Source organism: Neobacillus vireti, from assembly GCF_036962345.1.
In the GTDB taxonomy this organism is placed as follows: Bacteria; Bacillota; Bacilli; order Bacillales; family Cytobacillaceae; genus Neobacillus; species Neobacillus vireti_A.
Window position 1 is genome coordinate 173,014 of record NZ_JBALNB010000012.1, and the last position, 57,671, is coordinate 230,684.

Genomic DNA, 57,671 nt, shown 5'->3' on the forward strand with positions numbered 1-57,671 from the left:
TGGTTTTTTTATTCATCTTTAAGTATGTTCCGATGGCGGGGATTGTCATCGCTTTTAAAGATTATAGTGTAGTAAAAGGGATTGCTGGGAGCGACTGGGCTGGATTGAAGTATTTCCAATCGTTTTTTAATAGTCCAAACTTTTCTCTCTTATTAAAAAACACACTTGGGTTAAGCGTTTACGGACTAATTGTCGGGTTTATTTGTCCGATTATATTAGCATTAGCATTAAATGAAGTTCAAAATGCCCGTTTCAAAAAGTTAGTGCAAACGGTTACGTATGCACCGTACTTTATCTCTACTGTCATTATGGTGTCAATCATTATCTTGTTTCTATCACCAAATGCAGGAATTGTTAATAATATCTTAGGTTTATTCGGATTAGAGCCAATCAATTTTTTAGGGAATCCAACTTATTTTAAATCCATCTATGTTTGGTCAGATGTGTGGCAAAACACCGGATACGCGACAATTATTTACTTAGCTGCACTTGCTGGAGTAGATACACAATTGTATGAAGCGGCGAAGGTCGACGGAGCGAATCGCTTTCAAAAAATAATGAATGTCGATTTGCCAGGAATATTCCCAATTATTATCGTCTTATTGATTCTTAATGTCGGGAGTATCATGTCGCTGGGATTTGAAAAAATCTATCTATTGCAAAATCCATTAAATACGAATTCATCCGAGGTTATTTCCACTTATGTATATAAGGTCGGATTACTTGGAGCGAACTTTAGTTTTGCATCAGCCGTAGGCTTATTCAATTCCGTTGTTAACTTCATATTAATTTTTACTGCTAACAGTATCTCCAAGCGATTCTCGTCATCAAGCTTATGGTAGGAGGGAAGGATATGAAGAAAACGAAACATATCAGGATAAAAGAATCAAAAGCTGATCGCTTTTTTATGGGGGCTGTTTACGTATTCTTAGCTCTCGTTTTAATTGCTGTGCTCTACCCGCTAATCTATATTGTCAGCGCTTCATTTAGTAGTGCATCTGCGGTAACATCTGGACGTGTATGGCTGTTTCCTGTAGAACCAACGCTATTAGGTTACTCGACGGTATTTAAGAATCCTCAAATTCTCCAAGGATTCTCGAATTCACTGTTTTACACCGTTGTAGGGACCATTATTAGTGTAAGTATAACGATTATGCTTGCTTATCCTCTTTCAAGAAAATCGTTTTATGGACGTAAACTGATTATGATCCTACTTGTTTTTACGATGATTTTTGACGGTGGATTAATACCGCTGTATCTTGTAGTGAAAAATTTAAATTTAATCGATACGATTTGGGCTCTTTTACTTCCATCGGCTCTTGCCGTGTTCCAGGTCATCATTGCACGGACATTCTTTCAATCTACGATTCCAGATGAATTAGTAGAGGCGAGTGAGATGGACGGCTGCAGTGATATTGGCTTTATCTTTAAAGTGGTCTTGCCACTAGCGAAGCCGATTATTGCGGTTCTTGTTCTCATGTATGCCGTTATGAAGTGGAATATGTACTTTGATGCCTTGATTTATTTAAAGTCCGAAGAACTATTTCCATTACAGATTATTTTAAGAAGCATTCTCATTTTAAATACTGATCCATCAGCAAATGTTGAAGATATTTTGAAGATGCAAGGATTAAAAGAATTAATGAAGTATTCATTAATTGTGATTTCAAGCCTTCCAGTTTTAGTACTGTATCCATTTGTACAAAAACATTTTGTCAAAGGAATGTTAATTGGATCAGTAAAAGGATAATTACACTTTAAAACGTTTTAAATTTAAATAACGTAATAAAAATGAAGGAGATGTTTATATGAAGAAATTATCAATGATTTTTCTACTTTTAGTTTCAGCTGTCTTACTGATTGCTGGCTGTGTTCCTAGCAAGAACAGTTCATCAGACAATTCAACAAGTGAAGGTTCAGATCCAAATGGACCAATTGAAGTATCCATTTTCACACCAACTATTTCGTACGATCCGGTATTTGATCGAGAAAAAAATGAATTTACGAAAATGGTGGAAGAAAAATTTAATATCAAAATTAACTGGCAAGATGCGAATCAAGATGCAGCAAAAGAAAAGCGGCAATTATCACTGGCTAGTGGTGACTATCCAGATGCTTATTTGCTAGTTGCTTGGTTAGATAATATTTCAAAAGTAGAAGCTGCAAAGTATGGGAAAGAAGGCGTCTTTCTACCGTTAAATGATTTAATAAATGAACACGCGCCAAATCTTCAAAAATTGATGACAGAGGTTCCATATTTAGAAAAAGGAATGACCGCACCGGATGGTAATATTTATGCTCTGCCTCCAGTAAATGAATGTTTCCATTGTTCTAAATATGGGAAAATGTGGATTAATACAGATTGGTTAGACAAGCTAAATTTAGAAATGCCAACCACAACAGAAGAATTCAAAACAGTTATGCAAGCATTTAAGAATAATGATCCAAATGGAAATGGTAAAAAAGATGAAATCCCAATAAGCGGAGAAAGCACAATGCTTGGCGATGACCCAACTATCTTTTTAATGAATTCCTTTATTGCGAATAATGGAAAAGATTATATTAATGTAAATAATGGGGAATTATTATTAGCTGCAACGCAGCCAGAGTGGAAAGATGGGTTGAAATATATTCATTCGTTATATAAAGAAGGATTAATCGATCAAGGTGCATTTACTCAAAATGCAGAAGCTTATAAACAATTGGGTACACCAAAAGGAGATGTTGTCCTCGGAGGGGGTGCTGCAAGTCATTTGGCGGTTATTTCAGATATCGCTTTGGAACCATCAAAAGCATATGATGTTGTTCCTCCGTTAAAAGGGCCTGGTGGTGCTCAATTTACACCTTCTGATTATGGCAGTGTCAATAATTTCACTTTTGCCATTACCAATAAAGCAAAAGGGAAAAAAGCGGAAGCATTAATTAAATTAGCGGACTTCTTATATTCAGAAGAAGGTTCCATGATGACTGCAAGAGGTAAAGAAGGTGTTCATTGGAAAAAGGGTGGTCCAGAAGATATTGATTTAACAGGTAAACAAGCAAAATATGTGATTATCCCTGAAGAATCTGACATGAAAGAGGAAGATAAGGTAGAGTACGGATGGGGAGAAAGAGGTCCTCTAGGACTGACAAGAACACTTAGAGATTCAATTGCAGCTGAACAAGATGAATTCTCTTTAGAAGGATATGAGAGAAGATTGTATAACGCGACGCTAAAATACGACGGATTCGAACCGAAAGAACAATTTAACTTTGAAGCAGCTTGGGTTGATCCGAAAGACGCCGATGAAGTGAACTTATTAAAAATCAATATGAATAAGTACATTGAAGAAAACATGGTTCAATTTGTGACAGGTTCAAAAGACATCGAGAAAGACTGGGATAAGTATATTGATGGCTTTAAAAATTTACAAGTTGACCGCTATTTAGAAATCTATCAAAAAGCATATGACGCAGGAAAATAAAAACTAACATGATTAAAAAGAATACACGAAAGTCTTAAACTGACGTGTATTCTTTTTTTATTAAGGTGGGACAGATCGATATGACAGTAAAAATCATTGATGTAAGTGAATACGGGGGAGAAGCAAATTCATGTAAGGATCATTCACCTATCGTTCATCAACTTTTACAAGATATAAAAGGAATGAAGGAGGATATCATTCTTTCTTTTCCTAAAGGGATCTATCATTTTTACCCAGATCATGCACAGAAACGAAATTTCCATACATCGAATACGGATACGGTAAGGCATCCGATTAAAACGGTTTGCTTTCTAATCGAAGAACAAGAGAATTTAACGATTGAAGGAAATGGTTCATTCTTTTATTTTCATGGCGATGTGATGGGATTAGGGGTTTTTCACTCGAAAAATATCACTTTACAAAACTTCTCATGGGATTATGAGGTATCAACACTTTCAGAATTAGTCGTCGAGAGAACCGTTGCTGAGGATGGAAGTTATTATGCGGAATATAAATTAGAAGAACATGTTCCCTATGAAGTTAGTGAAAATCAACCCAACTTTTACTGGTTAAGTGAAAGAAGCCCTTACTCTAATGAATATTATTGGAAAGATGAAGGCTCAAAAAATGATATGGTCATTGTTGGATTTGACGAGTCGAACGGAGTGAAAAGAAGATTTGGAGTGAATGGAGGACCCTTCGCGGATAATAGACGGAAAATAGAAGAATTAGAAAAAGGAAAAATTCGTATCCACTATAACCACTCGCTGCCAAAGGCCGTTGTGGACAAGCGTGTGTTTGAATTTTGTAAAGTAATCGACCGGAATACGGCTGGTGCTATGATTTGGGAAAGTGAGCAAGTATGTTTGTCTAACATAACCATTCATTATTTGCATGGTTTTGGCTTCTTAGTGCAAATGAGTGGTGATATTACGTTTCAGTCGACTGAATTCGTGCCAAATACCGCGATGGGTAAGCATGGATCAAGCTTTGCTGATTCCATTCATGTGTCTGGCGCGAAAGGTGTAATTACTGTGGATGGGTGCACCTTCATGCATCAACACGATGACCCCATTAATATCCATGGAACGTTCACCAGAGTACAAAAAATCATTGATGAAAAAAAAGTAGAAGTCATTTATGCTCATCGGCAGCAAAGCGGATTCCCACAATATCATCTAGGTGATAGAGTAGTCTTTTTTAATCGTGCAACGATGGGGGATGAATTTGAAGATGAGTATGAAGTAACGAGTGTGGTTCATCCAGGACAGGATGGAAATGATCTTCAAACCATGCAAGTTTCGTTCAACAAAGAGCTGCCTTTCGATTGTGTGGAAAATGAGAAAGGTGAATACTTATATGTCATGGAAAATGTGACGTATACACCAGAAGTAGTGATTAAGAATAATAGGTTTAATCATGTTCCAACTAGAGGAATTCTCTGTACTACACGTAGGAAAGTGTTGATTGAAGATAATCATTTTCAAAATATTACGATGAGTACGATCTTTATTTCCAATGATTCAAATGATTGGTACGAATCTGGTCCTGTCAGAGATATGACGATTCGGGGGAACACTTTTCATGTAAGTCACGTTGATGATTGGGATTATCGTAAACCAGCTATCTATATCCATCCGATTCCACTTGGCGAGATCCCATCTCCAGTACCGATTCACAAAAATATTACAGTGGAAAATAACACATTCTATATGCAGCATGAATATGTGGTTTCAGCAGAAAACGTTGAAAATTTAACCATAAAAGGAAATAAAATTGTTAAGGTAGGTCCGAATAGTCATTACGATGGTATTCACGATGTGTTATTTGAATTCGACACATGTAAAAATGTTTTACTAGAAGGTAATACCTATGAAGGTGACTTCGCACCATCTGCTGCGATGAAACATATGGAAGAAAGAGATTTAACAATTAACAATGAACAGACCGTGGTGTTTGATACTAAAAGTCTGTTCGGGGCGAAAAAGAATAATTGAGAATGGGAGATTTATAAGATGAATCTTTTAACCTATAAAAAAGAGGCCGTTGAATGGACGGAAGCTTTGCCGCTCGGAAATGGAAGAATTGGTGCGATGCACTTTGGCGGAGTTGAGACAGAACGTTTTCAATTAAATGAAGATACATTGTGGTCAGGACCGCCAGAGAGGACCCGAGAGTACAATGATCAAGAATCCTTACAAAAGGTAAGGAAATTAATCAATGAAGAGAACTATGAAGGTGCGGTCAATGAAACAAAGAATATGTTTGGTCCGTATACACAGAGCTATATGCCGTTAGGGAACCTTACTATTCAATACCTTCATGGGGGCACAACAAGAAGCTATAAGCGGACACTCGATATTGGAACAGCCATTTCAAATGTTACCTACACAGTGGGAAAAATAGAATATACCCGTGAAGCCTTTATTTCACATCCGCATCAGGTATTAGCTGTCCGGCTTACTAGTTCCGTTGCCAACCAATTAAATGTGATCGTTTCATTAGATAGTACGTTAAAATATCAAACTTCCAATTCTTCAGAAGAATTGGTCTTACAAGGAATTTGCCCTGAAAAGTGTGCACCTAACTATGTACATGAGGACGAACAGCCCATTGTATATGGTGAGTTTGGTGAAACACAAGCGATTCATTTCGAAGGAAAATTAGGGGTTGTTATCGATGATGGAAAGCTAGAGTCTTCGAATGGGAGACTTTCTATCCAAAATGCAACAAATGTTGTTCTATATTTTTCTGTTTCCACTTCATTTAAGGGCTTTGATCAACTCCCTGGGGTCGGATTTGAAGAATTAACAGGGCAAAATGAGGCCATTCTTTCAAAAGCGATGAGCATTCCTTATGAGCAATTGAAAGAAACACATATTCAAGATTATCAAACTCTTTACAACCGTGTTGAATTTTCATTAGGTCATAAACAGACAGAAGAGCTGCTTGATACGGATGAAAGAGTACAGAAATATAGTGCGGATGATTTAGCGATGGTCGAGCTTTTATTTCAATATGGACGTTATTTGCTGATTTCCTCTTCAAGAGAAGGAACGCAGCCGGCCAATTTGCAGGGAATATGGAATGACTTGACTCGGGCACCATGGTCATCTAACTATACCTTAAACATTAATACAGAAATGAATTATTGGCCTGCTGAGGTGACGAATTTGTCTGAATGTCACCGTCCACTGTTAAAGGCAATCCAAGAACTTTCGGTAACGGGGGAGAAAATGGTCAATGAGCGGTATGGCATGAATGGGTGGACGGCCCATCATAATACCGATTTGTGGAGACATGCGCATCCTGTTGGGGGCGAGCGCCACGGAGATCCGAACTGGGCTTTTTGGCCAATGTCAGGGCCATGGCTATGCAGCCACTTGTGGGAGCATTATCTTTATACCCAGAATAAAGAGTTCCTTCGGGAAGAGGCTTACCCGATAATGAAAGGGTCAGCACAATTTTGCCTAGACTGGCTGGTGGAGGATGAGAATGGCTATTTGATCACTTCACCGTCAACATCACCGGAGCATCACTTCAAAGCAGAAAATGGACAAGAAGGCTCGGTTACGAAGGGGTCCACAATGGATCTGCAGCTGATTTGGGATTTGTTCACCAATTGTGTGGAAGCAGCGGAGATTCTGGGCATAGACGGTGCTTGGATACATCAAGTAACGACAGCAAAAGACCGCCTTCAACCGTTACAGATTGGGAAGTATGGCCAATTGCAGGAATGGCTTCTTGACTATGAGGATGCTGAACCACACCATCGACATGTCTCTCATTTGTATGGAGTCTATCCAGGTAAGCAAATTATTGATGGTCCATTGTTAGAAGCTTCCAGGCAGACATTAAATCGACGCGGAGACGCTGGAACGGGCTGGAGTCTTGGCTGGAAGATGTCCCTTTGGGCTCGTTTGAAGGATGGGGAACGGGTAAATGCATTGCTTCATCAATTATTTAACATTTGTACTGCGAAAAGGGAAGTAATGGTTGGGGGAGGATTGTATCCGAATCTACTGGGTGCCCACCCGCCTTTTCAAATTGATGGGAATTTTAGTTATACAGCTGGGGTTGTCGAGATGATCATCCAATCTCACAAAGGTTATGTTGAATTATTACCGGCACTGCCTTCCACATGGGTACAAGGATCTTTATCGGGAGTACGGGTTCGAGGCGGATTTGAGATCAGCCTTTCTTGGGATAAGTTGCAGGTCAGTCAATTGGACGTAACTAGCCATGCTGGGAACGAATTCATTTTCAAAACGCACAACGCGGTCATTGTTTGTGAAGAAGGAAAGGATAACATAACTGTAGAGCCTATTGATGGTTTTATTTCACTTGAAATGAGCAAAGGCCAAAAATGTCAGCTGCTATTTTAATTCATTTACATTAGGATAAAAATCATTTGCTAGAGGTGTAAATTATGGAACAGTTAAGAATTGGTGTAATTGGGACAGGCGGAAGAAGTACAATTGTGGAATATTGGCACAATCCGACTGGAAATTCGATTGTTGTTGGAGCGGCAGATGTATCCGTGGAAGCGTTAGAGAAGTTCAAAAAGGAAATTAATGAAGAAGCTTTTGTTACAACCGATTATCGAGAGCTGCTATCGAGAGAGGATATCGATGCGGTTGCAATTTTAACCCCAGATTATCTGCATGAAGAACATGCCATTGCAGCGCTCCAAGCAGGAAAACATGTTTATTGTGAAAAACCATTAGCCATCACACCGGAGGCTTGCGATAGAATTCTAGATGAAGCAAAAAGATCTGGAAAGCATTTTATGATTGGTTTTAATATGCGTTATATGAGCATGTACCAAACGATGAAAGAAATCATCGATTCTGGTGTGATTGGCGATATTAAAGCCGTCTGGGTAAGACATTTTGTTGGGCTTGGCGGATATTTTTATTACCACGATTGGCATGGCACTGCAGCAAATACAACATCCTTATTGCTGCAGAAGGCATCTCATGATATCGATGTTATTCATTGGCTTACAGGCAGCTATGCAACTAAGGTTTCTGCTTTCGGAAGTCTGGATTATTATGGGGGAGACAAACCGAATGATTTGCATTGTCCTGATTGTGAACTGAAGGATACCTGTCCAGATGCCAGCTTAGAAAGGTTAACACAATGTGCCTTCAGAGAAGAAATCGATGTGGAAGATAATAATATGCTGATTATGGAACTAGAAGGCGGTATTAAGGCATCCTATATGCAGTGTCACTTTACACCAGATTATTCTCGAAACTATACCATTATCGGTACAAAGGGACGAATCGAAAATGACGATGTGAATGATAAAGTTTATGTGAAAACAAGAAAGTCTGGATCCTGGCAGAGCGGGAGCGACATCACCTATGAGATGAAGAAAATGCCTGGAACACATGGTGGTGCAGACCCACGCATTTGTGAGGATTTCGTGAATTTAGTTTTATATAATAAGCAGCCGTTAACATCACCATTTGCCGGACGAATGAGTGTTGCGGTTGGATGTGCAGCAACAGATTCGATCCGTGCAGGCGGGAAAGTTGTCCCTATTGAACAGGGCAGACACAAACAATCTATGGAAAAAGATATAGTGTGTCTGCCTTAACGTTTTTGTGCTATAATATTTAGAATTAGTAGAATATTCTTTGAGACTTCTATTGTTTGGGGTGGTAGAGATTTTTAGTTTAGATAGCCGCTTGTATCAAATCTGCTTGTGGATGTATCACTTCATGTATTTAAATATCCTATTTATTCTAAGCTGTATACCGATTATTACGATTTTTCCTGCCATCGCTGCACTTTTTGGAGTAGTAAGAAAGTGGAGAAGAACGAAAGAAGTAGCGGTATTTTCTCAGTATAAGGAAATGTTTATAGAAAATTGGAAGCAAAGTTATTTAGTCGGGGTTGTTTACACGATAATCGGAACCTTTTTAATCCTTGATTTACTATTTTTACAACAAATGAATGTACCATATAAAATGTTCATTCAGGCTGCGGTCCTATTTGTTAGTTTAATAGTTGGTTTATCCTTTTTAAGTATCTATCCATTGATGGTTAATATGAACACATCCTTTAAACACTTGTGTATTAATAGTCTTAAAGTAGGTATATACAAAATTCATTTATCGATTATTTGTATGATCATTCTTAGTGCATGGACGATTCTATCATTACGGTTTTCCTTTTTAATTTTCTTTTTCTTTTTTAGTGTTTCCGCTTATCTAATATATTGGATTGCGGATCTTAAGTTTAAACACTTAATACCAAAGAAAGAATCAGCGAATCAATTAAATAATAGGTCTGCATAGAAAAAACAGATGGGATTCCATCTGTTTTTTTCTATGTATCTATCTATTTGTTAAATAAGTTCGAAGCGAATATGGTGGTGTGAATTATTTTCCAGTTGATGGGTTGACAGGTTTAGTAGGGGGAGTGTATATTCGAATTAGTTTCCAAATACGTAAAGTAAAACCTCTCTTAAACAACTTGATAAAACCTTGAAATGTATTTCCAAAATAGAATAAAAGTCTGATATCTTTTTGGAGCGAGTGCTTAATTCCATAACTAAGAGGTGTTTTATTAGTGGCTAGGTTAAAGGATATTGCGGAACATGTAGGTGTATCTATTTCTACTGTTTCCAGAGTCATACAAAATGACCCATCACGAAATGTTAACCAGGAAACAAAAAATAAAATATGGGAGGCCGTGAGAGAGCTTGGATATGTCCCAAACCAGCATGCCCGAAATCTGGTGAATAACCAGCAGAAAAATAGTGATACAAGGACAATGAAAATTGGCTGGGTGGCTAATCCGAAAACAGCAGAAACCAACCCTTACTATGCCGAAATTTACACAGGAATTCTTGATACGTTAACAAATCATGGCTACAGCTTAATTACTATAACGAAGGATGAAATCGAAAACGAGACACTTCTCCTTAAGACAATTCATGATCTGGGAATTGAGGGACTTCTTCTAATTGATAAAATTGAGGATAGCATAATTGAATATATTCAACAAAATGTCCCACTTGTAGGATTGGACTTTTCCTATACAGACAAGAATATCGCTAATATCGATTATAATCGCGAGGCAGCAATAAAAATGGTGGTTCAGCATTTAGTTAAACAAGGGCATCGGAACATCGGTTTTGCTGGTGGCGGTGCAGGTGAAAATTATGAAGATTTATCTGCTGAATATCGATTTAAAGGCTATCAAGCTGCTATGGAGGCAGCGGGATTTGATATTCACCCTGATTGGATCATCAATACGAAGTGGAAAATGGAAAATAGTTACGAGGAAATGAATCAGCTCATTAAAAGGAATCCGGCTCATTTACCAACAGCGATGGTTTGTGCCAGTGATCTGATGGCAATCGCTGCAATGAGAGCTGTGGTAGAAAATAATCTTAGGATTCCAGATGATATCGCCTTCTTTGGAGTGGATAATCTTGAAATGGGGAAATATTCTTCGCCCCCGCTTTCAACGGTGGAAATTCCTAAATACGAAATGGGTAAGATGGCTGCCAGAACCATTATGGAAATGGTAGAAGGGGTCATTACTCTTCCAATCAAAATCATTTTACCATTTGAATTGGTCATTCGGGAATCATCTACAAAAAAACGAACCTAACTGGTTCTTTTTAAAACATTATCAGGAAAACGTTTGGATTAAATGCGGAAAATTTTCCGGGAATAATCCAGCGAATTATAAATTGTATAACATTGAGGGGAGAGGTTTAGATGAAAACAATGACAGCCATCTTAATCGGAGCTGGTGATAGGGGGGCAAGGGCATATGCTCCGTATGCTTTGGCCTATCCAAATGAATTAAAGATTGTCGGAGTGGCAGAGCCAGATGTGGAAAGACGAGCAAAATTGCAGCAAACGCACAATATTCCTAATGAAAATGCCTATGAGGCATGGGAAGAGGTATTAGACCTTAATCAAAAAAAGGCTGACATTGCGATTATATGTACCCTTGATCGGAATCATTTTCAACCGACAATGAGAGCTTTGGAACTTGGTTATCATGTATTGTTGGAAAAACCAATGTCCCCGGATCCAATGGAATGTATTTTAATGGAACAGGCGGCAAAAAAATATAATCGGCAGCTTACCATCTGCCATGTTCTAAGGTATACAGACTTTTGGTCGACAATAAAAAAGGTTATTGCCAAAGGAGAAATTGGAGAGGTCGTATCACTGCAATTAAATGAAAATGTAGAAGTGATGCATATGTCCCACAGTTTTGTTCGTGGCAACTGGAATAATAAAGAAAAGTCCAGTCCGATGATTTTGCAGAAATCCTGCCATGATATGGATATTATTTCGTTCGTAATGGGCAAGGAATGTAAGCGCATTAGTTCTTATGGATCCCTTATGCATTTTAAAGAAGAGAATGCACCGCAAGGAGCTCCGCAAAGATGTTTAGATGGCTGTCCTGCTGAACTTGAATGCCCATATCATGCTGGCAGGTATTATCTTGGCCAGGGAAAAGGCTGGGCTAAGAAATTCACCGAAGATTATTCAAATGAGGGCATTATCAAAGCATTGCAAGAAACACCATACGGAAAATGTGTATACCGCTCAGATAATAATGTCGTTGACCATCAGGTGGTCAACATGGAATTTGAGGATGGGGCAACTGCTACGTTCAGCATGTGCGGCTTTACTAGGGAGCAAACGCGCATCGTACAAATCATGGGAACAAAAGGAGAAATTCGTGGAAATATGGAGGAAAATAGTATTTCTGTCTTTGATTTCCTCACCAAGCATGAAACTGTCATTAATTTCGACAATCCAGTCGGAGGACATGGCGGCGGTGATACGGGAATCATAAGGACATTTCTCAAGGAAATTCAATTTGGAAATCATGAGGATAGTGTCTCTTCAGCATCTGCTTCGGTTAGAAGTCACCTTATGGCGTTTGCCGCTGAAGACTCGAGGTTAAATCAGGGCCAATCTATTAATCTCGATGACTATTATCATCGTTTGTTAGAAAATATTGAAGCTTAAAAAGTATCTGGAGCATAATCGATAATATAATAGGTCTGCATAGAAAAAACAGATGGAAGTCCATCTGTTTTTTTTCTATGTATCTATCTATTTGCTAAATATATTGACAATTCACGAGTGATTTGTTAATTTTGTGTTATCGATAACATATAATTAACAAGATAGGAGGGGTCGGTATCAAAATTATTGATTCTCACCAGCATTTTTGGAAGCTGGAACGAGGAGATTACGACTGGCTTACAAAAGATATGGGTATCCTTTTCCAAGACTATTTACCAGAAGATTTAAAACCTTCATTAGAAAAATACTCAGTCTCAGGAACGGTCCTTGTTCAAGCGGCACCTACATATGAGGAGACCAATTATCTCCTATCCCTATACGGAAAATATGATTGGATTTACGGTGTTGTTGGCTGGTTAGATTTATCATCCCCTGCCTTCGGCGAACAGCTAGATGTATACATGCAACAGCAAGGATTTGTTGGTTTACGGCCGATGTTACAGGATATTGAAAAAGATGATTGGATTTTACAGGAGCAGGTAATCGACAATTTGAGACACCTTATTTCAAAAGACGTGCCCCTTGATTTATTAATTACCGAAAGACATATAACTTATATTGAAGCTTTATTAAAGAGGCTACCAGATTTACGCGTTGTCATTGACCACATTGCGAAACCGGAAATATCGAAAGATGGGTTTGAAAAATGGAAAGAAGATATGACGAAGCTGGCAAAATTCCCTGCAGTTTACTGTAAATTGTCCGGTTTTATGACACTGGCAGATTCTTGGGAAGCTGATGACTTTAAGCCTTATATTCACTATGTGGTTCAGGCTTTTGGTTCTTCCAGAGTGATGTTTGGCAGTGATTGGCCGGTCAGTTTATTGGGAGGAAGTTATCAGAAGGCAATACAGATTGTTATCGATAACTTACCAAGTAAGTTAAGCGACACAGAAAGAGAGCAAATTTTTTTGACAAATGCGAAATCATTTTATTTGTTGAAAGAAAGGTGTGAAAAAATATGAAGCTGACAAATAATCAAGATTTAACAAGTATTGTAATGTCCGAGATTGATAATGTCGCTACCCTTTTAAAGGAAGTAGAAGCTGGAGAAAGCTTACAGTACGCAATTAACGGCAGAAAAGAAACAGTAACGGCTAAACAAGCCATTCCGTTTGGACATAAAATCGCCATCAAAGCTATCCATCCATCTGAACATATCGTTAAGTATGGACAGGTGATTGGTGCAGCTATTGTTGAAATTTCCCCGGGAGAACATGTTCATGTACATAATATCGAGGGAATTAGAGGCAGAGGAGATAAAAAGAAAGGGGAACACCATTCATGAACACAATAAAAGGGTATCGGCGGGCAAACGGGAAAATGGGAATCCGTAATCATTTATTAATTATTCCCACTGTTGTTTGTGCGAATCATGTAGCGAATCGAATCCAGCAATCTGTGCCAGATTCAGTAGCGATTCCACATCAGCATGGCTGCAGCCAGATTGGAGAAGACAAGGAACGGACATTTAATATTCTCGCAGGAATGGGAAAAAATCCAAATGTCGGTGGTGTTCTTTTAGTTAGTTTAGGCTGTGAAGTGATTAACGCCGAGGAATTGCAAGAAGTCATTTGGGAAACGGGTAAACCGGTAGAATGGATTGATATTCAAGATACAGGCGGCACCGTTAAAGCGATTCAACAAGGCATTGAAATTGCAAAGCAATTATTTAACGAGATAGAAAAAATACCGCAGGTCGATGTACCGCTATCAGAATTAATCGTTGGTGTGAAATGCGGCGGTTCTGATGCAACTTCTGGATTGTGCAGTAACCCTGCATTAGGAAAAGCATCAGATATGCTTTTGAATCAAGGCGGAACCATTGTAATGGGAGAAACAACGGAGATTATCGGCGCTGAACATATTGTTGCAGAAAGTGCTATTAATGAAGAAGTTGCCAATAAGCTGTATTCCTATGTAGATAAGTTTGAAAAAGAAGTGGATCGAATTGGAGCAGACATGCGAGGGGGAAATCCAAGCCCAGGTAATATTGAAGGCGGCTTGTCTACCATCGAGGAAAAATCGCTTGGCTGTATCAGTAAAGCAGGTTCAGCACCATTGAAAGACGTACTAGCGTTTGCTGAAGAGATTCCAGGGAACGGCTATTACTTTATGGATTCTCCAGGGAATGATATTGAGTGTGTTTCGGGTATGGCTGCAGCCGGTGTTCATCTGGTCTGCTTTACAACGGGACGAGGGACACCAACAGGAAATCCGATTATTCCCGTTATCAAAATTACTGGGAATGAACATACTGCTGTAAAAATGGACGATAACATTGATATTGATACCAGCGCCGTGATGAAAGGAAAAGAAACAATCGAGGAAGCTGGCAATCGTATTCTAGAAACAGTTATTAAAGCTGCACAGGGTGAACTGGTAAAAGCTGAGATTTTAGGTCATCAAGAATTTAGTATCAGCAGAATCAGTATCAGCCTCTAAACATTCATAAGGGAGGTTTATTAATATGGGGAAATTTAGTAATCGTACTGCGCTTGTCACGGGAGGAAGCCGGGGAATCGGTGCAGCCATTGTCATGAGGTTAGCGGAGGAAGGAGCAAATGTGGCGATCAACTATACTTCACCACGTTCATTTGAAAAAGCAAACGCTTTAAAAGAAAAAGTAGAGGAACAATTTTCTATAAAAGCAATGGTTGTGAAAGCAAATGTTGGGATTAAGGTTGAAGTTGACCAAATGATTGAAGAAGTAGAAAAAGAGTTAGGACCGGTGGATATCCTTGTGAATAATGCCGGGATTGCGCCATTCGAACCATTTTTAAGTGTTTCAGAAAAAACATGGGATGAAACGTATCAGACGAATGTAAAATCAATTTTTTTAACTTCTCAAAGAGTTGCGCCAAATATGATTAAAAATAGATATGGAAAAATCATTAATATTACATCAACGGCCAGTGTTCTTGTGACGAGCCCAGTGATTCCGCATTATATATCATCAAAAGCAGCAGCTAGTCATTTAACCAAAGGGCTGGCGATTGAATTAGGGAAATACAATATTAATGTCAATGCAGTTGGACCGAGCACCGTTGCAACGGATATGTGCGAAGAATATCTCGAAGATCCACAAATTCTTGCAAAAGAAATTGAAGCCAATCCAATGAAGAGACTGGGTACAGAAAAACAAATTGGGGATGCTGTTGTATTTTTATCTTCTGAAGAAGCGATGCAAATTAATGGTCATCTTTTAATGGTAGATGGTGGATTAACCGTTAAAGCAGCACAGCCTGAGGATCATATGGATCATGATATGGAGGTAACAGTATGAGACTGCTTGATAAAATAGCCGTTATCACTGGAGGAGGCAGCGGAATTGGCAAGGCAACAGCTGAGCTTTTCGCAAAAGAAGGAGCTTTCGTCATCATTACAGATATTCATCAAGAAAATGGACAAGGAACTGTATCTGAAATTGAACAACAAGGCGGAAAAGCATCATTTTATGAAGTCGATGTAGCAAACCCTGAAGCAGTTGAATCTGCTATCGGACAAATAATAGAAACATATAAAAGAATAGATATTTTATTTAACAATGCAGGAATCAGCAATGTAGGAAGAGTAGATGAAGTAGAGCCAGATGTTTGGGACCGGATCATGAGCGTGAACGTAAAAGGCGTTTATTTGCCTTCTAAATATACGCTTCCATATATGATGGAGCAAAAGTCTGGCGTCGTCATTAATATGTCATCATGTGCTGCGGAAATGGGATTGGCAAAGCGGGCAGCCTACGCGGCAACGAAAGGAGCAGTACTCGCTCTAACAAAATCGATGCAGGTGGATTATGCTCCATATAATATTCGGGTTAATGCCCTGCTGCCAGGCACAATCTTATCCCCGTTTGTGGAAAACTATTTAAAAACTTCTTACGATGACCCTGAAGTGGCAATTGCAGGAATTAAGAAGAGACAATTAAGTGGAGAATTAGGAAGACCTGAAGATGTGGCCAAAGCGGCACTATTTCTTGCTTCCGATGAATCGTCTTTCATGATGGGATCTCCACTTTATATTGATGGCGGCGTTGTTTTTGGAAAGAATGCATAGGAGGCTGAAAGGAAAATGAAATTAGCAACTTTTATAAAGAATGAGAATGAAAGATTAGCAGTGAAATTGGACAATCAATTAATTGATATCGAAGAAACGGCAAAGAAAGCGGAATGGAATGAAGTGATCACAGATGTCATGCAGGTCATTCAGTTTCAACAATCGCATTTACAGGAGTTTGAGAAAAAGGTTAAAGAGGCAGTTGCAAATGGCAATGCCGTTGTGATCGAAGAAGAGGATCTTGAATGGGGTCCGTGTGTTACCCAGCCACATAAAATCATTTGCGTCGGTTTAAACTATCGCAAACATGCCGATGAAACGAACGCACCATATCCAGAAGTGCCAATCCTGTTTAATAAGTTTGACAATACTTTAACTGGTCATCAAAGTGAAATTGCCATTCCATCTGTAACGAATGAACTAGACTATGAGGTGGAATTAGGTATCGTAATCGGGAAAAAGACAAAAAATGTTTCTAAAGAAGAGGCACTTTCTCATGTGTTTGGCTATTGTACAGTCAATGATCTATCAGCAAGAGATCTTCAAATGAGAACCCATCAATGGCTGCTTGGCAAAACATGTGATGATTTTAGTCCAGCTGGCCCTTACTTAGTGACAGCGGATGAAGTAGGAGATCCAAATAATCTGAGTTTGAAAACATATGTGAATGATGAACTAAGACAAGACTCCAACACATCTGATATGATTTTTTCATGTGCAGAGATTGTCAGCTACATTTCTCAGCATATGACGCTTGTGCCTGGAGATCTTATTTTAACAGGTACACCAGAAGGGGTCGTATTTGGCCTTCCTGTGGATCAACGTGTTTATATTCAGCCGGGAGATGTGATCACGGTTGAAATTGAAAAGTTAGGAAAGCTTACGAATAAATTTGTAGAAGAAAAGGCATTAATCCATGCTTAAAGGAATTCCGCCGATTCTTTCACCAGAACTGATGAAAGTTTTGATGGAGATGGGGCATGGTGATGAAATTGTTCTTGCAGACGGAAATTTTCCGGCTGCAAGTCATTCTAGTATTTTACTTCCTGGTCATGGACATGGAGTCGCAGAGTTCTTGAGCGCGATAGTAGAATTTTTTCCGCTCGATACATACGTCACCTATCCAGTCATACTGATGGATCCGGTCGAAGGTGATGAAAAGGAGCCGGAAATCTGGAAGGAATACGAAGCAATCGTAAATAATAGCAGCGACGTGCCTGTTCAGATTGAAAAAATGGATAGAATGGCTTTCTACGAACGAAGTAAAAAATCCTATGCCATCATTGCTACAAGTGAACGAGCTCCGTATGCGAATATTATTTTGAAAAAAGGCGTTCTTTAATTAAGGAAGGGGGACCCAATCCATTTACTATGGGTTGGGTTTTTTTAATAATATAGATGGAATTAGATTTGGTATAAAGGAGCGGGGAAAATGAAAGTCACCCTTTTTGCTACTTGTTTAGTAGATATGTTTCAAGGTGATGTTGGCAAGGCAACAGTGGAAGTGTTAGAAAGACTTGGATGTGAAATTGATTTTCCAGAATCACAAATTTGCTGCGGCCAGCCTTCCTATAACAGCGGGTACGTAAAAGAATCAAAAGAAGCAATGAAAAGTATGATTACTACCTTTGAACATGCGGAGTATGTCGTTTCTCCAGCAGGTTCCTGTGCCTACATGTTTAAAGAATACCCCCATATCTTTAAAGGCGATCCTGTATGGGAGCCTAAGGCAAAAGCATTAGCAGATAAAACCTATGAATTCACCGAATTTATCGTCGATGTATTAAAAGTGGAAAATGTGGGTGCAAAATTAGAAGGAAAAGCAACTTACCATACTTCCTGTCATATGACTAGATTACTTGGGGTTAAACAAGCACCGATAAAATTATTGCAACATGTAGAGGGCTTAGAATTTACAGAACTGCCAGGTAAAGAGAGATGCTGCGGATTCGGGGGAACATTCTCCTTTAAGATGGGGAATATTTCAGAGCAAATGGTCGAAGAAAAGGTTTGTACGGTGCAAGAAACCGGGGCCGATATTTTAATTGGTGCAGACGCTGGGTGCTTAATGAATATTGGCGGACGTATGAATCGAAAAGGCCTGCCAGTTAAGGTTATGCATATTGCAGAAGTCCTGAACTGCCGATAAAAACTGATGAAACGAAAGGGGGATAACCAATGTCGATGAAAATAAGCGAAGATAAGTTTACTGACCGCGTTGATAAAGGGCTGCACGATTCCTTCATGCGTGGAGCTGTTTCGAGTGCCCAAGGGCGATTTCAATCACGTCGTTTGGGGGCTGCAGAAGAGTTAGGGAACTGGGAGGAGTGGCGGTCCCATGGGGAAGAAATCCGCCAGCATGTACTAGAAAACCTAGACTATTATTTATATCAGCTAAGTGAGAATGTCTCCAAACGAGGAGGACATGTCTTCTTTGCGCAAAGTGCTGAAGAGGCAACGGAGTATATTAAGAATGTTGCAGAAAAGAAGAACGCTAAAAAGATCGTAAAGTCTAAGTCAATGGTGACGGAAGAAATCCATTTAAATGCAGGTCTTGAGCAATTAGGTTGTGAGGTGATTGAAACAGACCTAGGGGAATACATTTTGCAAGTGGATGACCATGAGCCGCCTTCTCACATTGTTGTTCCTGCGCTGCACAAAAATAAGGAGCAAATTCGCGATGTTTTTAAAGAAAAGCAAGGCTATCAACAGTCAGAAAAACCAGAAGAGCTCGCCTTACATGCGCGTGAAAAACTTCGTCAAGAATACTTGACTGCTGATATCGGAATCACTGGATGTAATTTTGCCATTGCTGAAACCGGCTCGATTACCCTCGTGACAAACGAAGGAAATGCGGATTTGGTCTGTGCTTTGCCAAAAACACAAATCACCGTTATGGGAATGGAAAGACTAGTTCCAACCTTTGAAGAAATGGAAGTCCTTGTTAGTTTATTAACGAGAAGTGCCGTAGGTCAAAAACTGACAAGCTATATCACCACGTTAACAGGTCCAAAAGAGGAAGGTGATGTCGATGGACCAGAGGAATTTCACCTCGTCATTGTCGATAACGGCAGGTCTGACATTCTTGGTGGAGAATTCCAATCGATTCTCCAATGCATCCGTTGTGCAGCTTGTGTAAATGTCTGTCCCGTTTATCGGCATGTTGGCGGACATTCATACGGTTCCATCTATTCTGGCCCTGTCGGAGCCGTTCTTTCCCCATTACTAGGCGGATATGATGATTATAAAGAGTTACCATATGCCTCCACATTATGCGGGGCTTGTACAGAGGCATGCCCGGTGAAGATTCCACTACATCAGCTTCTACATAAACACCGCCAAGTGATCGTGGAAAAAGAAGGACGGGCACCAGTATCAGAAAAGCTTTTGATGAAGGCATTCGGTTTTGGTGCATCGTCCCCAGCTTTATATAAATTCGGTTCAAAACTGGCAGCACCGGTTATGTCACCATTTACCAAGGATGATAAAATCTCAAAAGGTCCAGGACCATTAAAAGCATGGACAGATTCAAGGGATTTCCCAGCACCAAATAAAGAGAGATTCCGTGATTGGTTTAAAAATCGCCCACAAGGAGGGAAAGAATCATGACCGGTACAATACAGAATCGTAATGCCTTTTTGGGGAAAATCGCCAATCGCCTAGGACGAGAACAAAAAATTTCCTTAGAAAAACCTAATTGGAACTATCATCCTCAAGATGGGGTGTTAAAAAACGCCACACAAGATGAGTTGGTAGAAGTGTTAAAAGAACAATGCAAAAACATTCATACTAGTTTTGTACTAACCTCTACTGAAAAGCTTTCTCAATCATTAAAAGAAGTTGTCCATCAATATGGCGGTGGATCAATCGTAACATGGAAAGACGAACGCTTTTCACAATATGGTCTTACAAGGCTAATGGAGGAAGAATGGCCTAAAGAAGGAATCGATCTTCATATTTGGGACCATATAAAAGGCGATGAAAATATCGCCAAGGCCGAGGCTGTGAATGTCGGAATTACGATTAGTGATGTCACACTAGCAGAGTCAGGCACAGCAGTTCTTTTCAGCAGCAAGGATAAGGGAAGAACAGTCAGCTTTTTACCGGCCACTTCCATCATTATTATCCCAAAAAGCAGCATCGTTCCCCGCATGACACAAGCGGCCCGCATCATAAACGAAAAAGTAAAAAACGGTGAACAAATTGCCTCATGCATTAATTTCATCACAGGACCAAGCAACTCCGCTGACATCGAAATGATTCTTGTTGTCGGCGTTCATGGACCAATAAAAGCTGCTTATCTAGTGGTGGAAGATATTTAGTTGGAAACGACTCCCTTTTGTGATATTTTTAAATTTTGATAAACTAATAGTAATACATTCGTTTCTCCAAATATTAAAAAGAAAAAGGGGGGCTTTATATGTACAAAGTAATCATTGTTGATGATGAGAAAAACATCCGTGACCGAATGGCTCATTTTTTTCCTTGGTCTGAAGTAGGGTTCGAAGTAGTTGGAATAGCAGAAAATGGCGTTGAAGCATTGGAACTCATTAAACAGGAGCGTCCACATGCCGTTTTGACAGATGTTCGTATGCCTGTGATGACAGGATTGGAACTGGCGAAAGAAATACAAACATCATACTCTGACATAAAAGTGGTCATTCTTAGTGCTTATGACGATTTTAGATATGCCCAAGATGCTATTCGCTCTGGTGTGAAGGGGTATTTGTTGAAGCCATTGATGAAAAATGACTTTTTCAATGTTTTTACGAAACTAGCAGAAGAATTAAGGGAAGATGAAAAAGTGAAAGAAGTAGACCGATTCGAGGAATTGATGCTTTTGGATTTAATTAAAGGTGAAAATCTGCCTCAGTATGCAGACTACTGGAATCAGCAGACACAAAGCTTTAGAGTCGCTATTTTTTCCTTTGATCGATTGTTTAAAGAGGTGTCCACTTTTTCAATCAGGCAGAAGATTACGGAGCTTGCTGCGGATTTTTGGAATCGTTATCAAGTTTCCATTTTGTTTTACGGGAATAGTCTGATTGTGTTAAGTACCAATTCTAAGCTTGTTTCGAAACAGAGCTTTTTGCCGAAAATTAACTTGTTCATTGATTCACTAAGAGATAACCTTGGTGACTTGTTCAAAAACCAGGAAAATTTTGTTGTTGGTGTTGGCAATCCAGCATCCACGTATCAAGAAATTTGCCGTTCTTATAATGAGGCGGTTTACGCCTATAGCTATAAATACTTTAGTGAATATGAAACGGTAATCTTCCATGAGGATTTGACTGTTGATGGTAATAAAGGGAAACAAATAGAGCTTCCCAATTTCATGTTAGACCATGTGAACAAAATTGAAAATCACCTGATGGAGTCGATGAAATCGGAAGGGAAAATGGCCTTTGGGGAGTTAGTCAATCATTTTTTTGACACATACAAAGGGATTGGAGGTCTGCCGATTGCTGAAATACGCAGTTCCTGTTCTGAACTTATTATTATCCTTATGTTCCGATTTAAAGAAAAGGGACTTACTCTTGCGTCTATTGACCAGCAGCATGTACTAGGCAGAATTTACGAGATTGATTCTTTGAAGGAATTAAAGCGATGGCTGACACAAATGTTGGAAACGATTTCGTTTGATTTGATCCATCAGGATAAAAAGGATGTAAACAGTTATGTTCTTATGGCCAAGGAATATGTAAAGGAAAATTATCAGGAACGGATTACACTTGAGGATATTTCACACCGATTATTCTTGCATCAAGCATATTTCAGTGCGATTTTTAAAAAGGAAACAGGACAAAATTTTATCGATTATGTCAATCAAATTCGTATCGAAAAAGCGGTGCTGCTTCTTAAAAATACCGATTATAAAATAAAGGTGATCTCCGATATGGTCGGTTTCCAAAGTCATTCGTATTTTAACAAAGTATTTAAAAATGAAACAGGTGTTACCCCTGTAGCGTTCAGAAAACAGTAAACCAGGTCAGAACTCAGGAGGAACACCATGATAAAAGCTAAAAAGCAACAGTTCCAGACCTTTTTATTAAAATTTTCGTTAATCGCCGTATTTGTCTTTCTTTTGCTGTTAAGCAGTTTATACTATATAAAAATAAAAAACTTTATTGAAGAAAAGAAAGAAACGTCGATTGAGTTAAGAATGGAACAGATATCCCATGAACTGCAAACGGAGTTTAATAATATCTATGATACGACAAACAATCTAAAGACGAATGAGATTGTTATCCGTTATATCGATGAATTGAGCGGGTCAGAATTAAGTTCATCAGGGAAATATTACCAGCATGCGGGTTTAGAGGATTATTTAAATTCAATCAGACAGAATAATAATCTCATTGAAAATATCCTCATCATTACACCAACAACTCAATACAGTTCTGATCAAAAATATGTAGATTTTAATTTGAATGGCATGAAGGTAAAAACAGAAGTCGAAAATAATTTTTACTTTATTAACAAGGGCGAGGCAAAAAGAAAGATTGAACTCCCTTCCATTAATGAGGAAAATGGATGGGAGGCATCTGACTCCAATGACTTAAACAATCATTTGTTTTTTGGAACGAATATCATGTCCCCAGACGGGGTTCATAAAGGAGTCATTTTAGTATTTATTAATCCAAAAAGTCTTGATGACTCTCTCTTTTATGCCGGCCAAATCCGCTTATATGATCAAAACGGCAGGCTGTTTTTTAAAGGAGACCAAGTAGAAGGGGAGAAACCAGAAGAGCTTAATTCTCAAAGTAAAAAGGAATTATTGCAATCGAGAGGAGATAAGGGATTCTATTATTCAACTATCCCTTATTATAATTTTCAGTTTATTTATGAAGATCCATTAGGTTTTTATAATAAACAAATTGGGCTAATGTGGAAGATGATTGTAATAACATTCGTTTGTTCCGCTGTGGTTGCAATTGTTTTTTCAAGAATGATTGGCCGAAAGGTTATTCAACCGCTGTATCAATTAATCGAATCTGTTAAGGAGTATGAAGGAAGCAGGAATTACAGCGGTCTTGTACAGCAAAACAAAACGGCAGGCATGAAACTAAGTTTACGGGAGCGCTTCTTTTTTTATTTTGTGATAACGGTTTTGCTTCCACTAATAATTTTTATTGGTATTCTTTACGGCCAAACCTCCCATCTTGTTTCGGGGGATATGCAGGAAAGCTATCATTCCGTACATGAAAAAATGGCTCGGTTGATGAATAACGAAATTAACCAACGAGAGCTCATGATGGCACGAATTGCGTATAATGACAATATACAGCTTCACTTAATGGAACATGATGCTGAAAAGATAGGACAAGAATTAGTAGATAGAAGGCAATTCCTCGAATTAAGAAGGCAAAATATCAAAATTTTTGATGAGTCTGGAAAGATTTTGTATACAAACATGGATATTCAGCAGAATAAACTAGCTTCAGAATTTATGAGTACCTTAACAAGTTCAGGCAGGAAGATTAGTTATGCACTAGAGAGGGATCGCTTTGATAATGTTACCATTGTGATTGGAATGCCGATTTTTTCTCCAGTAGAATTTTCAAAAATTATTGGCTTTATTACCGTTGATATTGAAAATAATCAGTTGGAAACGTATTATTCTGATTGGCAAAAAACGGGTCTTGAAATGATGCTCGCAGATAAAAGGAACATGATTCTTTCCCATCCGAATCCTCTTAAAATTGGCCAAGTTTTTGATAGTAAAGAGGAAATGCTGCAAGATGAAAGCTCTAATGTTCATGCTTACAGTACAGAAATTACAGGTCTAAACTGGGAATTTATTTCAAGATATAATAATTCTACTGTTCAAAAGCAGGTCAATCAATTGTTTATCAGTGACCTCTATCTGTTCTTTTTCATCGTCCTATTGTTACTTGTTTTTGCCTATTGGATTTCGAGACGGATGCACAGGCCGATTGGACAGTTGAACGAGCTGGTTCAAACCTTTGATTTAAAGGGTTCTCATCATGATGTAGTTGAACGATTGTCTGGAATAGAAGAGGTTGACTCTCTGACGAAGAACTTTAATCAAATGATGGAAAGAATAGAGGAATTGATTCATGAGACGATCATAACAAATCAAGAACGGATTCAATTAAAATATGAAAAACGCGAGCTCCAGCTTAATGCACTGCAGTCGCAAATTAATCCTCACTTTTTATATAATACGCTCGATAATTTGATTTATCTCGTCGAAGCCAATGAGACGGATAGAGCGACTGAGATGATTGCGTCGTTAAGCAGATTTTTCCGTTTTATCACGAATCGTGAACAATTTATGATCACACTGCGTGATGAGCTTACGTATACGAAAAACTATGTCAAAATTATGTCCTACCGGTTTGAAAATTTTGAATGCATTTGGGATGTAGATGAAAATGTATTGAATCATACAACGGTTAAGCTGATTATACAGCCTGTCATTGAAAATGCCATTCACCATGGTGCAAGGAAAACCAAGGACATGGTAACCATCCATATTTCGTGCAAGCTGAAAGAGGATGAAATTCATATCGTTGTAGAGGATAATGCAGTGGGGATAGGAGAAGAAGAACTCTCAATCATAAAAACTCAATTAGCTTCGTCTTCGCTGGATAAAGCCGGTATTTACAATGTAAACGGGAGAATACGGCTTCATTACGGGGAAAAATATGGGCTTAGTATAGAAAGTGTATTAGGTGAGGGCACAAAAGTTACGATTGTCCTTCCTGCTCCTATATAATTCTAATGTTTTAGAGGTTTACTCTAAGGGGAACTTTTCCTTTAGGGCAGCCTCTATTTTTGTGTTTTTAAGAAATAAAAAAGCTTTAAATAGTTTTAATTTACATTAAAAAAATTAAATGAACTTAAAATAGTACTAATAAATCTTAAGAAAGTATAACTTTCTTGAAGGAAATTACACTATTCTAAAAATAGAAATCGTTTTCAATTAACAAAAAAAGAGGAGGATATTTTCACCTAGTTGGTTTAATCATCAGTGCGAGCGCAAATATGTAAAGAAAAAGTGAACACTAATTGGTTAAGGGGGAGAAAAATTGAAAAAAGGTTTGAGAGCACTTTCATTAGCGGCTGTTTCAAGTGCACTAATTTTTACAGGGGCATGTTCGAATAAGGAAGCTAGTAAAGAAGCAGAAAAAGTTGAAGTAGGAAGCTTGCCTAAAGCTGGTGATTTTTCTAAAGAGGTTGAACTTAATCTTTCAGGGTCTTTCACAAGAGGAAAGGCGGAAGATGGCAACTATGTTCAAAAGAGATTAGAAGAACAATTTAATGTCAAAATTATTAATACGAAAACGGATACGTGGAATACTGACCAAGTAAACTTAATGGTTGCATCCGGTGATCTTCCTGATACATTTGGTTTTACAGCAGGCGGAAAATCAGCACAAGAATTATTTGATTCTGGTTTAACTAGAACGATTCCGAAAGAGATGCTTGAAAAATATGCACCTCGATATATGAAAATGCTATCTGAAAATCCACCAGGGCCAATCATGAACTTAAAACAGGGAACTGATAATGAGTACTTACAATTAATTGGCCAATACGACCATGTTGATGGTGTAGCTTGGGGGCCGACACTCCGACTAGATTGGATGGAAAAATTAGGTATTGATCCTCCAGGAGAAATCAAGCAAGTTGGTCCAAGCGGCGGCCGTGAAAAAATCTATTTTACAGAAGCTGCCTATACGCTTGAAGAATTAGAAGAAATTTTGAAAGCCTTTACTTTCGATGATCCGGATGGAAATGGTAAGGACGATACGTATGGAATCTCGCCTTATCACAATCAAATCCACTGGTCAGCTTCTTTAATGGGGGCATTTGGATTACATCCTGGTTATAACTTTATGGAAAAAGATAAATTGGTTGTTACCGAGATATCTGAAAAATATAAAGAATTCCTAACATTAATGGCGAAATGGTATAAGATGGGATTGATAGACCCTGAATTTACAACTCTTGACAATAATAAAAGTTGGGAAAAATATAAGCAAGGAAAGATCGGCTATTATATTGCACAGCCTTCCTATATTGCGATGGATGATTGGGCTAAAGGCCGTGCACCGCAGAACATTGTTGAAAGTCCGGATTCTACTGCTAAATTACTTGCAACTGCACCGGAAATTGGCAAAGATGGACAGCAGGGTGTAGGAGCATACCTTCCGGTTGTAAATTTATCTGATGCATACTATGTTTCAAAGCATGTAACGGATGAAGAATTAGCGAGAATCCTTCAAATCTTTGATTATATTAACTTTGATAATGAGGCAAGATGGACATTATATGGTGAAGTTGGTAAGCATTCTGATTGGGAAGGAACACCTGAAAAATCAGCCCTTAAAGTACGTCCGGAATTTGCAAAGGAAGAAGGGAATTCAGGATTCTGGGCTTACAACTTCCGTACTTATGATAAAGAGCGGGTACAGTGGTTCCAATCTGAATATACAAATAAATTAAAAAGCGAGTTCTATGCTCGTGAAGATGTAAAAGAAAAAATGCTGATTCGCCCTTATAAATGGGATATATTGAACGAAACTAAAATTAAGGAACTTGAAAAGCGTTACAAAGGTCAAATGGATACCATTGTCGCTGAATTTAGAATGAAAGCGATTGTCGGCGAAGTTGACATCGACAAAGAATGGGATAAATACGTTGAAAACTGGATGAATAACGGCGGAAAAGAAACCCTGGCTGAGTTAGAAAAGGCTCCAAAGGTTTCCGATTTATTAAAGTAATAAATAACTAGATCCACGTTGAGAAGCGCATGAAAAATTCATGCGCTTCTACTTTTTTTTACTTATCTGGTTCCAGTCATTGTTAAAAGCGCTTTCACTCTCCTTAAAATAGTGTTACTTTTCCTAAAGAATTTAAAACTATTAATTTAGAAATTATATTATTCTAATAACAGGAAACGTTTTCAAATGTTTTTCAATAAAGAAGGGAGGAAATATAATGCAAACAACATTAGAGAGAGTTAAGACAAAACCTCAGCGACAAGTAAGTGAAAAATGGATCCGTGTGAAAAAAATGAAATCGCTTTACTTGATGATGCTCATTCCGATGGCGATGTTATTTGTTTTTAATTATATCCCAATGTATGGGGTAATAATTGCCTTTAAAAACTTTTCACCAGGCTTAGGTATTATGGATAGTCCGTGGAATAATTTTGAACACTTTAAAAGGCTGTTCAGTGATTTCTTATTTTTAAGAGCATTTCAAAATACAGTGTTCATCAGTTTATTAAAAATTATCATTGTATTCCCGGCACCGATTATTTTTGCAATTCTATTAAATGAAATTAAAAGTGAGAAATTTAAAAAGGTGAGTCAGTCAATCTCCTATTTACCACATTTCATGTCCTGGGTTATTTTATCGGCAATGGTCATTGAAGTGTTTTCACCGCAAAGAGGAATTGTTAACTATGTTATTACCCTGTTTGGTGGAGACCCTATTAATTTCATGTCAGATAAATCATCCTTCATTCCAATATTAATTTTGACCGATATGTGGAAAGAGCTTGGTTGGGGAGCCATCATCTATTTGGCAACAATTTCCTCCATTGATCCAGGATTGTACGAAGCAGCTGAAATTGACGGAGCAGGCAGATTCCACAAAATGATCCATGTCACACTTCCATCGATTATGCCAATGGTCATCATCATGTTTATTCTTCGACTTGGAAGTGTATTGAACGCAGGGTTCGACCAGATTCTTAACTTGTACAATCCATTAGTATATGAAGTTGCTGACATAATTGATACGTATGTGTATCGAAGCGGTTTGGAGCAATTCCAGTTTGATTATGCAACAGCAGTAGGACTATTTAAAAACGTAGTCGGAATTACGCTGATACTTACTGCAAACGCTATTATTCGAAGAAAAAGCGAACATGGAATATGGTAGAAAGGAGGATATAAAATGGAACTAAAAGCTCGTAAAAAAATCTCACTGTTTAATATTCTTAATATTACGGGGTTCGTACTATTTTCTATTCTTGTAATATACCCTTTTTGGCAAACAATCGTTTTATCGTTCTCTAGTGCTGAATCAGCATCAAGTCTTGGGGTGAATTTATGGCCTGATCAATGGATTACAGATGCCTATAAATATATGTTTTCAAACGATAACATCGGGATTGCTTATTTAAATACAATCATACGTACTGTTGCCGGAACATTTTTAATTGTGACTTTTACGATACTGGCAGCGTACCCGCTTTCAAAAAAGGATCTGCCATATCGAAATGTTTTTACAATCTTTTTCTTGATTGCGATGTTCTTCTCAGGCGGTATGATTCCAGATTACTTATTAATTAAAAATCTAGGATTAATCGACAATAGCCTAGCATTGATTCTACCTTCAGCAGTCAATGTATTCTTTATTATCATCATGCGTAACTACTTTATGACCATTGATAAGGGTCTTGAAGAATCTGCACTGATTGATGGAGCGAATTATTTTATAATCTTGACAAAGATTATTATTCCGGTATCCAAGCCTGTTATTGCAACCGTAGCACTTTGGGCAGCGGTTTACCACTGGAATGAATGGTTCCATGCCTTGGTATATATTCAAGATGATGCAAAAACAGTATTACAAATTGTTGTAAGAGACATGTTGACGGCAATGGATCTTTCCAATAACCAAAATGCCCAAGTCGGCGGCGGCGGTATGGCAAGTTCAGAATTGCTACTGAGCAACGTGCGTGCAGCAACAGTTATGATTTCGATTGGCCCAATCGTATTAATCTATCCGTTTGTACAGAAATACTTTATTAAAGGAATTATGATTGGTTCATTAAAAGGATAATAGGAGGAATTATTAATGAAAAAGTTTGCAAAAACACTTTCCTTAGCAGCTGTTTCCGGCGCACTTCTTTTCACATCTGCATGTGCCAGTAAGGAAGCAAGTAAAGAAGAGAAAAAAGTTTCTGTAGAAAGCTTACCTGATGCCGGAGATTTCAAGGATCAGTTAACATTGAATCTTTCAGGATCTGTGACAAGAGGAAAGGTTGAAGATGGAAACTATGTGCAAAAGAAATTAGAAGAGCAATTTAATGTCAAAATTGAAAATACGAAAACGGATACTTGGAATGCTGACCAAGTCAACTTAATGGTTGCATCCGGGGATCTTCCTGATACATTTGCTTTTACGGCAGGCGGTAAGACGGCCCAAGAATTATACGATTCTGGCTTAACAAGAACGATTCCAAAAGAAATGCTTGAAAAATATGCACCTCTATATATGAAGATGCTATCTGAAAATCCTTCTGGGGATAAGATGAACCTTAAAAAAGGAACAGAAAATGAATATGTAGCATTAATTGGCCAATATGCGCATGTCGATGGTTTAGTTTGGGGGCCAACATTCCGTCTTGACTGGATGGAGAAATTAGGAATTAAGCCACCAGGTGAAATCAAGCAAGTAGGTCCAAGCGGCGGTCGTGAAAAAATCTACTATACTGATGGTGCTTACACAATTCAAGAAATGGAAGAGATTTTGAAAGCCTTTACGTTTGACGATCCTGATGGAAATGGCAAGGATGATACGTACGGAATTTCACCATGGAATAATAATACGAACTGGGCACATACATTAATGGGTTCATTCGGAATTGCTCCTACGTTTAACTTAATGGAAGATGGAAAGTTGGTTTCAACGGAGATTTCACAAAACTATAAAGCATTCTTAAAACAAATGGCAAAATGGTATGACATGGGCTTAATTGACCCTGAATTTACTACTCTTGATGATAAAAAGAGCTGGGAAAAATACAAGCAAGGCAAAGTCGGATACTATGTAGCACAGCCTTCTTATATTGCAATGGATGACTGGGCAAAAGGACGTGCACCGCAAAACATCGTTGAAAATCCAGATTCTACTGCAAAATTACTTGCGACAGCACCGGAAATTGGCAAGGATGGACAACAAGGTGAAGGAGCATTTATTCCAGTTGGAAATTTAGCAGATGCCTTCTATGTTTCGAAAGATGTAACGGATGAAGAATTGGCGAGAATTCTACAAATCTTTGATTATATTAACTTCGATAATGATGCAAGATGGACATTATATGGAGAGGTTGGCGTGCACTCTGACTGGGAAGGGGAACCAGAAAAGTCAGCTCTGAAAATACGTCCTGAATTTGCAGAGCAAGAAGGAAACTCAGGCTTCTGGGCTTATAACTTCCGTACGTATGATAAAGAAAGAGTAGGCTGGTTCCAATCTGAATATACAATGAAGGTGAAAAATGAATTATATGCCCGTGAAGATGTAAAAGAAAAAATGATGATTCGTCCATATAAATGGGATTTATTTAACGAAACAAATATTAAGGAACTCGAAAAACGTTATAAAGGACAACTTGATACAATTGTAGCTGAATTTAGAATGAAAGCGATCGTTGGCGAAGTTGATATCGACAAAGAATGGGATTCTTACGTTGAGAATTGGAAAAATAATGGCGGACAAGAAATCCTTGCTGAGTTGGAAAAAGCACCAAAGGTATCTGATTTAATGAAGCAATAAATAAAAAAATAAATGTGGGTGCTATGGTACCCACATTTATTTGGAATTACATGATTAGGAGGGAATAAATATGTCAACGATTCAAGCAGAAGCAATTTTTTATCCAAATCTTGCGGGTTCAAAGGCTTATCGAATCCCATCGATGATAACGACAACGAAGGGAACGGTTATTGCAGGAATAGATGCCAGAATTGTCGATCAAACAGACAATCCAAACCAAATTGATGCTTCCATCCGACGCAGTGAAGACCATGGTGTAACGTGGGGACCAGTCCAAAAGCTAGTGGCCTTTGCGGGTGAAGGTTTAGATGGAGCTGCTGCCATTGATACATCATTGTTACAGGATGAAGAAACAGGAACAATTTTCATGATCTATTGCCATTCACCAGGTGGAGTCGGACTGTGGAACAGTGAACCAGGAATTGGTTTCGATGCAGATGGACGCAGAAAATTATTTGATAACGAAGGAAATGTTTACTTTTTATCCCAATCAGGAAAAGTGTATGATTCAGAAAACAATGTAACGAGTTATACAGTTGACGAAAAAGGTTATGTTTTCAATGATGGTCAAGCTAATGGAAATATTTATTTTAAAAAGGGAATTGACCAGAATGAAAGTTTACTAGAAGCAAGAACATGTTTTATCCAAATCATTCAGAGTGAAGACGACGGACTTACTTGGTCGAAACCAAGAGAATTGAATTTATCGGTTAAGGAAGAATGGATGAAGTTTATTGGATCTGGTCCTGGCTGCGGTATTCAATTGAAGCACGGAGAAAAGAAAGGTCGATTAGTGTTCCCAATCTATTTTTCAAATGAAGCAGGAGCTCTATCTTGTGCTTGTATTTATAGCGATGACCATGGTGTTACTTGGCAGCGCGGCGAATCTCCAAATGACGGAAGAGAGCTGGATGGTGAGACTCTCTCAGCCGAAACTATTTCAGAAGGAAAACAATATTTGACAGAGTCCCAAGTCATTCAATTACCAACAGGTGAGTTGAAATATTATTTGAGAAACCACTATGGGCTGCAAAGAACTGCTGTTACAACAAGCACGGATGGCGGCGAAACATGGGGTGAAGTCACGTTTGACATGGAATTGATCGATCCAATCTGTCAATCTAGCGTTGTCCTATATCCAGATTTAGGAGACGGAAAAGTACGGGTTCTATTCTCTAATCCAGCGGATGAAAAAACAAGAGTAAAAGGAACTGTTCGCTTGAGTGAAGATGGCGGTAAAACATGGCCGTACAGCAAAGTAGTTGAGGAAGGCTACTACGGTTATTCTTGCTTAACGGTCCTTAAAAATGGTGAAATCGGTGTCCTGTATGAACGGGTTTATGATTACTCTGATTGGAATAACATGGACATTCAGTTTGCTAAGTTTTCGCTCGATTGGTTGAAGTCATAGTTCGGTACAATTGGAGGAATGAACTTGCAGCAGGTACCATTATCTGAAAAGTTATTTCATGGAGCTGTTTCCTTGGAAAAAACGAAAGAGTATATGAAACCTTGGAGAATCCCTTTTGACATAAAGGAGTTTTATCCACCAAACGGCATTAGCGGCCAAGCGGAGCTGCCGGCAGGTGTTCGGATTAAACTTCGAAGCAATACCCAATCCATAAAGATTGAAATTGCAGAAGCAACGGAATTCATGGAGATGGATTGTTTGATTGACGGTACTCTAGTAAAAACAGCCTACCTTTCAGCAGGGGAAACAATGGTTTCATTTGATTCCCTTCCTGGTCAATCAAAGTTGATTGAAATCTATTTATCCCAGAGATTGCCTGTCCCGATTTCAGGAATTTGGATTGATGAAGGAGCAGAGTGGGAATTAGTCGAAGATTCCCGTTTACGCTGGATCACGTATGGAAGTTCTATCACTCATTGCTATTATTCAGATAGTCCATCGCAGACGTGGCCGGCGCTGGCTGCTAATAAGATGGATTTTAATCTTACATCTCTTGGATATAGCGGAAATTGCCACTTAGAGCCGATGGTAGCTAGAATGATTCGGGATATGCCGGCTGATTTTATTTCGATATGTGCAGGAATCAATATCGTGGGTGGAAATACATTATCGGAAAGAACTTTTTCGCCTGCATTAATTGGATTTATCCAAACGATTCGTGATGTACACAAGAATGTGCCACTTGTGGTGATTTCTCCTATTTTTCACAGGGAGAGAGAAAAAAGCGAAAATGAAGTTGGGTTGTCACTGGAAAAAGTGAGAACTGAAATTGTTCAAGTCATTGATATGCTAAAGCGACATGGTGAACAAAACATCTATTATATAGATGGACTTGAAATGTTTGGAGAAGAGTTTGAAAAATATTTGCCTGATGGGCTGCATCCAAATGGAGCAGGTGATAAAATCATCGCCGATCGTTTTCAACAGTTGATCGAAGCGCACGCAGCAATCATCAGTAAGAAAGAAATACCTAGTTAACTTTAATCTAAAATGAGGTGGGAATATGTTTCATGCTGGCTACATGGAGAAGTTAAATACAATCATGGAATGGATAATGAGGTTCTTTGTCCTTCAATTAATATGGATATTATTCACTCTTGTGGGTCTGGTTATTGGAGGCATATTCCCAGCAACCTTTTCGATGTTTGCGATTTGCCGAAAATGGCTTAATAAACAAACGGAGTTCCCGATTTTTCGAACGTTCTGGGATCTGTACCGTAAAGGCTTTCTAAAGACCAACCTACTAGGATGGGTTACCACGTTAACGGGCTGTAGTCTTTATTATTATTTCCAGCTGTTCAAAGGTGGAGAGGGAACGATCGATCTTGTATTACTCATTGTCGTGTGGATTGCAGGTATCCTTTATTTGATGACAGCCCTGCTTATGATTCCAGTCTATGTTCATTTTGACATCAAACTAATTAATGTTGTTAAATATGCACTGATCATTGCTATTTCAAATCCATTTCATTGTCTAAGTATGGCGGCGCTTATTGCAGGCTTCTGCATGGTGATGGTTCTGGTTCCAGCACTTATTCCGTTCTTTAGTTTCAGTGTACTGGCTTTTGGACTAATGTGGATGGCGAAATCGGCCTTTACGAGACTAGAACAAAAGGTCGCAAAATTAGAGAAGATTAATAATAGCATGGTATAAAAACTTGCGCTAAAATTTATCCGGAAATGCAAAAATACTAGTTTACTATTTACTAACAAAAAAGGGGATACCAACATGAAAGCTTGGGATTTAGACCAATTTAAAGGTATATTTGTTGCAATGTATTCTGCCTATGATGAGGCAGGCGAAGTTTGTGAGGAACGAGTGAAAAAGCTTGCCCGTTCCTATGTAAATAGCGGAATAACAGGTTTATATGTCGGAGGCAGCTCTGGTGAAGGAATCCTGCAAACAGCGGAAGAAAGAAAGAAAGTAGTAGAAGCTGTTACAGAGGAGGTTGGCCGTGAGCTAACTATTATCGTCCATGTCGGTGCAAACTCTACAAGAGAAAGCAAAGAGCTTGCGATTCATGCAGAAAAATGCGGCGCCCATGCGATCTCAGCCGTTCCAGCAATCTATTACCGTTTGTCCGAGCAATCGGTTGAAAAGCATTGGCAGGAAATGATTGACAGCAGCTCATTGCCATTTATTATTTACAATATTCCACAGACAACAGGATTCAATTTAACTCAACCACTATTCCAAAAAATGGCTGCTCAAGAAAAGGTAATTGGAATTAAGATGTCTGGAGAAAGTGTTTTTGACTTACAGCAATTCAAAGCGAATGCTGGAAAAGAGTTTCTCGTTTATAACGGACCAGATGAGCAATTCTTAGGCGGACGCATTATGGGCGCTGATGGCGGTATTGGTGGAACATACGGTGTTATGCCGGAACTATTCTGTTCATTAGAAAAATTGTATCGTGCTCAGAAACTCGAAAAAGCTCAGAAATTACAATTTGAAATCAATAGCGTGATTAAAAAGCTATTAAGCTATCCATCTTTATACGGTGCTTGTAAGTACATTTTATCACTAAGAAATATTGAAACAGGTTCTCCAAGACTTCCATTATTACCTGTAACTCAACAAGACCATGCATCCCTGGCTGAATTAAATGATACTATCCAAGCATTAATCAACACCTATACAAATGAAGTAGAAAAAGTATATTAATAGTTTATTACTTCTCTTATTAAAATTGTCCTTCATAAGCTTTTATGAAGGACAAAATGCATTAAAAATAAAAAGTTACAAGGAGATCACCATATGAACAATCATCCTTTTTTCACGACTATACACAAAGATTTAATTGTATCTTGCCAAGCGCTTGAACATGAGCCGCTTCACGGATCTGAAATCATGGCGAAAATGGCTCAGGCAGCTAAGGAAGGCGGTGCAAAGGTCATTCGAAGCAATTCTGCAGTTGATGTTGCTGCGATTAAACGCCAAACAGGACTTCCAGTCATTGGATTAGTCAAGCGTGATTATCCAGACAGTGAGGTTTTTATCACGGCAACCCTTAAAGAGGTAAAGGAACTATTGGCAGTAGAGGCTGATGTCATTGCGCTAGATGCCACTTATCGCAAGCGTCCAAATGGGGAAAACTTAAAGGATTTAGTCGACTATATTCATGAACATAGTAATGCGTTAGTAATGGCGGATATTGCAACCATTAGGGACGCCGAATATGCGCTAGAATGCGGTGTAGATATGGTCTCTACGACCCTTTCCGGCTATACGAATGACAGTCCAAAACAAGATGATCCAGATTTTGAACTAGTTGAACAGCTTTCCCAGCGATTACCAATCCCTGTTATTGCAGAAGGCCGCATCCAAACACCAGAGCAAGCACGCAGAATGCTGGAATTAGGTGCTTGGTCGATAGTAGTAGGAGGAGCAATTTCAAGACCGCAATTAATCACAAAAGCTTTTGCGGAGGGAATTCGTTAAGAATGAAGCACTATCTGGCCTTTGATATCGGAGGAACACAAATTAAATATGGGATTGTGACCGAAAAAGGGGATATTCTTTCGCACTTTATGATGGATACAGAAGCCCATCTCGGCGGCCGGGCGATCATCGATAAAGTAATTGCAGCAGGTAAAAGCATTGTGGCGGACTATTCCCTCAGCGGAATTGCTATTAGCACAGCCGGACAAGTTAATTTCCATACGGGAACAATTGTAGCTGCCGGTGATACAATTCCGCATTATACGGGTGTCGAAATCAAGAAGCTTGTCAGTGAGGCCCTCGGACTTCCAGTCGAAGTGAGAAACGATGTAGACTGTGCAGCCCTTGGTGAGATGTGGCTTGGTGATCACGGCTCAAGCAATTTCATTGCGTTGACCGTGGGGACAGGAATCGGCGGAGCGATTGTGATTGATGGAAAAATGTATTCAGGGCATTCATTCAGTGCAGGGGAATGGGGCTATATGCTCGTTGACGGAGACCCCTTTGAAAAAAATGCCTCCGTTTCAGGTTTAATTCAGTTTGCCAATCACTATAAAGAAGAACGTCAATGGACTGGAAAAGAAATTTTTGATTTATATGACCAAGGTGATGAGGAGATTCAGATGGCTGTCAGACAGTTTTTCCGTTATTTAGCGATGGGCATCTCGAATCTTATTTATATTTTTAACCCGGAAAAAGTCATCATAGGCGGCGGCATTACGGCTCGGGGAGCGAAGTTTTTGCAGGAAGTAAAAGAGGAAGTCGAAAAATATTTGTTACCTTCCTTTAATAAAAATTCGGAAATTGTTCTTGCTAATCTATCCAATCATGCCGGAATGATTGGCGCGGTTTACCACTTTTTGAATTCTCAACGAGAGAGTTTGACTGAGTAAGGAGGAAAGCACCTATGTTAAAAGCAAAAGAAAAGTATGTTTATACACCACCAAGTAATGGTTATCCAGAGTGGAATAACAATCCTGAAATTTTTCAATTAAATCGTTTGCCTGCCCATGCGACTAGCATGCCGTTTTTGTCAGTAGAAGATGCATTAACAGTAGACCGTGTGGAGTCACCATTCTGCAAATTATTGAATGGTGAATGGAAGTTTTTATTTTCAAAGAATCCTGCTGGCAGGAATAAAGATTTTTATAAAGATGGTTTCGATGAAAGTGAGATGCAACCGATTCAAGTACCTTCTCATTGGCAATTCCAAGGATATGATTATCCGCAATATACGAATGTTCGATACCCATGGGAAAATCAAGAAGAATTAAAACCTCCATTTGCACCAACGAAATACAATCCTGTTGGTCAATACATTACCTATTTTGATATTCCAAAAGAGTGGGAGAAACAGCCTGTATATCTTCATTTCGCAGGAGTGGAGTCCGCTTTTTACGTATGGGTAAATGGTGACCTCGTTGGATATGGTGAAGATAGTTTTACTGCGAGTGAGTTTGACATTTCTCCCTATTTAATAGAAGGAAAGAATAAGCTTGCTGTTGAGGTCTATCGCTGGAGTGATGCAAGCTGGTTAGAAGACCAGGATTTTTGGCGTTTAAGTGGAATCTTCAGGGATGTATATTTATATTCCACACCTGTGCTCCACATTTCTGATTATTTTGTGCAAACGAGTTTAGATGCTGACTTTAAGGATGCCGAGCTTCTTGTAAACATGAAAGTTTCTAATTATGCTAGTCTTTTCGATGAGCCAGTTTCCATCGAAGCACATTTATTTGACCAAAATGGCCGTGAAGTATTTAGTGAACGGATTGCTGAAAATTATTTGCAAAATGAAGAAGAAAGCGCTTTGTCTTTCGCAAAACAAATGGAAGCTCCATCCTTATGGAGTGCAGAGAAGCCAACGCTCTATACCTTTGTTATTACAGTTAAAAACTCCGATGGCAATATCATGGAAGCGCAAAGCTGTAAAGTTGGTTTCCGAAAAATCGAAATTAAAGACAGCCTAATGCTAGTGAATGGAAAAAGGATTCTGTTTAATGGAGTCAACCGCCACGAGTTTTCACATCTTAGAGGCCGTTCTATAACGAAAGAAGATATGATTCAAGATGTACTCGCAATGAAAAAGCATAATATTAATGCCGTAAGAACTTCCCATTATCCGAACCATCCTTATTGGTATGAATTATGTGATCAATATGGTTTATATGTAATCGATGAAGCAAACTTAGAAACGCACGGTTCCTGGAGTTATGGCCAAAAGGAATTGCTTGATACCGTTCCAGGAGATAGGGAAGAGTGGACGGCGAATGTAATCGATCGCTGCCATTCGATGCTGCATCGTGATAAAAATCATCCTTCTATCGTAATCTGGTCGCTTGGAAATGAATCGTTTGGCGGAACCAACTTTATTAAAATGAAGGATCATATTAAGAAAGAAGATCCAACACGTCTTGTTCACTATGAAGGGGTGTTCCATTATCGTGCGTCAAGTGATGCTTCAGAAATTGAAAGCACGATGTACGAGCATCCTTCAAGGTTGGAAGAATATGCCTTGAATGCAGAACAGAGTGAAGTTCCAGCCAAGCCTTATATTGTATGTGAATATGCTCATGCAATGGGCAATTCTGTAGGGAATCTCTACCAATATACGGATTTATTCAATAGGTATCCGATTTTACAAGGCGGGTTTATCTGGGATTTTAAAGATCAATCCATTCAAACGACAACGGAATCAGGTGTAACGTATTTAGCCTATGGCGGTGATTTTGGTGAATCACCACATGATGGTAACTTCTGTGGTAATGGTCTGTTATTTGCAGATGGGACGTTAACACCGAAAATTTATGAAGTGAAAAAATGCTATCAACCAATTGATGTCCGATTGGAGAATGATCGATTTACCGTCATCAACAAGAATTTATTTACCGATGTTAATGAATATGAAGCAAGATGGACAATGCTGAATGATGGGGAAGAAATAGCAAGTGACAGCATTAGCGTTTCCTGTAAGCCATTATCATCTGTAACGATTGACCTTAAAGATGTGCTAGCAAACTATGTAATGGAAGGTAATGAATATATTTTAACCATCAGCTTCCACACGATGAAAGATAGTCTCTGGGCCGAAAAGGGTTATGAAATTGCTTTTGATCAATTTGTCCTAAACAATCGAATCTATGTTCAGCCAGCACCAGGTCTGAGCTTGAAGAACATTGAGGAAACAAATGAGCAAGTGAAAGTGGAGGGAGAGGAATTCTCCATAACGGTAAGTAAAACATCTGGGTTCATTACTTCATTTATCAAACAAGGTGTAGAAGTTTTAGCAGGGCCGGTTGTACCAAATTTCTGGCGGGCGTTAACCGATAATGACCGTGGGAATAAATTAGGTGAACGTGCAGGAATCTGGGAACATGCAGGCGGGACAGCAGCTTTGCAACAAATGAAAGTAACGGAAGCGGATAAAACGGTTCAAATAGAAACGGTTCTACAATTACAAACCTCACCTATATCAACATGTACGATTCAATATGAAATCACTGGAGATGGAGAAATCCGTGTGGCATATGAACTTGTTCCTGGTGAATCTTTACCTGAAATTCCTGAGATCGGGATGATCCTTCCATTCGTCAAAACGTTCGAGAATATTTCTTGGTACGGAAAAGGTCCTCATGAAAATTATTGGGACCGTGAAAAAGGGGCGAAAATTGGCCGCTACGTATCAACAGTAGAAAATGAATTCATACCTTATTTAAAACCGCAGGAACACGGAAATAAAACCCATGTACGTTCGTTTGAAATTGACAATGGTGCGGGAGTGAAGCTCCACGTTACGAGTGATTCATTACTCGAAATCAATGCCAGTGCCTACTCTGCAACAGAATTGCAGGATGCAGGCCATGCGTATCAATTGCCTGAAAGAACAAAAACGTATTTACGTGTAAATCATAAGCAAATGGGTGTCGGTGGAGATGATTCTTGGAATGCAAAAACACATCCTGAATTCACATTATTTTCCGATCAAACCTATCAATATTCATTTACTATAAAATAATGTTTACATGAATCTTTACACTTATTGGCTTTGTTAAAGCAAGTTTAATCCCCCTGCTGTTTGGAGCGGAAAGTGAAGGTTTTTCGCTCCATCAACAGCTGAGTTTAACTGAGCAACTGTAAATAAAGTTGTTGGGTTGGCACGACAATTGGCGGTGTTATAATTTTGGTTATATAGATTGAGAGGGTGAAAAAATGTTGGTGGAACAGGGATTTTTAACAAAGAGTTTAAGCTCTTTAACAAAGGTTTTTGCTGATCAAGAACTGAAAGACAAGCCTATGAACAAAGGTTCAGCGCTTATCAATGAATCGTACTCTTTCCAGATTGCCTATAAATCTAGAACACTATTAAAAAATATTCGAGTGCATGTAAATTCTGGTTTTAATGAGAAGATCACAGTCCGTTCCGTAGGGCTTGTCCCATCGGAATTACCATGTTACCACGATCATGATGATCTCATCCTTAAATCTACACCGGGATTATTTCCTGATCCCCTTTATCCGATTCATGATATTGAAGGTTTAATAGCCTTTCCAGAACAGTGGCGTGCAATTTGGATAACTGTCGATCCTCAGGGAGACGTGAACCCAGGCAAACATCCGATTGAAGTCATCTTTGAAAAGGAAAACGGGGAATGCCTTGGTAAGGAGGTTTTCGAATTAGAGGTTATTGCTGCCGAACTGCCCGAGCAAACATTAATACATACAGAATGGTTCCATACGGATTGCCTGGCTACTCATTACAAGGCAGAGGTCTTTAGTGAGGAGCATTGGAAAAGAATTGAGCAATTTGTTGGAACTGCAGCAAAGCATGGAATGAATATGATACTCACACCAATCTTTACACCTCCTTTAGATACCGAGGTTGGGGGAGAACGGCCGACTGTGCAGCTTGTTGATGTAGAAAAATCAGGTGACAGGTACCTTTTCCAATTCGAAAAGCTAAAAAGATGGATTGATTTAGGCAGAAAGCAAGGAATCAGGTATTTTGAGTTTTCTCATCTTTTTACCCAATGGGGAGCAAAGCATGCACCGAAAATAGTTGGTTATGAAAATGAAGAATTGAAACAATTATTTGGCTGGGAAACGGATGCAGCGAGTCTAAAATATCGAGATTTTCTTCGACAGTTTCTTCCTAGTTTGCTCGAATTTATTAACCAAAATAATTTAGAAGATCAATGTTTTTTCCATGTTTCGGATGAGCCGCATCTGACCCAGGTGGAGTCTTACAAAAATGCTAGTTTGATCCTCCAAGAATATTTAAAAGATTTTCCAGTTATTGACGCGCTTTCAGACTATACATTCTATGAAAAAGGCATTGTCAAAAATCCGATTCCCTCCAATGACCATATCAATGCTTTTTTGGAGAATGGAGTAGAAAATCTTTGGACCTACTATTGTTGTGCCCAATATAAAAAGGTCGCAAACCGGTTTTTCTCGATGCCATCGTTCCGCAATCGGGTTCTAGGTATCCAATTATATAAATACAAAATCGCTGGCTTTCTTCACTGGGGATATAATTTTTGGTATTCACAATACTCGAAAAAGGCGATTGATCCCTTTAAAAATACGGATGCCAATTATTCATTCCCTTCCGGAGATGCTTTTCTCGTTTATCCCGGTGAAGATGGTCCGATTGAATCGATAAGACTTGAGGTTTTACATGAAGCTCTGCAAGATTTAAGAGCGCTTCAATTGCTGGAAAGCTTTGTTGGCAGAGAGCAAGTCTTAGAGCTTTTGCAAGAAGGGTTGAATGATGAAATAACCTTTGAACAATATCCTCAAGACCAAGAGTGGTACCTTCAAAAGAGGGAACAGATTAATGAAAAAATTAAGAAAGAAGGTGCAGTATGTCAGCATTAACTTATAATCAAAACTCATTCTTATTGGATGGCAAAGAAACTCGCCTATTAAGCGGTGCGATGCATTATTTCAGGACAGTACCAGAATACTGGGAAGACCGTTTAACAAAATTAAGAGAATGCGGATTTAATACGGTAGAAACCTATGTAGCGTGGAATTTACATGAGCCTGAGGAAGGCCAATTTGTTTTTGAAGGCATCGCTGATATTGAAACCTTCATTAAAACAGCAGAAAAAGTAGGTCTTCATGTCATTGTCCGACCTGGCCCTTATATTTGTGCCGAGTGGGAATTCGGCGGCTTTCCTTATTGGCTCATGACCGTACCGAATATCCAATTACGCTGCTACAATCAACCGTATTTAGAAAAAGTAGACGCGTTTTTCGATGTATTATTTGACCGATTGCAGCCATTGCTGCGTTCCAATGGCGGTCCGATTATTGCCATTCAGGTTGAGAATGAGTACGGAAGTTATGGAAATGATCAAAAGTATTTGCAATATATGCGGGACAGTATCCAAAAACGGATTGGAGACGAGCTTATCTTCACTTCGGATGGCCCAGCACCGAGTATGTTACATGGCGGGATGATTGATGGAGTATTTGAAACGGTCAATTTTGGCTCACGAGCAGAAGGTGCATTTGAACAGTTAAAGCAGTTTCAGCCGGAGGCCCCGCTGATGTGTATGGAGTTTTGGCATGGGTGGTTCGACCATTGGGGTGAAGAGCACCACACTCGATCCTCTGAAAGTGTCATCGAAACATTGGAAAGTATTTTGCAGCAAAATGGTTCTGTCAATTTTTATATGGCCCACGGCGGGACGAATTTTGGTTTCTATAATGGAGCAAACCATAATGAGGAAGTTTATCAGCCGACGATTACTAGCTATGACTATGATGGCTTGTTGACAGAATCCGGTGATGTGACGGAAAAATTCTTTGCGGTGAGAAAGACGTTTGAAAAATACGTTGATTTGCCTGAAATGAACTTACCTCCAGTGACACCAAAAAAACAATATGGTGAAGTCTATTTTGCGGAGCGTGCTGCTCTACTAGATTCATTGAATCAACTTTCAAGTCCACTAGAGAGCCGAACGCCTTTAACGATGGAGGAGTATGGGCAGGGTTATGGGTTTATCGTTTATGAAACGGTGATAAAAGGAGCTTACGGCAAGCAGACGCTAACCGTTCAAGATGTTCATGACCGCGGTCAGATTTATTTGAATGGTGAATATGCTGGTTTAGTTGAGCGAATTGGCGGCCGTTCAAGTATTGAGGTTGATATCACTGAGGAAGAAACAAAACTGCAGATTGTAGTTGAAAATATGGGACGTGTAAACTATGGTCCATTCCTGAAAGATTTTAAAGGAATTACTGAAGGTGTACGAGCAGGCAACCAATTTTTGTTTGATTGGACTGTGTATCCTTTACCGCTAAAGGATTTGAGTTCCTTAACGTTCACCAATGATGAGGCAAAAGAGAATCATCCTTATCTTCACCGTGGTACCTTGAATATTGATGAAGCGGCCGATACGTTCATCGATATGTCCGGGTGGACAAAAGGGGTTGTCTTTGTAAATGGACATAATCTCGGCCGTTACTGGGAAATCGGACCACAGCAAACCCTCTATGTCCCAGCTCCGTTTTTGCAAAAGGGAGAAAACGAAATTGTCGTATTGGAATTACATGACCATAAAGGAATTGTAAAGTTTGTGGAGGAGCCTGTATTAGGATAATACCTTTACACTACAAAAAGAAACTATGAACAAAAAGGAGCAATCATCATGATCGTTGATCATATTCGTAATGTTAGTTTTTACAAAGGGCTCAATGAGAAATTCGATAAAGCCTTTGAATATATCCAAAACACGAACCTTGAACAGTTGGAGCCAGGCTTCTATGAAATGGATGGAGAAGAACTTTTCTTCAATCTAGTAGAATATGAAACCAAAAGTGTAGAGGAACGTGTATGGGAAACACACAAAAAATATATCGACATCCAAGTCATCGTAGAGGGAAATGAATGCATCGGGTATGAGCATTTGGATCGATTGAACATCAAAGAGGATTACAATGAGCAGGATGATATTTCTTTTTGGGAAGGCAGCCTGCAATCCAAGGTAATACTTGAAAAAGGTGATTTTATCATTTGCTACCCGCACGATGCTCATATGGCTGGAATGATGGTTAATGGAAATGAAAAGGTGAGAAAAGCTGTTTTTAAAGTAAAAATATAGAAAAAACTGAATTCAACTGCAGCCCTGATGTCTATGTCTACGTCAGGGTTTTCAAATTTATCGGATAAGAGGTGGAACCGATGAGTATTGGCTGCTTGACGACAGAACATCGAAATATAAGCGTGATGTGGAAGACGGTATCTGAGGATTGTAATTTAGCTTGTGATTATTGTTATTACAGTACTTGTGGCGGAAAACCTGGGAAGAAAATTAATCGAATTGATTCTATGGTTTTAGAAAAATTTATTAAGGAATATATGGAGAGGTCAAATGGGGTTGCTTCCTTTGCCTGGCAAGGGGGAGAACCTTTACTAGCAGGGCTTGATTTTTTTGAAGAAGTGGTTTCCCTTCAAGCAAAATACGCACCGAAGAATACCATCATTTCCAACTCACTGCAGACCAATGGGACGTTACTAACTGATAAATGGGCAGCTTTTTTAAAAAGGTATCAATTTCTTGTTGGAGTCAGTTTAGATGGACCGAGGGAGATTCATGATGCCCGGAGAGTGGATTCGCTAGGGCAGGGCAGCTTTGACCGAGTAATGAAGGGAATTGGCTGCCTTCGTAAGCATCAGGTAGATTTTAATATTTTAACCGTCGTGCACAAGGGGAATGTTGGTAAAGCAACAGAGATGTTGCGCTTTTTCGAATCGGAGGGAATCGGTTTTATTCAATTTATCCCCTGTATGGACTTTCGAGCTCAAGAGGTTAACGCTCCCGGTGTTTACGATATTACACCGGAAGAGTACGGCGCATTCCTTTGTGAAGCCTTTGATTATTGGTATAACAATGGCGAACCAAGGACTTCTATCAGATTCTTTGATGATATGCTTTCTGTTTATGTGAATCGAGAGTCTGGTTCATGTGTCCATAAGGCTGCATGTCCGCAAACCATTATTCTTGAACAAAATGGGGATGCATTCCCTTGTGACTTTTTTATTAATCCAGAATGGAAGATTGGTAATGTTGGAAGAGATTCGATTGATGAAATTCTATCCCACCCATTATATGATACCTTCCTAAAAATGAAGCCAACCTTACCTGAGCCTTGCAAAACGTGCGAATGGAAGAAGCTCTGCCATGGAGGATGTCCTCGTAATCGGAAATGGGGTGCTGATCGTTCGACATCTGAGGTCGACTATTTTTGTTCGAGCTATAAGCAAATCTACAGGTATGCGGATGAACGGATGAAGCAGCTTGGGGATAAGGTTAGGGTGGACTTGTTCCAGCGGAATGTGGCCCGCTATTTTAAAGGAAAGTCTCCAAAGAGGAACGATCCTTGTCCGTGCGGCAGCGGGAAAAAATACAAACAATGCTGTGCAAACCTTCTTGCCTAATTAGGTCATCAATATGAAGTGGAAAAAAGAAAGGAAATAGCAATATGTCAGCGTTTAGCAAGGAGAAAAAAGGATACTCCATTTCTTACCGTTTAATGTTTTTTATTATCATGATCATCTTAATGGCTCTTGCTCTAACATGTACTTATTCTATTTATGTTTATCAAAAGTCAACACAGGAAACCGCTATAAAGCATGCCCATGACGGATTAGAACCGTTGACAAGGCAAATAGAAGCCGTTTTTAACAGCATGGAGGTATCTGTAAACTCATTATGGACACATGAAGATCTTCAGTATTTATTACAAATACCGGTAAAGGATTGGAATGAAAATCCACGCCATATTCTCAACATTAATCAGCATATGGCGTTTTTGTTTTCCTGGCAGCAAGGAATTAATGGAATCTACATTATTACAGATGATGGTGGAATTATTTATGATAGTTCCCGGACAGTATTGAATCGAGAATACAATATTCTAAGTGAGCCATTTTTCCAAAAGGGCAGGGAGATGACAAAACCCTTTATCGATGGGCCGCATGATTCTAACTATAACTTGGATGGTGGTCAAGTTTTTTCTTTAACAAGGCCATTATTTGAGGTGCCAAGTATTAAATGGCGGGGTGTAATTCACATTGATATTAATGCCGAAAAAGTGTTTCGGATTCTGCGAAATGTTGATCAGGGAAATGAAGCCAACTTACTTGTGGTAGATGATAATAAAAGGATCGTTTATAGTCGTTCCTCTACTCTTATTGGCAAAGATTTGTCAACAACGGATTACCGACTAGTTTCACCGTCGAGAGAAAAAAGTAAGGATCTTATTCAAAAAATAAAAATAGACAACCATTCCTACTATGTTTTCAGTGAGTATTCACCTGTTTTGAACTGGACATTTTATCGATTAGAACCGATTGGGGTGACGCAAATCGTTGTTCCTAAAATGATCTTCCTTGTGATTGGAATTGGCTTATTCTCATCTCTTATTATTTTTTTAGTCGGCTGGAGGCTGCTTCTTCAAGCGTTTAACCCATTAACACAACTCGTCCATGCATTTCAAAGATTAGGGGGCGGTGACTTTTCGTCTCAAATAGAACCGACACGAATTAAAGAAATGAAGCCAGTAGTAGAACAATATAATAACCTTGTCAATCGACTTCACCATGTCACCGAGCATTTATACATGGAGAAGCTGGAGCGTCAGCAGACCGAAATTCAAAACCAAAAGATCAAACTGCAAAAGCGCGAGATTGAAATCAGGCAAAAGGAAGCTGAGAAACGGCAATTAGAGGCACAAATCAATCCTCACTTTTTGTACAATACACTATCCTGTATTCAAAGTATGGCTGAACTTGATGATAATCACCGGATAGAGAGAGCTGTCAACTTATTAAGCAGACATTTACGGTATTCGGTGTCAAATGAAAAACATTTCGTCACCTTAGAAGAAGAGCTGATCTACGTAAAAGTGTTTACGGAAATCCAAAAATTCCGTTATAACGATAAAATAAATTTTATTTACGATGTACCGCGTACATTGTTTCCTCTGAAAATTAATCGGCTGCTGATCCAACCTGTTGTTGAAAATGCCTATATCCATGGAATAGAAGGAAAAATAGGAAAAGGGAATATTTTTTTAAAGGTTTCGTATACTGAGCCATTTTTATCTATTGAAGTACGGGATGATGGAGTTGGAATAACGCAAGATAAATTACAGGAATTAAAGGATTTTATTCAATGTCATAAAAAGGAAGATTCATTAATTCCGATAGTAGATTCAGGTTTAAAAAATGTGATTAGACGTATTTATTTAACCTATGGGATGTCGTCTGAGGTTCAAATTGAAAGTGACAAAAGCAAAACTGTTATTCAAATACGGATAAATTTACAGAGGAGTTTTCCATATGATAAAGGCGATGATTATTGAGGATGAAAAGTTTTTTCGAGAGTCATTCGAACGTAAACTCAATAAATTTCAAGATATTAAAGTGGTTAGTTCCTTTGAAAATACGAGGGAGGCTAAAGTAAAACTGAGCCAGTTGGTTCCCGATGTCATTTTCTCAGACATTCGAATGCCTGGCGAAAATGGGATTGAATTTTTAGAGTATATCAACCACGAAATTAAGCAGCCGGTGAAATTTGTTTTAGTCAGCGGCTTTGCGGATTTTGCCTATGCGAAACGTGCATTGCAGCTGGGTGCCTTTGATTTTCTGGAAAAGCCTATCGTGTTGGAGGAATTGGAAGCTCTTATTCATCGGATTCGGAAAGAGATTAATCCCAATTACCTCTATCGACATGATCATGAGAACGCTATGGATGACACGCAAATGATGAACAAGGCGAAAGATTGGATCCTAACCCATCTTGAAGTGGCCACGCTTGATAACCTGGCACAGTATTTGCAAATGAATTCATCTGCCCTTAGCAGAAAGTTTAAAAAGGAAGTGGGGATGTCATTTATTCAGTTTGTCACACAAGAAAGAATGAATTATTCAAAACAGCTGTTAGATAATCCTTTAATAAAAATTCAAGAGATTGCAAAAATCCTAGGTTATGAGGACCAGCGGTATTTTACTGAAGTGTTTAAAAAGCATTTTCAACTATCACCACAAAAATATCGGCAAATAAAAGATGAACAGGAGAGATAGGCAAAAAATTCCTACTTATATGCAAAAAAATGCAACATTCTAACTCCTCTGAAAATACATTAAAATTTTACTTGAAAGCGTTAACATGTATAAAGGGGTGGAAGGATGAAAAGGCAAAGTAAAATTTTCGGTGTAGTCATGATTTTAATTATGCTTGTACTGGCAGGCTGTCAAAGTGGGAGTTCGTCGACAAAAACTGGGAGCGAAAAAAGTGGAGAGAAGGAAGTAACCATTAAATTATTTTCTGCCCATGGACAACTTAGAAATGGTCAATATGGGTATGAAAGAGTCCAGGAATTTATGAAGAAGCATCCAAATATTAAGGTAGAAGTCACGTATGCACATGGTAAAAATTGGGACGATACTTTTTTAGCATTGGCATCCTCTAACGAACTTCCCGATATTATTCAGCCTACAGGTAATTTTCTAATCGGAGATTTAGTTCAAAATGACTGGGTGCAGCCGTTAGATGATCATTTTGATATTAAAGACCGTTTTCCAAAGGAAGTCTTTGTTGAAGGGGTCAACATGCTAGATGGTAAGATTTATTCCTATCCAAGGATTAGTCCAAAGAGTGGATCATTCATGCTGTACCATACCGACTTAATGGAAGAAGCTGGCTTAGATCCAGCCAGTCCGCCGAAGAATTGGGACGAGCTATTAGAAATGGGTAAGCAAGTAAAAGAAAAGGTTGATGGTGTTTATGGCTTTGCAATCCCACTAAAGGATAGTGCAGCAGCACATACGCTCCTTCTTGCCCGTTCTCTTCAGCCAACTATGGATGGCGAAGGATTTGATTTTCAAAAAGGAAGATATGACCTAGATTCCGAAAATGTTGTCAAAGCAATCGAGTTTCTCTTAAAAATGAAAGAGGCAGGGATTGTGCACCCTAACTCTCCTACTTTAGGGTTACTAGATTATCAAGGGTTGTATGCGAACAAGCAGGCTGCATTTGGATTTAATGCACAATGGATTGTTCGTGTAAACCAGCATGAACTTGGTGGAGTAGAAGACTATAACGTTGCAGAAATTCCGGTTCAAAAAGAAGGAGAGCGTTTGTATCAGGGGGTTGTCCCTGGGACCTATGATGCCTATTTAACAAAATCAACCAAACATCCAAAAGAGGCTGCAGAATTGTTAAAATGGCTTACCTCTAAAGAAGATTATTACGTTGGTCAAATGAAGGAAGATTTCCTGCTTCCTCCACATCCAGATTTAATTCAAGATGAAAGTAATTATTCAAGTGAGCAGTTAAAGACAATGGCTCAGATATTGGAAGACACAGTCGTGAATCGTCCTGTATATGAAAGTAATCCAGGTGCATTTGAGGCTAAAAAGATTGAAAAAACACTGCCTCCTCCAAGGCTACAATTAAATGATATTATCATCGGTGCGTATATTGGTGAAATGAAAGATTGGAAAAAAGAGTTAACAAAATTAAATGATGCATTAAATACACGTCTGGATGAGGCAATTAAAAAAGCCGAAGAGAAAGGACAAAATGTATCAAGAGATGATTTAACATTCCCTGATTTTGATGGTAAATCAAATTATAATCAATAACGACTAAAATCTGCTGCTCCTCCAAATGGTTATTTGGAGGGGCGCATTTAGGGGGAGGCACTATGATTTCAAAACCTACTATGTCGGAACAAAAGCTAGTAACAAATAAAGTCACACTGAAAACAAGGAAAAAAAGCGGATTGAAACGGAAGCATTATTTGTGGTGTTACTTGTTTTTAGCACCACAGATCATTTTGTACCTAACCTTTACTCTATGGCCAATTCTTGGAAGCTATTATTTTGCATTTTTTAATTGGAATGGAATTGGCTGGCCAACAGAAGTTGTCGGCTGGGAAAACTTTGTTGAGGTTCTAAGGGATTCCTATTTTTGGAATGCGTTTAAAAATAGTTTTATTTATACCTTTTTCTTGGTTGTTATTGTTGTTCCAACAAGTTTAATTGTTGCCTTAATTTTAAACAGTCCTAAGCTCTATGGTGCTGCATTTTTCAGAACCTTGTTCTTTCTTCCGGTTGTCTTAACCATGTCGATCGTCGGTATTATTATGCAAAATATGTTTGCTTTTGAGGGTGGATTTATGAATGAAATCCTGCTTTCTATGAATATTATCGACAAGCCTATTGATTGGCTGGGAGGACCTAATCTTGCAATGACAGCAGTCGTGATCGTCGGTGTCTGGAAAGGATTTGGAATAAAGGTCATTTATTGGTTAGCTGGATTACAAACGCTGCCAAAGGATATTTATGAAGCAGCTAAAATTGACGGGGCCAATCTTATTCAACAATTTGTTTATATCACTGTACCTCTTCTAATTCCATTTCTGATTGTCATCACTTTTTTCCAAACGGTTTGGGCCTTTAATGTGTTCGATTTAGTCAAAACCTTTACAAATGGCGGACCATTATTTGGGACAGATATGGTGCCTCTCTATATTTATCGGTATGCTTTTGAAATGGATGGAGGGCTGCCGAGAATGGGGTTTGCTTCAGCTGCAGGAATTGTTTATGGGATGGCAACAATGGTCATAACCCTCGTACTTGGTGCGCTAGTGCGTAAATATGGGAAAAATCGATACTGATTGGAATGGAGGTATAAGTTTATGAAACGCAGGAAACTAATTCGATTTTTTTTTCATTTTGTTTTTCTGATTTTAACTCTGTCATGGGTTTATCCATTAATTTGGACGATTAGTTCTTCATTAAAAACGAATAGAGAGATGTTTAGTGGAAGTGTTAAGTTATTTCCTGCAAAGTTTGAATGGAGTTTGCTTTTACCAGCAAATTGGGGTCAGCTTGGAGAAGTCTTACAATTTGATAATTATAGTCGCGCTTGGTATATTGCAAATTTCAGCCAATATTTTATTAATACACTTTTATTTACCCTCGCGGTTGTCATCATTGTTATTGTCCTTTGCGCTTTAACAGGTTATGTATTAGGACGATACGATTTTCCAGGTAAATTTCTGATTATGGGAGCCATTATCGCTACTATGTTCATTCCAGCAGGATATACGATTATCCCCTTATGGCAATTAATTAATGCTTTAGGCCTTGGTAAATCGATGGCTGGTCTTGTATTAGCTGAAGCAGGGGGGACTCATGTACTTTATATCTTGCTATTTACAGCATTCTTTTCTAGAATACCAAAGGAGTTGGAAGAGGCTGGTCAAATTGATGGAGCTGGCTTTGTAAGAACCTTTTTTACGATTATGCTTCCATTAGCTAAACCTGTAATAGCGACTACGTTTATTTTACAGTTTATTAATAGCTGGAATAGTTTCTTTGTCCCGCTAGTATTCACCATCCATCGCCCTGATTTACGAACGCTGGGAGTCGGCATGTATTCTTTTATTGAAGACAATAGTAGTGATTTAGCTGCAATGGCTGCAGGAGCCACGATTTCATTTATTCCGATTGTTGTTGTTTTCCTTATTTTCCAAAAGTATTTTGTAGATGGAATTGCAGGATCAATTAAAGGTTAAGTTGGAGGAGAAAAATGAAGCCCAATGTTTTATTGATTATGGTCGATCAAATGAGATTTGATTGTTTAAGTTCTGCCGGCCATCCAATCGTTGAAACGCCCAATCTAGATCAATTGGCAGCGGAGGGTGTCAAGTTTGGGAATGCTTACTCTGCAACACCGACATGTGTCCCGGCTCGTGCTGCTGTATTAACGGGTATGTCGCAGCGGTCAACTGGACGGGTGGGGTATCAGGACCGCGTGCCTTGGGATTACCCGCATATGCTGCCGGAAGAAATGAGCCATGCGGGCTACCATACACAAAGTGTCGGAAAAATGCATGTGTATCCTTCCAGGAATTTATGCGGTTTTCACAATGTCATTTTACATGATGGCTATTTGCATCATAATCGTTTTAAAAATACGCCATATCAAGAGTCGTTTGAACAAACGGATGACTATTTACCTTGGCTCCGGGAGCGGCTTGGCGGTCATCGGGATATAACGGATATTGGTTTGGATTGTAATGCTTCTGGGATGAGCCGTCCTTGGCATTTGCCGGAAGAGTTTCATCCAACGAATTGGGTTGTTACCCAATCGATTGATTTCTTGAGGCGCAGAGATCCAAGAAAACCATTTTTCTTAAAAATGTCCTTTGTCCGCCCGCATCCACCGTTCGATCCGCCACCCGCCTATTTTGATTACTATATGAGTAAAGAGATAGATGAGCCTGTAATTGGAACATGGGCAGCCAATGATGAGGAAGGATTAGGTCTGCTCCCAACTACAAGGAGAGGAGTGGTTCCAGAACAGCGCCTTAAACGTGCACGGGCCGCTTATTATGCATTAATTGCGCATCTGGATGATCAAATTGGCCGCTTTCTTCAGGCGATGATTGAATATCAGGTTTATCAGAATACAGTCATTTTATTTGTTTCTGACCACGGGGAACTGTTGGGAGATCATCACTTTTTAGCTAAATCACTGGCATATGAAGGCAGTGCGAAAATCCCTTTTATTCTTTCTGACCCCGGAAATCAGCTTGGAATCCAAAAGGGTACAACCTGTGACAAAATTATTGAACTTCGAGATATCATGCCGACTTTATTAGAGGCAGCTCATGCTCCGATACCTGAAACGGTAGAGGGAAAAAGTGTTATTCCGCTTGCAAAAGGAATGGAGATAGAGTGGAGACCTTACCTCCATGGAGAGCATTCATTTGGTGATTTATCTCATCACTATATCGTAAACGGCAAAGAAAAATATATTTGGTATTCGCAAACAGGTATCGAACAGTATTTTGATCTAGTAAACGATCCGAAAGAAATTTATAACTTAAGTCAGGATCATAGGTATTCCGAGAGGGTAGCATACTTAAGAAATATCCTCGTCCAAGAACTGGAAGGAAGAGAGGAAGGATACAGTGACGGGGCACAGCTGATTGTAGGTTGTCAGCCAAAAGCTGTATTGAATAATCGAGAAAAAATGCGGGGACTCAAAAGGTCTTGAAATAAGGACTCTTTTGAGTCTTTTTTTTGTATTTTGGCTTTGTTAAATATGGCTGTTGATTTGCCCTCCAGAACCAGCAAAAGTAAAATAATCGGAGACTTTCCGTTTAAATTCAAAATGGATCCTGTTTCGAGGGAAATAAGGGGAGGTTTTCCGGTTATTCAATGAAAAATCCTCCTTTTTCATGTATTTCTGGTAAATAGGCGGAATCTCTCCGTCTATTTTAGCTATTTTTATCGGTAATTACGAATTAAGCGGAATTTTTCCGTCTATTTAGATTCTTAAAATCAACAATAACCTTCAACACAGGCTATATTTTAGGTATTCTTTGCTATACTACAGGATTAAATAATCCAGATTGCTTATTCTGCTCTCTCTAAATTCTCCTGGAGAAAAACCTGTTATTTTTCGAAAGACTTTATTGAAATAGTTAGCATTTTCATATCCTGTTTTAGCGGCGATGTCTTTTATCGATAATTCGGTATGACGAAGCATTTCTGAAGCTTTCTTTATTCGGATTTTCGTTAAGTATTGTGACGGTGTCGTATTTGTGTACTTCCGAAATTGTTTAATGAAATAATAGCTTGATAGCCCGGCAATGGCCGCCATTTTTTCAACAGAAATGTATTCATCATATTGTTGTTGAAGAAAGGTAATGACCCGCCCCATTGCTTCAGGCAATTCTTGATTGGTTGTATTCAGTTTTTTTGTGAACCGGTAACATTCCATGATGAATTCGTAGGCTCTAGCCGATGAAAGAAAGGCATCGATTATTTTTTCTTCATTTGTTTCTTGGAGGATACGGTGCAATAGTTGAATGAGACCTGCTTCGGGAGGAATACTTACAATTTTCCCGGCATGATCATGAATAAAGTTCCAGCAGGAAGCGGCGGCACTTCCTGTTAATGTAATATAAATAAATTCCCAGCTTGAACTGCTTTCGGGAAGAAAGTAACAATGCTGACTAGGCAGCTGAACAAAGAATGCATCCCCGCGATGTAATGAGTACTGTTTATCTTCGAATGTGATGGCACCTTGACCGGAGAGGGTATATTGAAAAACATATTTTTCTACCCCTTGAATATCCTTTCTCACCATCCCATCCCAGTGATAATCTATGGAAGTTTGTTGCTCTAATCCAATCGATGAAATATTTGCAATATTAATCTGGGGCACATCTTGAAAACGGAACCCATAATTACCATAACGTTTTCCACTAGACAATATTTTACCCTCCATTCGCAATTTATTACCATTGTAGAAATAACGTAAGCGCCATAATATGAGTATAGCAAGTTTTTATTTATTTTGAATAATTAATTAACCAAAAGGATATATGACAATTTTTTTCTGGAGGGTAATAATCATGTCGAAAATTACGTTTATAGGCGCAGGAAGTACGGTTTTTACTAAAAATGTCCTTGGGGACTGCTTAATGGTACCAGCCCTTGAGGGATTTGAGTTTGCTTTATTCGATATTGACGAAAAACGCCTAAAAGAATCAGAGGCTATGCTGACGAATCTGATAAATCGTTATAACCAAAGCATTCGGGTTAAAGCATATTTGGACAGAAAGGAAGCGTTACGAGGAGCTAAATATGTGATAAATGCTATTCAAGTTGGCGGCTATAAACCGAGTACAGTCATTGATTTTGAAATACCGAAGAAATATGGTCTCCGTCAGACAATTGCAGACACGGTTGGAGTTGGCGGGATCTTTCGTTCATTACGCACCATTCCAGTTTTGTTTGATATTGCTAAGGATATCGAGGAAGTGTGCCCGGATGCTTGGTTCTTAAATTATACAAATCCGATGGCTGCTTTAACTGGTGCGATGCTTCGCTATACAAACGTGAAAACAGTCGGATTATGCCATAGTGTCCAAACCTGCACAAGGGATCTATTCGAATCATTGGGAATCGAGCATGAAGGCATCACCGAAAAAATAGCCGGAATTAACCATATGGCCTGGCTGCTTGAAGTAAAGAAGGATGGAAAAGATTTATATCCTGAAATTAAACAACTTGCTAAACAGAAGCAGCTGTCTAAGCATTCCGATATGGTGCGGTTTGAGTTAATGGACAAATTCGGGTTTTATGTGACCGAATCTTCTGAGCATAATGCGGAATATCATCCATATTTCATTAAAAGCCAATACCCGGATCTAATTGAAAAGTTCAATATTCCGCTCGATGAATATCCGAGGCGCTGTGAAAATCAAATTCGCGGCTGGGAAGAAATGCGTGAAGAACTAACAAGTAATTCAAATCTGACTCATGACCGTTCTCATGAATATGGTTCAAGAATTATTGAATCCATGGAAACCAATATTCCATTTAAGTTCGGCGGCAATGTCTTGAATACAGGCGGCTTAATCAGTAATCTGTCTCGGAAGGCAGTGGTAGAAGTTCCGTGTGTTTCAGACCGTAGCGGAATAACACCGTGTTATATGGGTGAGCTTCCTGAACAACTAGCTGCACTAAACCGAACCAATATCAATACCCAGCTATTGACCATCGAAGCTGCGGTTACGAGGAAAAAAGAGCATATTTACCAGGCAGCCATGCTGGACCCGCATACCGCAGCAGAACTATCATTAGACGATATCGTTTCATTGTGTGATGACTTAATAGAAGCACATGGAGAATGGCTGCCGGTTTTTAAATAATTCAACCAAACTGATAAGTTGGAATTTAAAGAAAAATGTAGCACTTTTCAAAGCGCTGCTTTTTTCTTTTATTAGGTAGACACAATAAAAGGCTGTGAATGACCAAAGGAGTAAGTTTTACGACTTCTACCTTTTAATACTTTTTAAAATCCAAAAAATTACATACTCAAGCAAAAATGACATATCATCATTTATAGGCTTACTGAGTGATAATGCCGCCAGACAATTCCAATAAATTTTACATATTTACCCCAAGTCCTTTTCACAGTAAGCTAAGGGAAATTTTAATTCTAAAGGAGGAAGTAATGTTAATTTTTAAAAAATTAAAGTCGTTTTATCTTCCTTATAAGAAGGATTTCATTTGGTCGATGCTTTTCTTGGTGTTGATAGCTGGAATTACAGTTATATATCCAATGATTTTGCAACTGACCATTGATGAAGTAATTCTTGGAAGAAAATATGATTTGGTGCCATGGATTTCATTAGGATTTATTGTGGTTATGGCGGTAAAAGGACTTTCAGCCTATATCCAACATTATTTAGCGGATATGTTCGGAATTAAGTCCGTTTTCCATCTTCGCAATACCTTGTATGAAAAACTGCAGCGGTTGTCGTTCAGCTACTATGATAGTGCGAAGACTGGGGACCTGATGTCCCGTTTGACTGCAGATGTAGAAGGGTTTCGCTTTTTTGTGTCCTTCGGTTTTAGTGAGGTTCTCCGCTTTGTCATTGTTGTCACCGCAAGTTTATTCGTAATGTTTAATTATTCGGTTTCTCTTACACTTGTCACCATTGTGGCCCTGCCGTTTATTAGTGTTGTTGTCTATAAATTTGATAAAGAAGTACACCCGGCATTCCGGGGGATTCGTGAATCGTTTGGCCGCTTAAACACTAAGGTACAAGAAAATATCAGCGGAATACATACAGTTAAAGCCCTATCAAAAGAAGCAGTGGAGATTGAACGATTTACAAAGACAAATCAAGACTATCGGGCGAAACAACTGAATACCGCCGCGGTTTGGTCGAAATACTTTCCACTAATGGAGCTGATTGGAAATATATCAGTGGTTGTTTTAATCGGATATGGCGGTTATCAAGTAATCAATGGAGCCTTAAAGCCAGGTGAGCTTGTCGCCTTTTACAGCCTGATTTGGTATATTTTGTGGCCAATTATGCACCTTGGATTCACAATTAATATGTTCTCTCAGGCGAAAGCTTCCGGGGAGCGGCTGCTGGAAATTTTGGAAGCAGATGAAACGATTTATGATCGTGAGGATGTCAGGAATATCGAAAAAATCGAAGGTAGTGTGGTCTTTGATCAGGTGACGTTCCGATATCATAATGAAGGAACGGCGGCACTTCAAGATATCTGCTTTGAAGCACATCCTGGTAAAACGATTGGTTTGATTGGGGCAACCGGTTCAGGAAAAACAAGCATCATCCAGCTTCTGTCCCGCTTATACGAACCAACGGAAGGTCAGATTCTCATCGATGGCCGTCCGCTAAAGGAATATCGCTTGAAAACGCTGCGTTCAAAGATTGGGGTTGTTTTACAGGAGACATTTCTTTTTTCATCGACAATCAGAGCGAATATTGCTTACGGAAGGCCTGAGGCAACGATGGAAGAAATTATTGTTGCTGCTAAATGCGCTGATGCCCATGACTTTATAATGGAGCTGCCGGATGGATATGACACTATACTAGGGGAGCGGGGGATGGGACTTTCCGGTGGGCAAAAGCAGCGGATTGCGATTGCACGCGCGATCTGTACTAATCCTGCGATTCTTATTTTAGATGATTCAACAAGTGCGGTCGATATGGAAACAGAATTTTCAATTCAACAGGCTCTCCGGGAAGTGATG

Annotated in this window: 45 protein-coding genes (2 of these 45 only partly in view); 44 read left to right on the forward strand and 1 reads right to left on the reverse strand. The window is 38.9% G+C overall.

The annotated features are described in order from the left end of the window. From V7108_RS15415 to V7108_RS15620, 42 genes are all read left to right on the forward strand, one after another. On the forward strand, positions 1 to 842 hold the 3' portion of the coding sequence (locus tag V7108_RS15415; protein ID WP_335568887.1) for an ABC transporter permease. Its footprint begins 100 nt before the window's first position; the window shows 842 of its 942 coding nt (coding positions 101-942); the start codon falls outside the window, past its left edge; the stop codon is at positions 840 to 842. Positions 843 to 853: 11 nt separating this feature from the next. After that, a complete protein-coding gene (locus V7108_RS15420; RefSeq protein ID WP_335568725.1) occupies positions 854 to 1,750 on the forward strand; it encodes a carbohydrate ABC transporter permease in 897 nt (298 codons plus the stop codon). 58 nt (positions 1,751 to 1,808) lie between these two features. Beyond that, positions 1,809 to 3,464 (forward strand): extracellular solute-binding protein, encoded by a 1,656-nt coding sequence (locus tag V7108_RS15425; RefSeq protein ID WP_335568726.1) that lies wholly within the window; start codon positions 1,809 to 1,811, stop codon positions 3,462 to 3,464. An 80-nt stretch (positions 3,465 to 3,544) separates the two neighbouring features. Then, positions 3,545 to 5,461 carry a right-handed parallel beta-helix repeat-containing protein gene (locus tag V7108_RS15430; RefSeq protein WP_335568727.1) on the forward strand — a complete coding sequence of 639 codons (1,917 nt, stop codon included), beginning with the start codon at positions 3,545 to 3,547 and terminating at the stop codon, positions 5,459 to 5,461. An 18-nt stretch (positions 5,462 to 5,479) separates the two neighbouring features. Next, positions 5,480 to 7,849 (forward strand): glycoside hydrolase family 95 protein, encoded by a 2,370-nt coding sequence (locus tag V7108_RS15435; protein WP_335568728.1) that lies wholly within the window; start codon positions 5,480 to 5,482, stop codon positions 7,847 to 7,849. Positions 7,850 to 7,893: 44 nt separating this feature from the next. After that, positions 7,894 to 9,069, forward strand: coding sequence for a Gfo/Idh/MocA family protein (locus V7108_RS15440; RefSeq protein ID WP_335568729.1), 1,176 nt, complete (start codon positions 7,894 to 7,896; stop codon positions 9,067 to 9,069). Between the two features lie 124 nt (positions 9,070 to 9,193). Next, positions 9,194 to 9,772 carry a YesL family protein gene (locus V7108_RS15445; protein ID WP_335568730.1) on the forward strand — a complete coding sequence of 193 codons (579 nt, stop codon included), beginning with the start codon at positions 9,194 to 9,196 and terminating at the stop codon, positions 9,770 to 9,772. A 274-nt stretch (positions 9,773 to 10,046) separates the two neighbouring features. After that, a complete protein-coding gene (locus V7108_RS15450) occupies positions 10,047 to 11,096 on the forward strand; it encodes a LacI family DNA-binding transcriptional regulator (protein ID WP_335568731.1) in 1,050 nt (349 codons plus the stop codon). 110 nt (positions 11,097 to 11,206) lie between these two features. After that, complete coding sequence (locus V7108_RS15455) at positions 11,207 to 12,481, forward strand: Gfo/Idh/MocA family protein (RefSeq protein ID WP_335568732.1); 1,275 nt, start codon at positions 11,207 to 11,209, stop codon at positions 12,479 to 12,481. Positions 12,482 to 12,666: 185 nt separating this feature from the next. Continuing rightward, entirely contained in the window at positions 12,667 to 13,506 is an 840-nt protein-coding gene (locus V7108_RS15460) for an amidohydrolase family protein (protein WP_335568888.1), read from the forward strand. After that, entirely contained in the window at positions 13,503 to 13,829 is a 327-nt protein-coding gene (locus V7108_RS15465; protein WP_335568733.1) for a UxaA family hydrolase, read from the forward strand. The genes V7108_RS15460 and V7108_RS15465 overlap by 4 nt, the downstream gene beginning before the upstream one ends. Continuing rightward, positions 13,826 to 14,986, forward strand: coding sequence for a UxaA family hydrolase (locus V7108_RS15470; RefSeq protein WP_335568734.1), 1,161 nt, complete (start codon positions 13,826 to 13,828; stop codon positions 14,984 to 14,986). The genes V7108_RS15465 and V7108_RS15470 overlap by 4 nt, the downstream gene beginning before the upstream one ends. Before the next feature lie 25 nt (positions 14,987 to 15,011). Continuing rightward, the gene (locus tag V7108_RS15475) at positions 15,012 to 15,827 is read left to right on the forward strand and encodes an SDR family NAD(P)-dependent oxidoreductase (protein ID WP_335568735.1); all 816 of its coding nucleotides are present in this window, start codon (positions 15,012 to 15,014) and stop codon (positions 15,825 to 15,827) included. After that, on the forward strand, positions 15,824 to 16,597 hold the full coding sequence (locus V7108_RS15480; RefSeq protein ID WP_335568736.1) for an SDR family NAD(P)-dependent oxidoreductase: 774 nt from the start codon (positions 15,824 to 15,826) through the stop codon (positions 16,595 to 16,597). The genes V7108_RS15475 and V7108_RS15480 overlap by 4 nt, the downstream gene beginning before the upstream one ends. A 15-nt stretch (positions 16,598 to 16,612) precedes the next feature. Next, positions 16,613 to 17,521, forward strand: coding sequence for a fumarylacetoacetate hydrolase family protein (locus V7108_RS15485; protein ID WP_335568737.1), 909 nt, complete (start codon positions 16,613 to 16,615; stop codon positions 17,519 to 17,521). Further along, positions 17,514 to 17,939, forward strand: a complete 426-nt coding sequence (gene fucU, locus V7108_RS15490) for an L-fucose mutarotase (protein WP_335568738.1) — start codon at positions 17,514 to 17,516, stop codon at positions 17,937 to 17,939. The genes V7108_RS15485 and fucU overlap by 8 nt, the downstream gene beginning before the upstream one ends. A gap of 90 nt (positions 17,940 to 18,029) precedes the next feature. Then, positions 18,030 to 18,746, forward strand: coding sequence for a (Fe-S)-binding protein (locus V7108_RS15495; protein ID WP_335568739.1), 717 nt, complete (start codon positions 18,030 to 18,032; stop codon positions 18,744 to 18,746). 29 nt (positions 18,747 to 18,775) lie between these two features. Continuing rightward, entirely contained in the window at positions 18,776 to 20,206 is a 1,431-nt protein-coding gene (locus V7108_RS15500; protein WP_335568740.1) for a LutB/LldF family L-lactate oxidation iron-sulfur protein, read from the forward strand. Continuing rightward, positions 20,203 to 20,919 (forward strand): LutC/YkgG family protein, encoded by a 717-nt coding sequence (locus V7108_RS15505; protein ID WP_335568741.1) that lies wholly within the window; start codon positions 20,203 to 20,205, stop codon positions 20,917 to 20,919. Before V7108_RS15500 ends, V7108_RS15505 begins: the two co-directional genes overlap by 4 nt. A gap of 98 nt (positions 20,920 to 21,017) precedes the next feature. After that, positions 21,018 to 22,580 carry a response regulator gene (locus tag V7108_RS15510; protein ID WP_335568742.1) on the forward strand — a complete coding sequence of 521 codons (1,563 nt, stop codon included), beginning with the start codon at positions 21,018 to 21,020 and terminating at the stop codon, positions 22,578 to 22,580. Positions 22,581 to 22,607: 27 nt separating this feature from the next. Beyond that, a complete protein-coding gene (locus V7108_RS15515; RefSeq protein WP_335568743.1) occupies positions 22,608 to 25,340 on the forward strand; it encodes a sensor histidine kinase in 2,733 nt (910 codons plus the stop codon). A gap of 313 nt (positions 25,341 to 25,653) precedes the next feature. Then, positions 25,654 to 27,351 carry an ABC transporter substrate-binding protein gene (locus tag V7108_RS15520; protein WP_335568744.1) on the forward strand — a complete coding sequence of 566 codons (1,698 nt, stop codon included), beginning with the start codon at positions 25,654 to 25,656 and terminating at the stop codon, positions 27,349 to 27,351. A 217-nt stretch (positions 27,352 to 27,568) separates the two neighbouring features. Next, positions 27,569 to 28,519, forward strand: a complete 951-nt coding sequence (locus tag V7108_RS15525) for an ABC transporter permease (RefSeq protein WP_335568745.1) — start codon at positions 27,569 to 27,571, stop codon at positions 28,517 to 28,519. Between the two features lie 15 nt (positions 28,520 to 28,534). After that, positions 28,535 to 29,425: a carbohydrate ABC transporter permease gene (locus V7108_RS15530; protein ID WP_335514781.1), complete on the forward strand. Its 891-nt coding sequence runs from the start codon at positions 28,535 to 28,537 to the stop codon at positions 29,423 to 29,425. Between the two features lie 15 nt (positions 29,426 to 29,440). Continuing rightward, positions 29,441 to 31,141: an ABC transporter substrate-binding protein gene (locus V7108_RS15535; protein ID WP_335514784.1), complete on the forward strand. Its 1,701-nt coding sequence runs from the start codon at positions 29,441 to 29,443 to the stop codon at positions 31,139 to 31,141. A gap of 70 nt (positions 31,142 to 31,211) precedes the next feature. Continuing rightward, positions 31,212 to 32,552 carry a sialidase family protein gene (locus V7108_RS15540; RefSeq protein WP_335568746.1) on the forward strand — a complete coding sequence of 447 codons (1,341 nt, stop codon included), beginning with the start codon at positions 31,212 to 31,214 and terminating at the stop codon, positions 32,550 to 32,552. Positions 32,553 to 32,576: 24 nt separating this feature from the next. Continuing rightward, positions 32,577 to 33,590 carry an SGNH/GDSL hydrolase family protein gene (locus V7108_RS15545; protein WP_335568747.1) on the forward strand — a complete coding sequence of 338 codons (1,014 nt, stop codon included), beginning with the start codon at positions 32,577 to 32,579 and terminating at the stop codon, positions 33,588 to 33,590. A 25-nt stretch (positions 33,591 to 33,615) separates the two neighbouring features. Next, positions 33,616 to 34,266: a YesL family protein gene (locus V7108_RS15550; RefSeq protein ID WP_335568748.1), complete on the forward strand. Its 651-nt coding sequence runs from the start codon at positions 33,616 to 33,618 to the stop codon at positions 34,264 to 34,266. 75 nt (positions 34,267 to 34,341) lie between these two features. Continuing rightward, entirely contained in the window at positions 34,342 to 35,277 is a 936-nt protein-coding gene (locus tag V7108_RS15555) for a dihydrodipicolinate synthase family protein (protein ID WP_335568749.1), read from the forward strand. Positions 35,278 to 35,370: 93 nt separating this feature from the next. Next, positions 35,371 to 36,054, forward strand: a complete 684-nt coding sequence (locus V7108_RS15560; protein WP_335568750.1) for an N-acetylmannosamine-6-phosphate 2-epimerase — start codon at positions 35,371 to 35,373, stop codon at positions 36,052 to 36,054. A 2-nt stretch (positions 36,055 to 36,056) separates the two neighbouring features. Then, a complete protein-coding gene (locus V7108_RS15565) occupies positions 36,057 to 36,947 on the forward strand; it encodes an ROK family protein (RefSeq protein ID WP_335568751.1) in 891 nt (296 codons plus the stop codon). Between the two features lie 14 nt (positions 36,948 to 36,961). Beyond that, positions 36,962 to 40,069: a glycoside hydrolase family 2 TIM barrel-domain containing protein gene (locus V7108_RS15570; protein ID WP_335568752.1), complete on the forward strand. Its 3,108-nt coding sequence runs from the start codon at positions 36,962 to 36,964 to the stop codon at positions 40,067 to 40,069. Between the two features lie 194 nt (positions 40,070 to 40,263). After that, on the forward strand, positions 40,264 to 41,931 hold the full coding sequence (locus tag V7108_RS15575; protein ID WP_335568753.1) for a DUF4091 domain-containing protein: 1,668 nt from the start codon (positions 40,264 to 40,266) through the stop codon (positions 41,929 to 41,931). Further along, a complete protein-coding gene (locus tag V7108_RS15580; protein ID WP_335568754.1) occupies positions 41,919 to 43,664 on the forward strand; it encodes a glycoside hydrolase family 35 protein in 1,746 nt (581 codons plus the stop codon). Before V7108_RS15575 ends, V7108_RS15580 begins: the two co-directional genes overlap by 13 nt. A gap of 48 nt (positions 43,665 to 43,712) precedes the next feature. Beyond that, on the forward strand, positions 43,713 to 44,165 hold the full coding sequence (locus V7108_RS15585) for a YhcH/YjgK/YiaL family protein (RefSeq protein WP_335568755.1): 453 nt from the start codon (positions 43,713 to 43,715) through the stop codon (positions 44,163 to 44,165). A gap of 80 nt (positions 44,166 to 44,245) precedes the next feature. Further along, positions 44,246 to 45,502: an anaerobic sulfatase maturase gene (locus V7108_RS15590; protein WP_335568756.1), complete on the forward strand. Its 1,257-nt coding sequence runs from the start codon at positions 44,246 to 44,248 to the stop codon at positions 45,500 to 45,502. A 44-nt stretch (positions 45,503 to 45,546) separates the two neighbouring features. Continuing rightward, on the forward strand, positions 45,547 to 47,430 hold the full coding sequence (locus tag V7108_RS15595) for a sensor histidine kinase (RefSeq protein ID WP_335568757.1): 1,884 nt from the start codon (positions 45,547 to 45,549) through the stop codon (positions 47,428 to 47,430). Continuing rightward, on the forward strand, positions 47,408 to 48,151 hold the full coding sequence (locus V7108_RS15600) for a response regulator transcription factor (protein WP_335568758.1): 744 nt from the start codon (positions 47,408 to 47,410) through the stop codon (positions 48,149 to 48,151). Before V7108_RS15595 ends, V7108_RS15600 begins: the two co-directional genes overlap by 23 nt. 105 nt (positions 48,152 to 48,256) lie before the next feature. Further along, positions 48,257 to 49,714 carry an ABC transporter substrate-binding protein gene (locus V7108_RS15605; RefSeq protein ID WP_335568759.1) on the forward strand — a complete coding sequence of 486 codons (1,458 nt, stop codon included), beginning with the start codon at positions 48,257 to 48,259 and terminating at the stop codon, positions 49,712 to 49,714. Positions 49,715 to 49,776: 62 nt separating this feature from the next. Next, positions 49,777 to 50,751 (forward strand): carbohydrate ABC transporter permease, encoded by a 975-nt coding sequence (locus V7108_RS15610; RefSeq protein WP_335568760.1) that lies wholly within the window; start codon positions 49,777 to 49,779, stop codon positions 50,749 to 50,751. Positions 50,752 to 50,772: 21 nt separating this feature from the next. Continuing rightward, positions 50,773 to 51,654 (forward strand): carbohydrate ABC transporter permease, encoded by an 882-nt coding sequence (locus tag V7108_RS15615; RefSeq protein WP_335568761.1) that lies wholly within the window; start codon positions 50,773 to 50,775, stop codon positions 51,652 to 51,654. A gap of 14 nt (positions 51,655 to 51,668) precedes the next feature. Then, a complete protein-coding gene (locus tag V7108_RS15620) occupies positions 51,669 to 53,141 on the forward strand; it encodes an arylsulfatase (RefSeq protein ID WP_335568762.1) in 1,473 nt (490 codons plus the stop codon). Positions 53,142 to 53,477: 336 nt separating this feature from the next. Here V7108_RS15620 and V7108_RS15625 read toward each other — a convergent pair whose 3' ends face one another. Continuing rightward, complete coding sequence (locus V7108_RS15625; protein WP_335568763.1) at positions 53,478 to 54,365, reverse strand: AraC family transcriptional regulator; 888 nt, start codon at positions 54,363 to 54,365, stop codon at positions 53,478 to 53,480. Between the two features lie 142 nt (positions 54,366 to 54,507). Between V7108_RS15625 and V7108_RS15630 the strand changes: the two genes are divergently transcribed. Both V7108_RS15630 and V7108_RS15635 read left to right on the forward strand, forming a co-directional pair. Further along, positions 54,508 to 55,809 (forward strand): alpha-glucosidase/alpha-galactosidase, encoded by a 1,302-nt coding sequence (locus V7108_RS15630; protein ID WP_335568764.1) that lies wholly within the window; start codon positions 54,508 to 54,510, stop codon positions 55,807 to 55,809. A 305-nt stretch (positions 55,810 to 56,114) separates the two neighbouring features. Beyond that, on the forward strand, positions 56,115 to 57,671 hold the 5' portion of the coding sequence (locus V7108_RS15635) for an ABC transporter ATP-binding protein (protein ID WP_335568765.1). The gene runs 198 nt beyond the window's last position; the window shows 1,557 of its 1,755 coding nt (coding positions 1-1,557); the start codon lies at positions 56,115 to 56,117; the stop codon falls past the right edge of the window.

Coding starts and splice junctions, on each gene's coding strand:
- V7108_RS15420 (WP_335568725.1), top strand. CDS start 854: ATGAAGAAAACGAAACATATCAGGATAAAAGAATCAAAAGCTGATCGC.
- V7108_RS15425 (WP_335568726.1), top strand. CDS start 1,809: ATGAAGAAATTATCAATGATTTTTCTACTTTTAGTTTCAGCTGTCTTA.
- V7108_RS15430 (WP_335568727.1), top strand. CDS start 3,545: ATGACAGTAAAAATCATTGATGTAAGTGAATACGGGGGAGAAGCAAAT.
- V7108_RS15435 (WP_335568728.1), top strand. CDS start 5,480: ATGAATCTTTTAACCTATAAAAAAGAGGCCGTTGAATGGACGGAAGCT.
- V7108_RS15440 (WP_335568729.1), top strand. CDS start 7,894: ATGGAACAGTTAAGAATTGGTGTAATTGGGACAGGCGGAAGAAGTACA.
- V7108_RS15445 (WP_335568730.1), top strand. CDS start 9,194: ATGTATTTAAATATCCTATTTATTCTAAGCTGTATACCGATTATTACG.
- V7108_RS15455 (WP_335568732.1), top strand. CDS start 11,207: ATGAAAACAATGACAGCCATCTTAATCGGAGCTGGTGATAGGGGGGCA.
- V7108_RS15465 (WP_335568733.1), top strand. CDS start 13,503: ATGAAGCTGACAAATAATCAAGATTTAACAAGTATTGTAATGTCCGAG.
- V7108_RS15470 (WP_335568734.1), top strand. CDS start 13,826: ATGAACACAATAAAAGGGTATCGGCGGGCAAACGGGAAAATGGGAATC.
- V7108_RS15475 (WP_335568735.1), top strand. CDS start 15,012: ATGGGGAAATTTAGTAATCGTACTGCGCTTGTCACGGGAGGAAGCCGG.
- V7108_RS15480 (WP_335568736.1), top strand. CDS start 15,824: ATGAGACTGCTTGATAAAATAGCCGTTATCACTGGAGGAGGCAGCGGA.
- V7108_RS15485 (WP_335568737.1), top strand. CDS start 16,613: ATGAAATTAGCAACTTTTATAAAGAATGAGAATGAAAGATTAGCAGTG.
- fucU (WP_335568738.1), top strand. CDS start 17,514: ATGCTTAAAGGAATTCCGCCGATTCTTTCACCAGAACTGATGAAAGTT.
- V7108_RS15495 (WP_335568739.1), top strand. CDS start 18,030: ATGAAAGTCACCCTTTTTGCTACTTGTTTAGTAGATATGTTTCAAGGT.
- V7108_RS15500 (WP_335568740.1), top strand. CDS start 18,776: ATGTCGATGAAAATAAGCGAAGATAAGTTTACTGACCGCGTTGATAAA.
- V7108_RS15505 (WP_335568741.1), top strand. CDS start 20,203: ATGACCGGTACAATACAGAATCGTAATGCCTTTTTGGGGAAAATCGCC.
- V7108_RS15510 (WP_335568742.1), top strand. CDS start 21,018: ATGTACAAAGTAATCATTGTTGATGATGAGAAAAACATCCGTGACCGA.
- V7108_RS15515 (WP_335568743.1), top strand. CDS start 22,608: ATGATAAAAGCTAAAAAGCAACAGTTCCAGACCTTTTTATTAAAATTT.
- V7108_RS15525 (WP_335568745.1), top strand. CDS start 27,569: ATGCAAACAACATTAGAGAGAGTTAAGACAAAACCTCAGCGACAAGTA.
- V7108_RS15530 (WP_335514781.1), top strand. CDS start 28,535: ATGGAACTAAAAGCTCGTAAAAAAATCTCACTGTTTAATATTCTTAAT.
- V7108_RS15535 (WP_335514784.1), top strand. CDS start 29,441: ATGAAAAAGTTTGCAAAAACACTTTCCTTAGCAGCTGTTTCCGGCGCA.
- V7108_RS15540 (WP_335568746.1), top strand. CDS start 31,212: ATGTCAACGATTCAAGCAGAAGCAATTTTTTATCCAAATCTTGCGGGT.
- V7108_RS15550 (WP_335568748.1), top strand. CDS start 33,616: ATGTTTCATGCTGGCTACATGGAGAAGTTAAATACAATCATGGAATGG.
- V7108_RS15555 (WP_335568749.1), top strand. CDS start 34,342: ATGAAAGCTTGGGATTTAGACCAATTTAAAGGTATATTTGTTGCAATG.
- V7108_RS15560 (WP_335568750.1), top strand. CDS start 35,371: ATGAACAATCATCCTTTTTTCACGACTATACACAAAGATTTAATTGTA.
- V7108_RS15565 (WP_335568751.1), top strand. CDS start 36,057: ATGAAGCACTATCTGGCCTTTGATATCGGAGGAACACAAATTAAATAT.
- V7108_RS15570 (WP_335568752.1), top strand. CDS start 36,962: ATGTTAAAAGCAAAAGAAAAGTATGTTTATACACCACCAAGTAATGGT.
- V7108_RS15575 (WP_335568753.1), top strand. CDS start 40,264: ATGTTGGTGGAACAGGGATTTTTAACAAAGAGTTTAAGCTCTTTAACA.
- V7108_RS15580 (WP_335568754.1), top strand. CDS start 41,919: ATGTCAGCATTAACTTATAATCAAAACTCATTCTTATTGGATGGCAAA.
- V7108_RS15585 (WP_335568755.1), top strand. CDS start 43,713: ATGATCGTTGATCATATTCGTAATGTTAGTTTTTACAAAGGGCTCAAT.
- V7108_RS15590 (WP_335568756.1), top strand. CDS start 44,246: ATGAGTATTGGCTGCTTGACGACAGAACATCGAAATATAAGCGTGATG.
- V7108_RS15595 (WP_335568757.1), top strand. CDS start 45,547: ATGTCAGCGTTTAGCAAGGAGAAAAAAGGATACTCCATTTCTTACCGT.
- V7108_RS15600 (WP_335568758.1), top strand. CDS start 47,408: ATGATAAAGGCGATGATTATTGAGGATGAAAAGTTTTTTCGAGAGTCA.
- V7108_RS15605 (WP_335568759.1), top strand. CDS start 48,257: ATGAAAAGGCAAAGTAAAATTTTCGGTGTAGTCATGATTTTAATTATG.
- V7108_RS15610 (WP_335568760.1), top strand. CDS start 49,777: ATGATTTCAAAACCTACTATGTCGGAACAAAAGCTAGTAACAAATAAA.
- V7108_RS15615 (WP_335568761.1), top strand. CDS start 50,773: ATGAAACGCAGGAAACTAATTCGATTTTTTTTTCATTTTGTTTTTCTG.
- V7108_RS15620 (WP_335568762.1), top strand. CDS start 51,669: ATGAAGCCCAATGTTTTATTGATTATGGTCGATCAAATGAGATTTGAT.
- V7108_RS15630 (WP_335568764.1), top strand. CDS start 54,508: ATGTCGAAAATTACGTTTATAGGCGCAGGAAGTACGGTTTTTACTAAA.